Genomic DNA, 57,671 nt, shown 5'->3' with positions numbered 1-57,671 from the left:
GGCGGAGGAGCTGCGCGGGCCCCGGGCCGAGCTGTCGAGCCTCATGGGCAAAGCGCTGGAGCACATCGGGGCGCAGCCGACCGTGTCCGCCGATGCGGTCGCCACCATCGCGATGGCGCTCTTCCAGGGGCTGCTGCGCCAGCGCCGGATCGACCCGGCCAGCGTGCCGGACGAGCTGCTGGGCCAGGCGATGCGGTGGCTGTTCGCCGGCATCGCGGCCAACGGCACCGCGGCCGGTACCCCGCTACCGGGGGCTGCCGCTGCCGATGCCCGGATTGCCGCGGCCACCGCGCCCGGAACCCAGGCCCCGGAGGCCACCGCACCCGCAATCCCGGCTCAACCCCCCGAGCCGACACCCCCCAACTCGCCCGAGCACGACGAGGAGATCCGATGACCCACGTCGACGCCACGGCCGCACTGCCGTCGCTGCAGGACCTGCTCGACCCGCGCCATCAGGCCGACCCCTACCCGCTCTACTCCCGCTGGCGCACGCAGGCGCCGCTCGCGCGCCTCGACGAGCAGCTCTTGGTGCTCACCCGGTACGAGGACTGTGCCGCGGTCCTGCGCGACGGACGGTTCGGGCACGCCGACACCGACGACCCCCGCTTCACCGGCCGGGCCCGCCCGGCGCTCGAAGTGCTGGTCGATGAGGACGGCCGCCCCGTGCGCGGCTTCCTGGGCCTCAATCCGCCCAGTCACACCCGGCTGCGCTCCCTGGTCTCCCAGGCGTTCACCCGGCGCCGCGTGGAGCTGCTGGCACCGCGGATCGAGGAGCTCACCACCGAGCTGTTCACCGCCATGGAGCGCGCGCCCGGACCGGTCGACCTCATCGAGGGCCTGGCCACGCCCCTGCCCGTAGCGGTGATCAGCGAACTGCTCGGCGTGCCCGACGCCGACCGCCACCGGATGCTGATGTGGTCGCACGCGGTGGCGCGTGCTCTCGTCCCCGACTTCCTCCTCCCGCCCGGCGCCGCCGAACAAGAGGCGCAGGCCCGCCGGGAGTTCACCGACTACCTGCGCGAACTCGTCGTCGAGCGGCGTCGTGCACCGGGTGACGACCTGCTCTCGGCGCTGGTCGGCGTGCACGACGGCGGCGACACCCTCACCGAGAACGAACTGCTGGCCACCTGCACGCTGTTGCTGATCGCCGGTCACGAAACCACCGTCAACCTGATCGGCAACGGCACCCTCGCCCTGCTGCGCCACCCCGACCAACTGGAGCGGCTGCGCAGCGACCCGGACCTGACCGACAACGCGGTCGAGGAGCTGCTGCGCTACGACTCGCCGGTCCAGCTGACCGTCCGCTTCGCCCTGCAGGACGCCGAGGTCGCCGGGGTCCCGGTGCCGGCGGGAAGCACGCTGTTGCTGCTGGTCGGCGCGGCCAACCGCGACCCCGCGGCGTACGAGCACCCCGAGCGGCTGGACATCGGACGCACGCCCGTACGGCACCTCGCGTTCGGCCAGGGCATCCACTTCTGCCTCGGTGCTCCGCTCGCCCGCCTCGAAACGCGGATCGCCCTGCGGATGCTGCTTCAGCGCGCCCCACAGGTCCGTCTGGCCGGCGAGCCCGAATGGAAGGACCACATCACCCTCCGCGGCCTGCGCCGTCTCCCGCTCTCACTCGGCTGACGACCCCTCCCGGCGGCTGAGCAGGCGACCCGGCACCGTCCACGTCACCTGCACCCCCTGGGCCCCCACGCCACCCCACCCACCGCTCGCTCCGCCGCCGCATCAGCCCCGGAGGCAGCCATGCCCACTCCGACGCGCCACCCTCCGCCCGGCCCCCTCAGCAGCACTCCGGCACCCCGGCCCCCAGTCCCGGGCCCCGGGAGAAGGCACCTGGTCAAGCCCTACCTCGCCTACCTCGCCGCCGGGCTCGTCCTGGGCGTCACCTGGGCCCTGAACGAGGGCACGCCGCCGTGGGAGCACGCGGCGAAGCTGCTGGTCCTCCTGTTCGTCGCCGCCCCGCTGTTGCACCTGGCCCGCCGACGCCGTGCGGCCCGACGCGCGGATCACCGGGCCCTGCACCGCCAGGCGCCGCCCCACCAGCCCCACCTGTCCTTCGTCCGGCTGGCCGTCGCCAAAATCTCCTTGCTCGCCCTCGCGCTCGGCGCCGCCTGGTTGCTGGACGGCCGGTTCGACCACCCCGACCTCGCCGTCGCAGTCGGCCTGACCGCCGTCGTCAGCATCCTCGGTCCGCTCCTCCACCGCTTCCTGCTGGTACGCGCTCCGGACGCGAGCCCGGACGCCCGCCCATAGGGCAGGCCGTAGCCCAAGGCCCCGACGCACCCATGCCTGGCCGGCCGTCGCAGACCGTCTTCGGCCCGGCTCCCTCGCTGCTCAATCTGGCCCGCTCGCTGCTCGATGCGGCGCTGTCGCGCGGCGACGGCGCCTGGCTCGACGTCAGCGGAACGGCTGGGCACCGGCGTCACCTCCATCGGCTGCCCCGGGCCACGACCTACTCCTTGCCGCTTCCGTGTGCGGACCGGTCGGGTCGGATCGACCGGTAGCCGGGGTGTACTCCCGGGCTGAGCCCGTGCTGCTCGGCCATGCGCCGGAGCAGTGCGCTCAGCTGCCGGTGCTCCTCAGGGGAGAGCGCCTCGCGGACGTGCCGCTCGTGAGCCGCGCCCGCCTTGCCGAGCTCGGCCGGCAACCGTTCGCCCTGTTCGGTCAGGGGCAGTGCGTGCAAGCGCCGGTCGCTGGGGTTCTTGCGGCGTTCGATCAATCCGCGCTCCTCCAGTTCGTCGCCGGCGGCCGCATCACCCGGTAGCCGCGAGGCTGGACCGCGCCGTGGCCAGGTCGTTCCGGGAGACCCGGCAGCCCATTAGGATGCCCGCGAATATCCATAAATGGCTCTATATCTGACGCCATCGGTCCGTGAGTGGCGGTGTTCGGCAGCGCTTCCATGGCCAGGCGCAGGCGAACAGGGCACCCGGAGGGAAAGGACGCTGGGTGAGCGTGCAACGGGTGGGCGTCGTCGTCCACGGGGGGCGTCCCGGCGCCGTGGCGGCCGCCGATGTGGTGCGACGGTGGTGTGAACGTCACGAGGTCGGCTGCGTCGCCATCGACGTGTGGGGCGAGGGCGAACAGCGGCGGGACGCGAGGGAGGAGGTCGACGCCGCCGGCAGCCCCGATCTGATCGTCACGCTCGGCGGAGACGGTACCTTCCTGCGCGGAGCCCGCCTGGCCGCACAGAACGACGCGCTCGTCCTCGGCGTCGACCTGGGCACCCTCGGCTTTCTGACCGAGGTCCCGGCCGACGACGTCGAGTGCGCGCTGGACACCATCCACCGCGGCCACGTGGACGTCGAGACCCGCCTGATGCTGACCATGCGGGCGTCCTGTCCGCTGGAGCTCCCCGAGGGAATGGAGACGCTCCTGCGTTACGGGCGGGGCCCCGCGTTGCCGCCTCCGCCGGTCCGCCCCGAGTGTGCCGTCGCCCGGGACTGGGGGGTGGCCCTGAACGTGACGGCCCTCAACGACATCGTCCTGGAGAAACTGGCACGCGACCGGCAGGTCGCCCTCGGCGTGTACCTCGCGGGCCGACTGCTCGCCTCCTACTCCGCCGACGCCGTCCTGGTCGCCACACCCACCGGCTCCACCGCCTACAGCTTCGCCGCCGGCGGCCCCGTCATCTCTCCGCGGGCCGAGGCGATCATCTTCACTCCCGTCGCTCCGCACATGACCTTCAACCGCTCGGTGGTGGCCGCCCCCGACGAGGCCGTCGCCCTCCGTGTCCTGCGACATTCCGGCCGCGCGGCGGTGAGCGTCGACGGCCAATTGCGCGGCGTGCTGGGACCGGGGGACTGGATCGGTGTCTACGCGGCTCCCCAGCGCCTGCGCGTCGTGCGGCTGGGACCCACCGACTTCTACGGCAGGCTGCGCGAGCGGATGCGCCTGACCGATGCCCCCGCGGCCGTCGACACCGACGTCACCCCCATGTGGCCGCACACCACCCCGGCCCCCGACGACCTCGCCCACCTGCGGCTTCCGCCACTGCCCGCGGACGTCGACTGATCTGTCCCACCCCGGCCCCGACGGCTCCGTGAATCCAGCCCGTCTGCCGCCGTCCGCCGCCGTCCGCCGCCGCCTGGCGTCAGCCGATGGCGCCTGGCGGCTCGGGCACGGTCAGGCCCGCGAGGAACCAGGCCTCGATGGTCTTGTTGACGGTCACCAGCGCCCGCCCGTCGGGGGTGAACGACACGATCTGGCGGTTGGGGTCCGCCCAGAGCGTCCGGGCGGTCGCGTCGAAGAGCACCGAGCCGTTGCCCGTCGGGACGAAGGCGTACGGGCCGCGTTCGGTCCACACGGCGCGGGTGCCGAAACCGGCGAGGACCGAGTGCGTGCTGATCTTGACCGGGAACTCCGTCGGCCGGATCAGCTCACCGACCGTGGGCGAGGGACCGAGACTCACCACCTGGGCGGCGGGTGCGGCGTCGTCGGCCGCAACACCCACCGCGAACACGGCGGTCCCGTCCGGGGACAGGGCGAGGGCGTGCACATGGCTGAGCCGGGTCGGAGCGGTGGCCAGCACGGTGCCGCCGTCGACCTCGCGGACCACCACGCGGCCCTTCGGCGACGTGTGCGCCAGCTGCCGGCCGCTGGTGTCCAGCGCGACGGGACCGAACGCCTCCTCCTCGGCCGGAACGGTGAGCACGCTGCAGCCGGTCTCCGCCTTCAGGACGGCGACCCGGCCCGACTCGCAGGTGCCGGCGGCCACTCGGCAGCCGTCGCCGCTGAAGCCGATCCGGACGGGGTCGTCCATGCCGAGGCTCACCTCGTCCTCGTCATCGTCCTCGAAGTCGTCTTCGAAGTCGTCCTCGTCCTCGAAGTCGTCCTCCTCCCCGTCCTCCTCATCGTCGTCCCGGTCGGCGGACCCGGAGGACATCGGAAGGGTCCACAACTTCTCCCCGGCCTCGGCGGACCAGGCGTACAGGCGGCCTTCGACAGACGTCACCACGATCCGACCGTCCGGGCCGACCTGCATGTCATGGGGCTCGTCGTGATAGTGGGCTCCGTTGAGGAACCAGGTCAGCCGGTCCTTCTCCACGGTGTCCCAGCGGACGATGTCGCCGCCGCTGTGGTGCCACTCGGCCGCCGCGCCCAACGCCACCCAGGACAGGCCGGAGGGCACCGCCACCGCGGTCGCTCCGTAAGGGAAGGACGCCTCGTCGAGCCCCGTCTCCTCTTCCGCTTCCTCTTCCTCCTCCTCGCCCCTCTCGTATTCACGCTCGGAGGCATCAAGGTGTCCGAGGTGGCGCACCCCGGCGAGGGAGTGGTACGGACGTACGTCGCCCGCCCTCCACTGGGCCCACCAGTCGTCCGGCATCGGGCGCTGCTGCGCGGGCCAGGCCAGCACCCGCGGCGCGACCGCAGCCAGTCCTTCCTCGTCCAACTCCGCGAGGAGCAGGCAGACTTCACGCCAGACCTGCTTGGTCGGGCGCGCCTTCAGCAGTTCGTCAAGGGAGCTCATCGCAACGGCGTCCTACGTGGTGCGGCGGTCAGGGGAGGGGGTGGGCGTGCACACCGTCGTCGGGTGACGCGATCACCAGGGTGCGGCCGTCGGGTGTGAGCGTGGCGGCGGTCCGCGGACCGGGGACGCCCACGGAGCGCACGGCGGAGCCGCCGGCGAGGTTCCAGACGGTGACGCGGGTCCGGTCCACGATCGGCACGCGCGGTTCGGCGCCGCACCATACGGGCCGCAGGTTGATCCGGTCGACGCGTTGATCGGTCGGCAGAACCACCGGTTCCGGGACGTCGGCCGGGTGGTTCAGGTCGACGACCGTGGCCACCGTTTGCTCCGGGCGGACGCCCACCACCGCGAGCGCGGCACCGTCCGGACCGAATGCCAGGCCGTTCGCCCAGCGGATGCCGGTACGGTGCTCGGCGTGCGCGCCGCTGCCGATGTCCTGCACGACGACGGCCTCGTCCTCCCTCAAGAGCGAGCGGCGAGGACGGCAGAAGGCCAGGCGCGAGCCATCCGCGCTCAGGGCGACGGTTCCTTCGCCCACCACCCGGTCGTCATAGGCGAGGTCCTTGAAGGCCTCGTGGATGTCGTGGCGGACACACCGGGTCTGTGCGTCCCAGACGACGACGTTCTGGGTGAACGCGTTGGCGGTGGCGAACGACCCTCCACCGACCGCGACTTGGGCGAGAGGCAGGTCGAGCGATCCACCGCTGCCGAGCATGCCCAGCGGCCATCGCTCGCCGCGCCCGTCGAGCGCCCAGCGGTGGATGGAGTTGCCGCTGACCATGGCGGTCAGCGCCGACCCGTCGGGATCGAAGAGGAGATCGAGGACGTGTCGACGATCGGGGACGGCCAGGCGGGTCACGGCCCCCTCCGCCAGCACCAGCACCTCGGTGAGCTCGGGGAACCACGGCGCGGCCGTCGCGATCGCCGTCCGGCTCAGATCCGCGGTGACCGCGACCGCGGTGATCCGCTGGGGGACGGGCGAACGCGCGGGGAGAGGACGCGGCGTCTCCAGATCTTCGGGCGCAAGAAGCCGTCGGACCGACATGGCAACTCCGATCGGCCGTGTTGATCAACAAGTCGCCGAAATTATAAGGACCGTGACTGACAATCGCCGGCCGTCCCGGAATCCCACCGCGCGACGGACCGGCCCCCAACCCATGGGCGAAGAGGTGGGCGTCTTCTGGTCGTTGAGGGCTTCGAGTCTGTGATGTTGCTGCAGCTGCCGCGTTGCACCGATGTAAGCGCCCGCAGTTCTCCTCACGTTCCGAGGGCGTCCGTGCCCGCACCCGGCCGTCGCACCATGGAGACGTCGATCGGGTCCTGAGCCGCGACGGTGCATCCGTGACGCTCGTACAGCTGCCGGGCGGCGCTGCCCTGCAGGACGTTCAGGCGGACGGGCACGCCGTCGGCATCGATCCGGGCAAAGAGAAGGAATCCCGCAGCCGCTGCCGGACCCGATGTACGTCGAACCGTCCCAACCGCTCCAGGTCCGGGCGCATCACCGTTGCCCGCAGCTCCGCGATCGGCTCGACGTCCGCCGGCCGGGCGGAACGCAGTGCCCACTCCACCGGACGGCCCGACTCGTTCCCCGGCCCCAGCCGCCCCGTCTGGCGCGGCCGTATCGCGTCCGCCCTCGCACCCGTATCCATGGCCGGAGTATGCCCATGGCGCCCGCTGCCGCAGTCCGGGAGGGGGCGCCGTCCGGCGCGCGATATCGCCGGCGAGGCACTTCCTAATCATGCTAGGTTTCTTCCTAGGGCTCCTAGGAAGAGCTCGCCCGGAGCCCGGCGGCGGAAACCGACCGGGGTTCAAGTCCTGGGCCCGGAACAAAAATGTGGAGGCTGCATGGTGCGCGCGGGGCTCAATGCCGACAGGCTGACGCGGGCGGCCGCGGAGATGGCCGACGAGGTCGGGATGGACAAGGTCACGGTGTCCGCGCTCGCGCGGCACTTCGGTGTCAAGGACGCCAGCCTGTACTCGCACCTCAAGAACCGCCGTGACCTGTGTGTCCGGGTGGCCCTGCTGGCGTCCGAGGAGATGATGGACCGGATCGCCGCGGCGGTGGCGGGCCGCTCCGGCAAGGCCGCGCTCGTCGCCTTCGCCAACGCCTACCGGAACTACGCGCTGGAACACCCCGGCCGTTACGCGGCGACCCAGATTCAGCTCGATCCCGACGAGGTCGGTGACTCCACCGGACCGCGCCGCAGCGTCGAGCTCACCTACGGCATGCTGCGCGCCTACGACCTCACCGAGCCGGACCTGACCGACGCCGGCCGTCTGCTGCGCAGCACCTTCCACGGCTACATCCACCTGGAGTTGAGCGGGGGCTTCGGCCACCCGCGCGCCGTCCAGGAGTCCTGGTCCCGTTCCCTCGACGCACTGCACGTGCTCCTGGAGAACTGGCCGACCCGATCTGAGGGGGAAGAAGAATGAACGAGCCCACCACCGGCACCCTCGACGTGCCCGGTGCCACCCTCCATTACGAACTGCGCGGCCGCGGCCCGGTACTGCTGCTGATACCCGGCGGCGCCGCGGACGCCGGACTGTACACGGCCATGACCGACGATCTGGCCGCCCGCTACACCGTGGTGTCCTACGACCCGCGCGGTCTGTCCCGCAGCCGCCTCGACGGTCCGGTCACCGACCAGCGGGTCGAGGTGTGGAGCGACGACGCCCACCGGCTGCTGGAACTGCTCTCGCCGCACGAGGCGGCGTCCGTCCTCGGCAGCAGTTCAGGCGCGATCGTCGCCCTCGACCTGCTCGCCCGGCACCCCGAGCGGCTCCACCGGGTCGTCGCCCACGAACCGCCGCTGCTGGAGCTCCTCTTGGACCCCGCCCCGCACCGGGCGCTGTTCGCCGACGTACGCGAGACGTTCCGTACGCAGGGCGTCGGCGCGGCGATGGCGCGCTTCAGCGAGGGGCTGGGAGGCCGGCCGGACGACGGCGGGGCGGTGACCGAACTGCCCCCGGAGATCCAGGAGATGGCTCCGCGGATGCACGCCAACCTGCCGGTCTTCCTGGAGCACGTCCTGTGTCCGTTCTCGGGCTCCGCACCCGACGTCGCCGCACTGCGGCGGGCCGCGGACCGCCTGGTGCTGGCGGTCGGCCGGGACTCGCGTCCGCAGGAGGCGCTGTACGGGCCGGCCACCCGGCTCGCCGAAATGATCGGCGGAAATGTCGTGGAATTCCCCGGTGGGCACGTCGGCTGCACCGAGTACCCGAAGGAGTTCGCCCGGCAACTGCTGGACGTGCTCTGAGAGAACACCCGGAGGTGCTCCGGAAAAGCACCGGGCCGCACCATGCTCTGCATGGTGCGGCCACGGAACGCCGCCCGAAAGCGGGCCGATCCCGCCGGGAACAGTGGAAGGGCTGTCGGAGGAAATTCGGCCCGGGTCCGGTCGAGGCGGTGCCGGCTACTTGCTGTGGCTGTGGTGCTTGGAGCCGCTCTTGCCGTGGTGGCCCTTCTTGTGCTTCCCCTTGAAGTCGTGGTGGTGGTAGTGCTTGACGACGCGGTGGATGATCACACGCCGCTCCAGGCCGTTGATGCAGTTGTTGCCGAAGGCCGGGTTCAACAGGCCCACGATGTCGACGGTGTTGCCACAGACATTGATCGGAATGTGGATCGGGACCTGAATGAGATTGCCCGACACCACCCCCGGTGAACCAACAGCGCCGCCGGCTGCGTTGCTGTCGGCGAATGCAGCCGATGTACCGCCCACAGCGGTGCCTGCCGCGAGAGCAGCCAGAGCGGTCATCCGCGTGATCCGTGACATACCGAACCTTCCGATTAATGCAAGCGACCCTTTGCCGCTTCCTGTCCTCCCCTTCGGCATACACGTGCTCAAAGTGAGGCCGGTGGAGCACTTTTCACTCATCCGAGTGGGAATGCGCACGGGGCGGTGAGGGCGATACCGATGTGTCCAGGGGACGTTCACTCGGACGTGCCGAGGTGAAGACTGGCCACGACGGGCTGACGGCGGGCCGAGCAGAGCCGGAAGGTGGGACGTGTAGTGGGGCACATCGCACGGGAGGAATGGGATGCGCACTACGGCGACGGGAAGTCCTTCCGTCCGCTCGGCGACACGGAACGGGCGCTGCTGCATGCCCTCGTGCCGGCACCGGACGGTGGCGGCCGGGCACTGGACGTGGGGTGCGGGCAGGGTGAGCTGGCCCGCCACCTGGCGGCCGACGGGTATGAGGTGGACGCGGTCGACCACGCCCCGGCCGCCCTCCGGTTCGCCGCGGCAGCCCAGCCACCCGCACCGGACAGGACTCCGGCTTCGGCCGGCGTGCGCTTCGTCCGGTGCGACATCGAAAACGACGCGCTGGACGATCTTCGTGCCGCGTACGACCTGATCACCCTGCGCCTGTCCCTCGCGTTCCTCCGGGACCGCACCCGCGTCCTGAACCGGCTGCGCGAACGCCTGCGTCCCGGTGGCGCCCTTGCCGTCATCACTCCCCTCGCCGATTCCGTGCCCGACGACAGGCGCGAGATCGCCCTCGACGAGGCGGAGATCGCGCTGCTGACCGCCGGCTGGCGCAGCGTCGAACGCCGGGACGCCGAAGGGCTCGTCGTCCTCGTGCTGCGCACTCCGGTCTGCGAGCCGGTGGCGTACGGCAACAAGGGGCGCCCTTCCCCGCATGCGCTGACGGGCGCCGGCGTGGTGGTCACGGACGCGGCCGGCCGGGTGCTCCTGGGGCACTCCGTCCGAGGGCGCTGGGAACTTCCGGGTGGGAAGAACGACGCGGACGAGTCGTTCACCGAGGCCGCCGTCCGGGAGCTGGCGGAGGAGACCGGGCTCCGGGCCGAGCCCGGCGACGCACGGCTGCTGGCGATCCTGATGGACTCCACCCACGGCATCCCGCGCCTGACCGCCGCCGTGCGGGTCACCGCCTTCACCGGCGAGCCGGTCGTACGGGAGCCCCAGCTGATCCGCCGCTGGGAGTGGCACGAGGTCCACGACCTACCGGCGCTGGCCTCCGGGCTGTTCACGCCGAGTGCGCACGTGTTGGACACGGTCTGGCCCGGTCTCCTGCCCGACCTGCCGCCCGTTCACCGCCACCCGGTGGTTTGACCCTCGCTTGCGGGCCTACGACAGAATCGCCGCATGATGGATCGACACCTCACCCATGCCGGCGAACCGCTGGCCGAACTCGCCCTTCGTCTCCGCGCGGCGGAGACCGGAGGCTGGACCGAGGACGGCGCCCGCGCCCTCGTCGAAAGCCTGGGACGGCGGTGGGACGAGGTCAGGGACCAGGCGTCCACGAGCGGTGACGGGACCCGCGATGCGGAAGCGGGTGATCTGCGGCTGCGTCCCGTCGGTCCGGCCGAGGAGCGGTATGTCGAGAAGGAGGCCTATCTCGAACTCGTGGCGAGCCTGACGACGACCACACCCCATGCCGGACCCGCGCCCGCGCCCGACCCTGTGCGGCAGGCGGAGATATTCCGTGCCGCGAAGGACGAACTCTTCGACGAGCTCGGCGAGCCGTCGGCCATCGGCTCGTACGGTTCCATGGGCCCGTACTTCGCCCCCACTCCGGCCTGGGGCGCGCCGTTCCTGCGCTGGCGGGGGAAGCGGGACACCCTCGAACTGCGGGCGGGCAGCCGCGGGCCGGAACTCGTCCTCGCGCCCACCGCACCGGGCGAGAACTGGCTGTGGAGCCTCGGCCACGGCGAAGAGCACGCGATCAGCGGCTACTTCGGCAGCCGGCCGGGCCCCGCCAACGCCGGTCTGAGCCTTCCCGGCCGCTGGTCGGCACGGAGTTGGGAGACGCTGACCGACGCGCTGGCGGCCTTCTTCACCACCCTGCCCGCCGAGTTCGCCGCGCTCGGCATCGCCCGGGTCATCCCGGTCTACGGCAGGGTCGGCGGCTCCGCACCGATCCTGTTCGACATCGACGCCGATGACCGCCTGATGCTGGCCTCCTACGCGGAACGCGATATCGACCCGGCATCGTTCGGCTGGGGCACCGTGGCCGAGCACCCCAAGAGCCGGGACACCTGGCAGAACGAGTACGACCCGGAGTGGCGCTTCGACGCGGGCGGCCCCGGGGAGCCGCGCGGCCGCGCACTGGCGGAGATGGTCGTGGCGACGGCCCGTGCGGAAGGGGTGGCGTCCCCGGACGACCTGCTGATCGGCGGCGAGGGCGAGGACATCCGTCCGTACGCGGTGCGGTACTACGGTCTGGGGCTGGCCACCGTCTGATCCCCATCGCCCCCGTGCACCGCCTCAGCCGGGGGAACCGTCGGTCTGGCTGAAGATCTGCAGGCGGTGGCGGGGCTGGGGGACGGGCGTGCGCTGGATGGCGATGAGCGCCGCGTCGTCACCGAGGTGCCCGCTGCAGTGGGCGAGGAGATCGCGGCGGATGTGGTGCAGGAGTGCCTCGGGGTCGCACCTGGGCCAGCGGGCGACGCGCTGGGCGAGGGGGTAGAAGGTGCCGTTGCGGTCGCGGGCCTCGGTGACGCCGTCGGTGTACAGCAGCAGCGTGTCACCGAACTCGAAGGTGATCTCGTCGACGGGGTGGCTGCCCGTCCCCATTCCGCCCATGCCCAGCGGGGGAGCCGGGTGGGGGCTCGGGACGGGGGCGACATGTCCCTGGCTCAGGAGCAGGGGCGGAGGGTGCCCGCAGTCGGTCATCCGGGTCGCCGGGCCCTCGTCGGGGATCTCCAGCAGCAGCGCGGTGATGAAGTGCTCGGGGATGTCGCGGTCCGACTCGATGAAGTCGGTCAGATAGCGGCAGACACTGCGGTCCAGTGCGGCGGCGAGGACGGGCAGCGTCAGGTTCTGGTGGGCCGTCTCGCGGAAGGCGCCGAGCAGCAGGGCGGACTCGCCGATGGCGGCCAGGCCCTTTCCCCGCACGTCACCGATGATCAGCCGGGTGCCGGTGGCGGTACGGGTCGCGGTGTACAGATCACCGCCGATCTCGGCCTCCTCCTCGGCGGCCAGGTAGAACGAGGCGATGTGCAGCGGGCCGATGCGGTGGGGGAGCGGACGGAGCAGCGCCTTCTGGGCGGCCTCGGCCACCGACCGTACCTTCGCGAGCTCCTGCCGGCGTCGTTCGCGCACCACGCAGAAGAACACGATCATGGCCGAGAGCGCGGCCAGGGCGAGCACCTGCACCATCACATTGCGTTCAGTGAAGAGCACGCCGAAGTGCAGCCCGATGTACGCCTGGGCCAGCACGGCCAGGAATCCGACGAGCCCGGTGAGCCAGGGGCCGGCGAACGAGGCGGTCAGCGCGGGCGCGACGACGAGCAGCGGCCCCAGATGGACATCGGCGGGGACCATGATGTCGACCAGCGTGATCACCGCGATGAGGACAAGCGGAATCAGGACCAGCGCATGGCTGGCTTGCCACGGCTGCCACAGACCGCCAAAGCGCCGCCGGAGGCCCACGCCTTCCACTCTGCACCCAGAGCGCCCGACTCTGCACCCAGAGCGCCCGACGGACGACTGCGGCCGGAGCCGCCCTTCCCGGGGACCAGGTGCGAGAACCTCAGGAGCGGCGGTTGTGGGTGCCCGGCGTGTATCCGAAGGAGCGGCGGAAGACGTCGATGAAGGCGCTGGTGGAGGACCAGCCGCAGCGGTGGGCGACGGTGGTGACCGGGGTGTCGTCGGCCAGCATCCGCAGCGCGTGGTAGAGGCGTGACTGGGTGCGCCACTGCGGAAAGGTCATCCCCAGTTCCGAGCGGAAGAGGCGGCTGAGGGTGCGCTCGCCGGCGCCCGTCGCGGTGGCGAGGGCGGCCAGGGTGCGCGGCTCCGCCGGATCCTCGTGGAGGAGCGCGCAGACGGCCGCCAGCCGCGGGTCGGTGGGGGAGGGCAGATGAACGGGCTGCTGCGGAGAGGCCCGCAACTGGTCGCGCAGGACGGCGCGCAGGCGGCGGCGTTCGGGGCCGGTGTCGTCGGGGGCGGTGGTGTAGGCGCGGATCAGTTCGCGGAGCAGTGGGCTGACGGCCAATACGGTCGGGGTGTCCAGGCCGAGCGGGTTGTCGGTGGCGGGCAGGCCGACCAGGTGGAGGTCGAGGTGGCCGTGCGCGCGGTGGGCGTGCACGGTTCCCGCCGGGACCCAGATGGCGCGGGTCCCGGGCGCGAACCAGGTGCCGGCGTCGGTGGTGACGGCCACGACACCCGAGCCCGCGTAGACGATCTGGTGGTCGTCGTGGCGGTGCGCGTCGATGCTCTCTCCGGCGGCCAGCGACTGGACACGGGTACAGGCTTCCGGCAGATGGCGGATGTTCGACATGGATTGGCAATTTATCGGAAGCGCGACATGCGGGGGTGCCGCGACGATCGAGGCGTGACCACGACCCACCACCACACCACTGCCCCGCGCACCAGCCCCCTCACGCTCCTGTCCCTCGGGCACGCCTGCGTGGACGTCTACCAGGGAGCGGTCGCCGCACTGGTGCCGTTCTTCGTCTCCGAACGCGCCTACACCTACGCGGCGGCCTCCGGCATCGTGCTGGCCGCCTCGCTGCTGTCCTCGGTGATACAGCCGCTGTTCGGCGCGCTCACCGACCGGTGGGCCCTGCCGTGGCTGCTGCCGGTGAGCACCCTGCTGGGCGGCGTCGGCGTCGCCCTGAGCGGCATCGTCGGCTCCTACGCCCTCACCCTGGCCGTGGTCGCCGTCTCCGGCATCGGCGTGGCCGCCTACCACCCCGAGGCGGCGCGCGTCGCACGCCACGCCAGCCGCGGCAGTCACACCGGGATGGGCTGGTTCTCCCTCGGCGGCAACCTCGGCTTCGCGGCCGCCCCGCTGCTGGTCTCGGCCGTCATCACCACGGGCGGCCTGCACGCCTCCCCGCTCCTGGTCGTCCCCGCCGTCGCCGGCGCCGCACTGTGCACGGCCGCCCTCCGCGCGACGCGGGCCCGGGATGCGGCGGCAACTTGCCTGTCCCCGACCGGAGTTGTCGCCCAATCCGCCACCGCCGGCAGTCCGGACGACGTGGCCGGCAGCCGTGACGACTGGGCGTCCTTCGTCAAACTGTCCGGGGCCATCGTCTGCCGCTCGATCGTCTTCGTCGGCCTGAGCGCCTTCATCTCGCTCTACGTGCGCCAGCGCACCGGCGGAGGCGACGTCTCCGGCACCGCCGCCCTGTTCGTGCTCTACCTCGGTGGTGCGGTCGGCACGGTGGCCGGCGGCAAACTCGCCGGACGCTACGGCCGCATCCGGGTCGTCCAGTGCTCCTACGCGCTGACCGTCCTCGCCGTGGCCGGTGTCGTCCTGGTCCCCGGCCCGCTGCTCTACGTACTGGTCGCCCTCACCTCGGCCGGCCTGTACGTGCCCTTCTCCCTGCACGTCACCCTCGGCCAGGACTACCTGCCCCGGCGCGTGGGCACGGCCAGCGGCGTCACCCTGGGCCTGACCGTCAGCATCGGCGGCATCGCCAGCCCCCTCCTCGGTGCCGTCGCCGACGCCACCTCCCTCCGGACCGCCCTCACCCCCCTCATCGCCCTGCCCGCCCTCGGCTGGCTCCTCCTCCGCACCTTGCACGAGCCCGCGATGCCCGAGGCGATCGCGAGTGGGTCGCCCTCCGGGGCGGTGTCCCCAACAGCGTCCGGGGAAGGCCGACTTCAGCCGTAGGACGTAGGAGGGGGGTCCCGGTCGGCGGCATGATGGGCGGATGACCGCCGTTTCGCGTGCCCGATCGTTCGACAATGCCGCTGCCCACTACGCGGCGAGCCGCCCCTCGTACCCGCCGGCCCTCCTCGACGTCATCGAGGAGCTGATGGGAAGCCCCCTCGCAGGGAGCCGAGTTGCCGATGTCGGGGCGGGGACCGGCATCGCCACGGCGCTGTTGTACGAGCGCGGAGCCGAGGTGATCGGCGTGGAGCCCGGTGAGGGGATGGCGGCTCAGTTCCGCAGTGCCCTTCCCGGGGTGCCGATTGTCCGTGGCGACGGCAATGCGCTCCCGCTGGCCGACGGCTCCCGCGATCTGATCACGTACGCACAAGCCTGGCAGTGGACCGATACCGACCGCTCCGTACCGGAGGCACTGCGCGTGCTGTCCCCGGGTGGCGCGCTCGCGGTGTGGTGGAACACCCACGCCCTCGACGTGCCGTGGATCGCGGCGCAGCACGAGCGGATCGCGCGCCATTGCGGAGTGCGGCCCCCGGCCGGAACGCGTCTGCGTGACGGCGAGGCCACCCGGCTCGCGGGACTCGCGGGGCTGCGCGTCGCGCGCCACCAACTGCGCTGGAGCCGTACCGTCCCCCTCGACACCCATCTCGCCAACATCAGCAGCCGTTCCGCATTCCTCGTCCTCGACGAAACCCGCAACCGGGCCTTTCTCACGGACGAACGCGGTCGGCTGCGCGGCATTTTCCCCGATGAGGTGGTGACGGAGACATACGTGGTCGACCTCCTGCTGGCCCGACGCCCCTGAAACGGACTTCCGGGACGCTCCGCATTCGACCGGTCACGCAGGTGCCGCCGAGGGCCTTGATTATGGGGGAGGGAAAGACAGCGAGAGCGAATGGGGAAATCCGTCGCCTGACCAACCTGCGCACCGCCGCCTTAGAGTGGAAAGAGGGCGCTTTCAACGGAGGTGCGTTCGATGTCGACTGGGACCCTTCTCGCGATCATTATCCCCGTCCTGGTGGTCATTGCTCTCGTCGCAGTGGCGGCCTCGCTTTTCGTCAGGCGGCGTCGGCTCCGCGAGCGTTTCGGGCCCGAATACGAGCGGACCGTCGAGGGCGCCGACGGTCGGATGGCCGGCGAGCGTGAGCTCAGGGCCCGGGAGCGGCGGCATGACTCACTGGAGATCAAGCCCCTGCAGAGCAGCATCCGCGAGCGCTACAGCCGGCAATGGACCGGCGTTCAGCAAGAATTCGTCGATCGTCCCGAGGACGCCGTACACGACGCAGATCGCCTCGTGACCTCGTTGATGCACGAACGGGGCTATCCGACGGAGAATTTCGAGCAGCGCCTCAAGGACCTCTCGGTCGCACACGGGCGCACATTGGAGCACTACCGGGCTGCTCATGAAGTCGAAACGCTCAGCACCCAGCACCGGGCGACCACTGAGCAACTACGAGGAGCGATGGTGCATTACCGCGCCCTCTTCGAGGATTTGCTGTCCGACGGTGGCCAAGCGCGCCACGCCAAAGCCTGAGGCCTGAGGGAGGAGAAAATGGAACGCGATCAGGACACGGGGACCAGGGGCCTGTCCACCGAAGACCTTGCTGCCCCGCCCCCTTCGTCCACGCCCGCACCGGCGTCCATGCCCCCGCCGATGCCCGACGAAGCGACGGCACCGGCAGGCGACGTCCCCACCGCTCCTGGCGAGAGCGTCCCCATTCCAGGGGAGACCGCGGAAACGGAGGGGACCGGGCGGGGCACGCCGGCCACGGGCGCGCCCCCGGTCGAGGAAGCCGCTCCGCAGCTTCTCACCGCAGACGACGCGGAAAGTTTCCGCGATCGCTGGCAGGGGATTCAGGCGACGTTCGTGGACGACCCGCGCGAGGCCGTACACGCCGCCGACGCGCTGGTTGCGGAGGTCATGCAGACGCTGGCCACGACGTTCGCCGAACACAAGCAGTCTCTGGAAGAGCAGTGGAAGCAGGGCGAGAAGGTCGACACCGAAGGTCTGCGGGTGGCCCTGCGCCAGTACCGCTCGTTCTTCCACCGCCTGCTCGCTGAATGAGCTTGCTCTTCCGGCCGCTTCAGGTGACGGCGCCGCCGACGAGTTGGGCGATCAGCCCCCTGACCTGTTCGCGGGGGTCCGGTGCGCCGGCCCAGCCGGTCATCAGGAGGTGGTGAACGGACCCGACGAGGGCGAGCGCGATCGCGTGGCCGTCGGTGCCGTCCGCGAGCCGCCCGAGCTGCCGCTCGGCATCCAGGTACTCCGCGATCGAATCCTGGATCGCCGTAAAGCCCGGAGCGCCCGCTTCCAATGCCTGGCGGATCGTCAGTGAGGCGGCGGGGCGGGTCAGGGCGAGGCCGGCGACCGTCGGGTTCACGGACGTCAGCAGCGCGAGAGCGACCTTCCGGAGGTTCTCGGCCACGGTGCCGGCGCCCGCCTGGGCGGGGAGTCGTCCGGCCTGCCGGGCGATGCGTGCGAAGCGGTCCAGGACCAGCGCGCCGATGAACTCGTCCAGTCCCGAGAAGTGCGCGTGCAGCAACCCCTTGGCGCAGCCCGCCTCAGTGGTGATCGCCCTGCTGGTCAGGGCGGACGGGCCGGCGCCGGCCAGGACCCGTTCCGCGGCGTCGAACAGCCGGTCGCGCACGTCGGGGATCGCTACTCCACGCGGTGACATGAGCCTCTCCTGATGGCGACGGGAACTCCGGACTTCCCGAAGCGGAGTGTCGGGAAGCGGGGTTCCTGGGAGCGGATTACCGGAACGGGATTGCCGGTATGGGCGTGCGCCCATACTGTTTGGGCGTACGCCCATTCTAGTCCGAGGGCAGGTCCGCGCCCAGCACGCGGTCCGCCCGGCAGCAGGAGGCTCGCATGTCACGCATCGTCAACGCCGCACAGGCGGCGGCCTGGAACGGTTACGAGGGCACCTACTGGGCTGCGCACCAAGAGCGTTGGGACGCGGTGAACGAGGGCTTCAACGAGCCGCTGCTGACCGCCGCCGCGATCGGTGGGGGCGAGCGTGTCCTGGACGTCGGCTGCGGAACCGGGCAGGCGACGAGACTTGCCGCGCACCGGTCCCGTAGTGGCCGGGTCCTCGGCCTCGACCTGTCGGAGCCCATGCTGGCGCGCGCCCGTGACACCGCCGAACGCGTGGGAGTCGGCAACGTCGGCTTCGAAGAGGGCGACGCCCAGGTCCACGCCTTCACGCCGGAGACGTTCGACGTCGTCATCAGCCGCTTCGGGGTGATGTTCTTCGCCGACCCCGTGGCCGCCTTCACCAACCTGCGGCGGGCCGTGCGGTCCGGCGGCCGGATGGCCTTCATCTGCAGTGCCGACCCGGGAGACAACGAGTGGCTCCAGGCGGTCGCCGCACTGAGCGACCTCCTCCCCGTCGGGGACTTCGGCGCGCCGGGAGCACCGGGCATGTTCTCCCTGGCGGACCCGGACCGCATCCAGGAGGTACTGTCCGCCGCCGGGTGGCAGCACCTCACCACGGAGCGCGTGCAGGCGCAGGGAGCGTGGGGCCGCGACGCGGACGAGGCGGCCGCCTTTCTGCTGGACTCCGGTCCGGGGCGTCACTTGACCGGCCAGGTCTCCCCGGAGGTCCGGGACCGCGCGCGGCAGAGGCTGACGGACGTGCTGCGCGCCCACGAGGAGAACGGCGCGGTACGGCTCCGCAGCGGGGCCTGGCTGGTCACCGCCGGGCGGCCGTGATCCCCGCGATCCCCGTGACCTAACCCCAGACGGCCTGGGCCAGTGCCGCGCCGGCGAAGGCGGCGCCGAGGCCCGCCACCACGCTCGCCACGACGTTGGCCAGGGCGAAGAACCGGGCGCCGTCCTCCGCCAGCCGCAGGGTCTCGTACGAGAACGTGGAGTACGTCGTCAGGGCGCCGCAGAAGCCGGTGCCGATCAGCAACTGCATCCGGGAGGAGGCCGCCCCGGCGGCGATCGCCCCCGTGAGCAGGCCGAGGATCAGCGAACCGATCACGTTGATGGTGAACGTGCCCCAGGGGAACAGGGTGTCGTGCCGGGCCTGCACGGCACGGTCGGTGAGGTAGCGGAGCGGGGCCCCGACCACCGCCCCGGCTATCACGAGCAGCCAGTTCACCGCTTTCGTCCCTCCTCGCCGCGGCCCGTGTAGCGGATGACCTCGCACTCGTCGAGGATGACCAGCCCCTCGCTGACGAGCTCGTCCAGTTGCGGGAGGAAGGCGCGGATCCGGTCCTCGGTGTCGACGATCACGACGGCCACCGGGAGGTCCTCGCTCAGCGACAGCAGACGGGTGGTGTGGATCAGGGACGAGGCGCCGAAGCCTTCGATGCCGCGGAAGACGGACGCGCCGGCCAGGCCGGCCCGGTGGGCGCGGTGGACGATCTCGGTGAAGAGCGGCTTGTGGTGCCAGGTGTCGTTCTCCCCGATGAAGACGGTGACGCGCAGGGCGGGGCCGGTGAGTCTCACTGCTGCCTCCACTCGACGACGCGGCGGGTCAAGGTGGCCGTGATCCAGACGGCGGTGAGCGCGGCGGCCAGGGTGAGCGCCAGGTACGCGAGCCCGGCGCCGGTCCTGCCCTGGGCCAGCAGGCGCTGGATGTCCACGGCGTACGTGGAGAACGTCGTGAAGCCGCCGAGGACACCGGTGCCGAAGAACGGGCGGACGAGCCGGTGGGCTGCCCACACATCGGTGATCACGACCATGAAGATACCGATGATCGCGCAGCCGACGACGTTGACGACCAGCGTCGTCCAGGGGAAACCGCCGGGTTCGGTGGGCCACAGGAGAGCGGCCCCGTAGCGCGCGGCCGCGCCCACACCCCCGCCGAGCGCCACGGCCGCCACGACCGGGCCCTGCCGCGGGGGGAGGCCCTTGCGGCGGACGGGGGCGCGGAGGTCGACGTCAGGATCGACGGGTTCGTTCAGCATCGGGGGTCGGGGCTTCGGCACGGATGTCTCCTACTCGCCAGGCATGGGTGGGAAATGCCCACATGCGGGTCGCAAGTAGGGACCGTTGGCGGCTTCGTCGCCGCGGTTGGGGACGGCGGGCCCCACCGCCGTGACGGTGAGTACGAGGTCACCGTCGCAGGTCAGCATACCTGCTGACCTTTGCGGGGGCGCGGGCAACCGGGCGCCCCCGCGCATCGGCGGCTGAGGTCCGCCTTCTCGCCGGCGGATCCCCGCTACGGTTTGATCAGCTGGTAGGAGAGCGTGTAGTACGCGTCGTCCTCGGTGAACTTCATTTCCCCGAAGTCGTGGATCGGGACCTGCTCGCCGAGGAGGTCGTCGTCATCCGCATCGTCGCTCTCGTACATGCGGACCTCGGCGACGTCGCCCTCGTAGTGGAAGGTCTTGTTGATGGTGATCTTGTCGTCCTCGCCGATTCGAGCCGAGTAGACCTTCTTCCCGTTGATCGTGAGGTAGATGTCGTCCTTACCATTCCAGTCCTCCTGCTTGACGCATTCGAGCTGGCCGAACTTCACGACACCCATGGGTTTTCCCCTCGCGGTCGGTGGTGTGACCTTGCGTGGAGGATTCTTCCGGGGGCGGATCAACGGTCGCTGAACGGGGGCGTTCGGGGCGGGCTCGGGCACCGTCAGGCGATGGCGCTCATGCGGGCGAAGACGACGACGTTGCCGAGGTATTCGTGGCGGGCCCGGTCGTAACCGCCGCCGCAGGTGAGGACGCGGAGTTCGGGCCGTGCGGAGGCGCCGTAGACCTTTTCGTCCGGGAAGTCGGTGCCGCTGAAGACCTCCACGGCGTACACCGTGAAGACCGCGGTGCGACCGTCCTTGCGGACCACGCGGATGGTGTCGCCCTGCTTCAACGCACCGAGCGAGTAGAAGACCGCGGGCCCGGTCTTGGTGTCCACGTGACCGGTGATCAAGGCGGTTCCCGTGTCACCGGGCGTCACGCCGTCCTTGTACCAGCCGGCCAGGTTGCGGTCGGTGGGAGGCGGGACGTCGAGGCGCCGGTCGCGGTCCAGTCCGAGCCTCATCAACGGTGCGTCCACGCCGGTGCGCGGGATCCGCACGCGCAACGGCTCCGACTCCGGAAGCGGCGAGGGCCCTGGGCGGCTCCCGGCTTCGGCGTCCGGTCGCCGGGGCAGCGATTCGGCGCGCGGGGGCTGGGGTGGTGGGGCGGAGCGATGGCTGTGCCATCCCCACACCAGGCAGGCGATGCCGGCGACGGCCAGGAAGAGGGACACGACGCGGGCGGTGCGCGGGGGGAGGGACGCAGGCGAGAGGCGTATCACGAGATGTCTTTCCAGAGATGTCTTTCCAGAGACGTGCGGGAGATGACTGGCGCGGTGGGGTGGGACGGGCGGAGCCCTGCCCCCCCCGCTGCCGGTAGCGGGTGCCACGGACAGGCGGTGGGGGCAGAGCTCCTGTGACCCGAGAATCGGGGTCAGCCGAGCTCCTCATCGTCACGGCGGCGCAGCAGCCACACCCCGGCCGCACCCGAGATCAGTGCCGCGGACGACGTGAGGGCCAGGTCCGACGGACCCGACGGGGCACTCATGGCCCCGGCGCCGGCCTTCACCTTGCCGTGCGGCATGGCCTTCGGCATGGACTTCGGCATGGCCTTGGGGCGGGGCTTGGCGGGCTTGGACTTCCCGCAGGTCCGGTCCGCCATGGAGGACGCGTCGTTCCACTTCATCTTGAGCCTGCCCAGGTGGTCGCGCTGCGACCGGTCCGGGTGTCCGCCCTGGTTGGTGAGGTCCCTGAGCTCCCTGTCGTAGGAGTCGTACGAGGACTTGGCCTTCTTGGCCGCGGACATCGCGCCGGAGCACGAGCCCTTGGCCGTCTCGGCATGTACGGCCGGGCTGCTCAGGGCCAGCGCACCGCCGACGACCACGACACCGCAGAAAGCGGATATGGAACGCATGAGTTCCTCCAAGAGGGATGAGACTGCGGGAGGGCGTTCTCCCACCTTCAGGACATGCGTTCTCCCTTCCGCCCGCCAGTTGGCCGAAGTGTGAACCGGGCCCGTGCGGAAGGCCGCGCCGAGGAGCCTGCGCGGCGGTGCCTGCGGTGACCGGGACACGGGGTGAGCAGGGGATATCCCGTGACTGAGGGGAGCGGGGAGACCCCGGGCGGGATCGTGCGTACTGGCGGGTTGCCGCCCGTCCACGTGTCACCCGCATGGCCCTGCGAGGCCCGGGGGCGGACCGGTCAGATCGCCATCGCCTCCTGGATCCAGCGGTTCACCCGGTACGGCAGCCACCACAGGAACGGCCCGGTGCGGCTGACCAGTCGTTCGGCCAGGAAGTCGGCGGCGATGGCTTCCGGGACCGCGGACGACGGCGCGCCGTAGGACAGCCGGGCGATCGCCTCGCGGTAGGCGGGCTCGTCGGCGGTGAAACGGCGCAGGTCGCCCCACCGGCGGTCGCGGATCTGCACGAAACCGGGGCCCTGCCGCCACAGGCACTTGCAGAGGTAGTGCTCGTTGCGCCATTGCGTCAGCGCGGCGTCGGCATCGGCCGGCCCGGTCAGGGCCGTGGGCGGTTGGAGATGACTGAGGTCACGCCAGGCGTCGTCGCCGGGGCCGGCGGGCAGCCGCAGGCGCCACTGGACGAGTACGGCATGCGCCGTGAGGTCGCGGATCAGGCACAGCCGGCGGACGGCGTGCGCCGCGGCGTCGGGGGAATCCACCGTCGTCAGGTCGATCTCGTCGGGGAACTGCACGCGGCGGGCGCCGAGTTCCCACAACTGGGCGGCCTGTTCGTCGGCCGGGCCGGTCAGGTCGAGCCGGCCCAGGCTCATGCCGGGCAGGGTGCACGCCTGTGCGTCGTAGTCGCGCCAGACGTGCAGCGTCAGCGGTCGGGGTGCGGAGTGGGTGGCGGGGGTGAGGACGGGGGGCATGCGGTCTCCTGGGAAGTGCGAAGTGCTCGTCGGGGAGCGGAGGGTGGCGGCTCAGGCTCGGACACCGGATCAGGCCCGGGCTTCGGGCTCGGACACCGGATCAGGCCCGGGCTTCGGGCTCAGGCCCGGGCGATGGCGGGAGCCGCCGCGCCGGACGGCGGCCGCTCGGTGGCTTCCCCCTGGCTGTGCCGCATGAAGTCAAGACGCAGCAGGTCCTCGTTGACCGCGGCCGGTGCGAGGTGGACGTACTGGCCGCCGTCGGTGAAGACCAGTCCGAGCGTCACCCAGTGCTGGAGGAGGGCGTGCACCGTGGCGGCGTCGATGGTGTGCTCGGGCAGGCGCGCGGCGAGCTTGCGGGCCAGCGCGGCGGGCGCGTGCGGCTGGTCGAGGAGCCGGAACGCCTCGGTCTCGACCGGGTGGGTGAGTTCCCGCGTGCCCCAGTCGAAGGCGTGCCGGCGGCTGACGAGCACGATCCGGTCGCCGAGGTCGGCATGGGTGAGTCTGCTGTCCGTGTGGCGCTTCTTCCAGGCGCCCAGCGCCTCGTTGAGGGCGGTGACGGTGGGCTCGCCGATGCCGCGTTCCGGGGCCTCGAAGACGTAGGCGAGATCGAGCAGTTCGCTCTCGGGCAGGTCGTAGGTGAAGCGGTAGTGCTCCTCGGGGCGCAGCCCGGTGAAGCCGAGTTCGGGCCGGTTGAAGTACGGGCTGAAGCGCTCGATGGCGATCCGCGCGGACAGGTCCACCGGCGGGTTGAGGTGTTCCAGGGCCGGTATCTGGGCGATGACCGGCTCGTAGTCGGCGGCGGTCTCGCCGGGGAAGCCGTGCAGGTAGTTCCAGGAGACGGAGAGCCCGGTCTCGGCCCCGTCGCGGAGCATGCGGACGTTCTGGCAGCCGCTGACGCCCTTGTCCATCAGGTCGAGCACCCGGCTGTTCAGGCTCTCGATGCCCGGCTGCACGTAGATCATGCCCGCGTCGGCGAGGGTGCGCAGCTGCGGGCGGCGCATATTGGCCTTGATCTCGATGTGCATCCGCAGGTCGTAGCCGCTGTCGATGATGCGGGGCAGGACGGTGCCGAGGTAGCCCATGTCGAGGATGTTGTCGACGACGTACATGTCGAGCACGCGGTGCCGGCGCGCCAGGTCCATGATCTCGGTGTAGAAGGTGTCCGGACTCTTGCTGCGGAACTGCATGAACGAGCCGTTCAGGCCGCAGAAGGTGCAGTGGTGCTTCTCGCCCCACCAGCAGCCGCGCGCCCCTTCGACCACGAGCTTGGGCTCCACCCAGTTGCGGGCGACGGAGGAGGCCAGGCGCTCGAAGTAGCCGCTGTAGTCGGGCGGCAGGATGGCCGCGGGCGGCAACGGGCTGGTGCTCATCGGATTGGCGGTGCTCGTGCCGTCGGCGCCGCGGTGGCACAGCCCCGGCACGGCCGCCAGGTCCGTGCCCTCGTCGAGCGCGGTCAGCAGCTGGGGGAAGGCGGCCTCGCCCTCACCGCGGACCACGAAGTCCAGGAAGGGGAAGTTGCGGTGCGCGGCGGCGCCCTGCTCGGCGTCGCAGTTGGCGCCGCCCATGACGGTCCGGATGTGCGGGGCGAGCCGTTTGACGTACTTGGCGGCGGCGAGCGCGGCGGTGTTCTGCTGGAACGTGGAGGTGAAGCCGACGACATCGGGCCCGGCGGCCACGATCCGCTCGGCGATCTCCTGCACGAACTCCGGTACCACACGGTGCAGTTGGTGCGACATGCGCAACCGTTCGGCCTTCAGCTTGCCGCGCATCGCGGCGCTGAACTCCGCCGTGCGCCACTCGGGATCGTCGTAGAGCGCGGACGAGAACACCCAGTCGCCGCACCCCATGAAGTACGAGGAGAGCGCGTAGAACTGGTAGTCGTCGCCGGTGAAGTCGGTGCGCCGGGTGATCCAGTCGGTGAACTCCAGGTTGGCGTGCAGGACGTCGGCGTGCCCCGTGGTGCGTTCGTCGACGCTGCGCCGGAGGATGCCGAGCGCCAGGGACGGCAGATCGATCGGGGACCAGGGCATGTTGACCAGCAGGACGCGCATGTCGGCTCCTCGTGGGTGGTGACGGGGACGTGAGGTGGCCGGCGGACGCGAGCGGGCCGGCGGGGTGAGGTGGGCCGGCCGGCCCGGTGGTGTACCGGGCCGGCCGGTGAGGTCACTCCTCCTCGGTGTCTTCCGCGGTGCGGAACGGGACGGTCACCGTGATGCCGATGCCGGGCTTGCGGTTCTCCTCGTCGCCCGCGAGCGGGTCGTTGTGGATGATGTCCTTCTGCATGACTGCATCTCCTTGTCAGTGAACGGAGTTCGGATCGTGCGATCCGGGGGCACCGGATGGGCCGGTGCTCCCGGACACCCCGCTCTCGGGGAAGCGGGGAGCTTGGTGGGCCGCCGGGGCCGGGCGCAGGTGCCGGTCGAGGAAGCCCAGGGCGCGTCGCAGGACGGCCATGTGGTCGGCGCCGGTGTATCCGTCGTGTCCGGTCGCCAGCCACATCGACTCGTGTGCCACGCCGGCCGCCCGCAGCGCGGTGAGGTAGCCGCGTACCTGGCCGGGCGGGCACTTGGCGTCGAGGCTCGCGGCGACCACCAGCAGCGGGGCGCGGACGTCGGCGGCGTAGTGGAGCGGCGAACTGCGCCGGTAGCGGTCGGGGACGGTCTCCGGGGTGCCGCCGAACAGCCGCTCGTCCAGGGCGCGCAGCGCGGGCGTGCCGGCACGGTAGGCCGCCGCGCAGTCGGCGACCGGTTTGACGGCGACGCCCGCCTGCCACAGGCCGGGCCGGGTGCCGAGCGCCAGCAGGGTCAGATAGCCGCCCCAGGAGCTGCCCCACAGACCGAGGGCGTCCTCGCGCGCCAGGCCGCGGCGCAGCAGATCGGCACGGACCGCGACCAGGTCGGCGACCTGGGCGAGCCCGACGCCCTCGGCGTACGCGGTGCGCCAGCGCGGCCCGTAGCCGGTGGAGCCGCGGTAGTTGACCCGGGCGACCGCGAACCCGGAGGCGACCAGCGAGTGCACCTGCGGGTCGTAGGCGTCGCGGTCGTGGTCGGCGGGACCGCCGTGCACGAGGAAGACCAGCGGGGGCCGCGGGCCGGGTGCCGGGGCCGGTTGGCTCAGCAGGGTGTGCACCGGTCCGTCCGGGCCGGGCGTCCACAGGTCGCGGTGCCGGCCGGGAACGGGCGCGGGCAGGCCGCCGAGCGCGGGCAGCCGGGTGCCGGCGGTGGAGCGGAGCTGCGGGGGAGTGGTGGTGTCGGTCCAGAGGTAGTGCACGTCGTCGCCCGGGTGCGGGGCGGCGTCCAGCAGTGTGCCGGGTGGCGTGCGGACCGTGGTGAGGGTGCACCGGTCGAGGTCGGCGGTGGCGAGGGTGGAACGGCCGCGTCGGTCCTGCCGGACGAGGACCCGGCGTCCCGCGGGGTACCAGCGCGCCGTGATCTCGGTGTCGAAGCGGCACCAGTCGTGGCTCCGCAGTCCGCCGCCGGGCGTCCAACTGGCCAGCAGATAGCGCTCGTCGGCCTCCTGGACGAGCAGCAGCTCGCCGTCCACCGCCGCCCCCGGGGCGAAGCCGAGCGCCCACAGCCGCCCGCGCCGTCCGGACAGTCGGGCGACCTCCGCGACCTCCCCGTCGGAACAGCCCACGAGGGTGACCGCACGATCGGAACCCGCCGGCCCCGACACCGCCAGCAGCCGGCCCGTCGGCGAGATGCCCGTGAGCAGCGCGGGGCCCTCGACGGTCAGCACCGGACGGCCCCGTCCGCCCGCGGTGCCGAGGTGCACCGTCGTACGGCGGCCGTCCCCCAGGCCGATCGCCGCCGTCCCGGTGTCGCTGACCGCGAGGCCGTGCGGCAGTCCCGGCCGGAGTCCGGCCAGTCCCGGGACGGCCGGACCGCCGTCGAAGTCCTGGAAGTGCCACCGTCCCCGGCCGCTCCGGTCCTCCGCGAACCACCACACCCGGGCGTCCGCGTCGACCGCGCAGTGCAGCGTCCCGTCGCGGCTGTCGGTGACCCGGCGCGTGGTGCCCGTACGGGCGTCCCAGGTGAAGATCTCGCACCGGCCGTCGGCGTCCGCGGCGAGTGCCATCCGCGCCGGGTCGCGCGGGCAGACCTCGGGGAGCGCCGGCCGGTAGACCTGGAAGCCCGTGCCGGGGGCCTGGAGCGGACGGGCGTGTGCCGCGGACGCGTTCATGCCCGCTCCTTCGGGGTGGTGGGGGATTCCTGCGGGCCGGGGCGGGACGCCGCCGCGTCGCGACGGGACGCCGGGGAGCAGGTCGCGTACAGCGCAGGTCCGGCCAGCACCACGGCGCAGCCCAGGCACATCGCGACGGTCCCGGCCTGATCGGTGACCAGCCCGGCGACCGCCGGCGCCACGGCCGCGGCCGCGCCCGACGCGGTGGCCAGCACGGTCCCGGTACGGGCCTGCAGTTCGGGCGGGACGACCTGGAGGACCCGGGCCTGGAGTGCCACGGTGGCGAGCGGGGTCAGCGCGCACAGCAGACCGAAGAGCAGGCCGAACTGCCAGGCGTCGCGGGCCACCGCCAGGGCCGCGGCGGGCGGTACCAGCAGCCAGGACACCGTCCCCAGCACCTGTGTCGCGGAGCGCCGGCCGGCCAGGCGGGGCGCGGCGAGCGAACCGGCCAGACCGGCCGCCCCGGCCAGCGCGAGGACCAGACCCAGCGGAGCCGCGCCCCGGCCGTGGTCCTGCAGGGCGAACACCGCCGTGTAATACACCGCGGCGAGCACGGCGTTGACGACCGCGGTCCATACCAGCGCCAGCCGGAGAAAGGGTTCCCGGCGCACCACGCCGAGCCCCGCCCCGGCCTCGGCGGCCAGCGCCCGCCAGGGCCGGGACGGTCCGCCGGCCGCCGGGCGTCCGGTGTGCCGCGGTGACAGGCCGGCCCGCATGGCCCCGATGCAGGCCGCGGCGACGACGTACGACACCGCGTCCGCGAGGAACGGCAGCCAGCGCCCGGCGTGGAAGAGCAGCCCGCCCAGCGCGGGCCCCAGGACCAGGGCGGCTCGTTCCCCCGCCTGTAATCGGGACAGGACGCGGCGGTGGTCGGCGGGGGCGCAGACCAGGGCGACGGTGCCGAGGGACGCCGTCTCGTAGCAGGCGGTCGCCGACCGTTCGACGAGCACGACGGCGAGGAGCACGGCCAGCGGAGCCGAGCCGGACCATGCCGCGACGGTGACGACGGTCATCGAAGCGGCAGACACCACCGCGGAGCCCACCATGACACGCTTGCGTGCCCCGCGGTCGGCGGGAACGGCGGCGAGTGGGCCGAGCAGCAGGGTCGCTGCCGCGGAGAGCCCCGCGACGGCGCCGACCTCGGCGGGCGAGTGGCCCAGGCTCAGCAGCAACAACGGCAGGACGAGCCCGGACGCCTGGCTGCCCAGTGCGTCGGAGGTGCCGGCCCACCAGAAGAGCCGGATGTCGCGACGGGCGTACGGCGCGCTGCCGGTGAGGGCGCCCGGCCGGGAGTCCCGAGGTAAGTCGTACGGCGCGTCGCCTGCCGAGGGCTCCGCCGGTCTTCGTTCCATGCGAAGCCACCCCACATCTGTGCGCAGATCGTGAAGATCGACACACGTTTAGGTCAACTTGCGAAGGAAATGTGCTCGAAGCGTGCCGGAGCTTAGCCACACCGTGACGCAGGCCACAAGGCCCCGAAGGGGGAGTCTTGGCGGTGCCGAACCGCCGCTTCGCGAGGAAGCCGTCCGTCCGCACCGGACGACAAAAAAGAAGGGCAAAGAGCGCATCCGCTCCTTGCCACTCTCAACGTATAGCGCATGGGGGGCCTTGCGGCAAGGCCCCCGTGATGCCGCAGAATCACCCGGCCGAAGCCAGAACCTGCGGAAACGGGGATTGTTGTGATCGACGTGATCATTGCCGGTGGCGGACCGACCGGCCTGATGCTGGCCGCCGAGTTGCGGTTGCACGGCGTGCACGTGGTCGTGCTGGAGAAGGAGGCGGAGCCGACCAAGGTGGTCCGTGCGCTCGGCCTGCACGCGCGCAGCATCGAGGTGATGGCCCAACGCGGTCTTCTGGAGCGCTTCCTCGAACGGGGGCAGCAGTACCGGGTCGGCGGCTTCTTCGCCGCCATCGACAAGCCGTGGCCCGACGGGCTGGACAGTGCGCACGGCTACGTCCTCGGCATCCCGCAGCCCCTCACCGACCGTCTGCTGACGGAGCGCGCCACCGAACTCGGCGCCGAGATCCAGCGCGGCTGCGAAGTGGTCGGACTCGGCCAGGACGACGACGGCGTGACCGTCGAACTGGCAGACCGCACGCAGCTGCGCTCGCGCTACCTCGTCGCCTGCGACGGCGGCCGCAGCACGGTGCGCAAGCTGCTCGGTGTCGGCTTCCCCGGTGAGCCCAGCACGGTCGAGACGCTGCTCGGGGAGATGGCGGTGGACATGGAGCAGGAGGAGCTCACCGCCGTGATGACCGAAGTCCGCAAGACGCAGAAGCGGTTCGGCTTCATGCCCCTCGGGGACGGGTTCCACCGCGTCGTCGTGCCGGCCGGGGGACTGGCCGAGGACCGCACGACGCCGCCCACCTTCGAGGAGTTCCGGCACCAGCTGCGGGCGACCGCCGGCACCGACTTCGGCGTCCACTCGCCGCGCTGGCTGTCCCGTTTCGGCGACGCCACCCGGCAGGCCGAGCGCTACCGCGTCGACCGGGTGTTCCTGGCGGGCGACGCGGCGCACATCCACCCGCCGACCGGCGGGCAGGGCCTCAACCTCGGTATCCAGGACGCGTTCAACCTCGGCTGGAAGCTGGCCGCCGCGGTGCGCGGCTGGGCACCGGAGGACCTGCTGGACAGCTACCAGACCGAACGGCACGCGGTGGCCGCCGACGTGCTCGACAACACCCGCGCGCAGATGGAGCTGATGTCCACCGAGCCGGGCCCGCAGGCGGTGCGCCGGCTGCTGGCGGAGCTGATGGACTTCGAGGACGTCAACCGGTACCTGATCGAGAAGATCACCGCGCTCGGGGTCCGCTACGACTTCGGTGCGGGCCACGAACTGCTCGGGCGTCGGCTGCGGGACGTGGCGCTGAAGCAGGGGCGCCTCTACGAGCTGATGCACGGCGGCCGCGGGCTGCTGCTCGACCAGACCGGCCGGCTCTCGGTGGCGGGCTGGGCGGATCGGGTCGACCATGTCGTCGACGTCAGCGAGGAACTGGACGTGCCCGCGGTGCTGCTGCGGCCGGACGGTCATGTGGCGTGGGTCGGAGACGATCAGCAGGAGCTGAGCGGCCGACTGCCGAAGTGGTTCGGCGCTGCCGCCGGCTGAGGCGCGGTCGCGGCCCGACAGGGGTGAGCCGTGATCGCCCCTCCCGGCCGACGTCGTCATGCGTCGGCCGGGAGGGGCGCCGGCGGTATGCGCACCGGCAGGTGGCGCTCGGTCGATCAGGTGCGGTGCGCCTTGGCGGCGCAGGCGCCGGAAGCGCAGGCGGTGAGCCAGGCGTCGAAGTCGGCGTCGTAACGGGTGCCGATGGTGTCGTGGTAGACGGCGTAGCCGGCCGCGTAGTCACCGGTGCGGAAGTGGCCCAGCATGGTGGCGACGTCGTCCGGGTGCTTCTCGACCATGTAGCGCGCCGCGAGGTAGCCCCAGGGGTAGGTCCGGGTCACGTCGCTGTTGTCGTAGGTGCTCTCGAACAGCGTGCTCAGCTTGTAGGTGTGCTTCCCGGCCTCGCTGACCGCCTCGTCATCGGTGATCTTGCGGTAGCCGTACGAGACGTACTCGGCGAAGCCCTCGATCCACCAGACGTCCGGCACGGACGTCTGGTGGCCGAAGTCGCCCTTCATGTCGTCACGGGCGTCGATGTAGTGCGTGTACTCGTGGTTGAGGTTCCAGATCCGGGCCGGGAAACCGTTGTCGTCGCTCCTCTGGTACATGATGGACATGGGCTTGTTGTCGGGCTTCGTCGGATCCCCGATCATGGTGATGCCGCCGTTGTTGGTGTCGACGCCGAAGATGGCCCCGGCGTAGGTCTGGTAGTCGCTGCGACTGCCGAACACGACGAGCTGAACGGTCGATTCGTACTGGTTGGGTATCGGCCCGTCGTTCTTCACCAGGTCGTGGACGTACGCGTCCTGGCTCAGGACACTGGCGCAGGTGGCCTCCAGCTCCTCGGCGGTCAGCGCCTGCGTCTTGATGGTGTGCGTGGCATCGCACTCATGGGTGACCGGCAGCGCCGCCTTGGTCAGCTGGTCGGAGAGGTCGCAGACGCCGAGGTAGGAGCAGTTGTCCTTGTCGTAGGCGTCTGCCTGGGACGCGACGGTGACCCACAGGGGCGCCGTCGGGCCGGTGATCTTCGAGGCGTCCAGCAGGCCCTTCATGAGCGGCCGGACCTTGTCCCGGAGGGCCTGGTGCTCGACGTACCGCGCGACGTTCATCCCGGCGTTGGAGTCGAGGTAGGAGTTGGCGGTGCCCAGCAGGTCCAGGTGGCCGAGCGCGAACTTGTCGAGGGTGTCGATGATGCTCGGATCGGCCGTGACCGCTTTGACGTAGTCGGGGTTCCAGTTTCCGCGCCACAGCGGGGTGTAGACGTTGTTGACGGCGGCCAGCATGCTGGGGATGTCGTTGTAGGAGCTGCTGTAGCCGCTGAGCAGCTGCTTGTAGGTGTTCAGGTAGCGGCCTTGCTCGTTGGCGCTGTCGGTGAGGATGACGACCTCACTCAGGACGTCGCCGTTGCCCGAAGTGACGTCCTTGGAATGCGAGTTGGCGAGGAACGCGTCCAGGCTTCCCTCGCTGGCCGTTGCCAGATTCGGGCCGTAGGCGCCGACGTCGTCCGGATGGTTGGACTGCACGTAGTAGCCGGCGCGCAGGAACAGCACGAGCTGCAGCACCTTGGTCGAGTTGTCACCGGGATAGGCCGTCGCCCCGCTCTTGAAGGCGTTGGCGACGGTGACCATCTGCTCCTCGCGGAAGACGTCGTGGGCATCGCTGCCGGTGATGCTGAACAGGGTGTTGACGCACTCCGTCGTCGAGGCCTGGACGAAGGCGACCAGGTCCGAGCCGGTGCGGCTGCCGAAGTCGCCCGGGCTGCAGGAGGCCCGGCCCGGCTTCGGGGCGTGGTGCCGTCCCGTGACGGTCGACGAAACGGCGGGCTTCTGCGCGCTGAGCGGGGGGAGTTGGGGGAAGCGGAGGGGGCTGCGCTGTAACGCGGGCCGGTCGTTCGCGCCGACGGTCGGACCGGTCGGCGGTACGGGGTGGGCGGTGGTGCTCGCGGACACGGCCTGGTCCGGGGCGGCCGGCGGGCGCGGTGCCGCCAGTGCCGGTGCGGTCACGAGGCCGGCGAGGGTGGCGCAGGCGGCCAGGGCACCGGTCACGCATCTGGGCAGGGGGAAGCGGTAGCGCATCCATGCTCCTTCGTGGGGGGTGAGATACGCCTCGGAACGGGGCTGAGGCGTGGCTGGCACCTTCTCAGCGCACACCCGGCCGCGACAATACGGTGTGACATAGCACATGACACACCATCGCCATAACCTTGGACCCACGGACCTCAGGAACCCCAGCGGCTCAACGGGACTTGGGCGGGCCGGCTACGGTCTGGTCGTCACGTTCCAGGTGCGCGAGGCCCAGGAACGGAAGTGCGGTGACTGCGCGATGAGCGCGCGGTACGCCGCGGCGGCGGAGGTGAAGAGGGTGTCCGCGACCTCGTCGGCAGGGCTCCCGCGCCGCCAGGTCAGCACATAACGGCACCACAGAGGCGTGCCGGCCAGCGGTTTGACGAGGACGCCGGGGATCGGCCGGAACGTCGCCTGCACGATGGAGGCTCCCAGCCCCTCGGCGATCATGTTCTGCAACTGCTGCTGGTCGCCGAGGAATTCATGCACCGCCGCCGGGGTGAAGCCGGCCGCGTCGCAGGCCGCGTAGAACACGCCCGGCCAGCCCGCACCGTCGTCCGGGGTGAGGAACCACGGGTCGTCGGCCAGGTCGGCGAGCGCCACCTCCTGGCAGTGCCGCAGCCGGTGCCCGGACGGCAGGGCGACGAAGCTCGGCTCGGTGACGATGCCGCGGTGCGCCACGGCGGCGGAGTGCCGCAGCTCACGTCCGGGGTAGTCGGCGGCGATCGCGGCGTCCACCTCGCCGCGCTCCAGGAGCTCGACGATCTCCGAGGACGGATACACGCTGCTCACCGTCAGCGCGAGATCGGACAGCCGGCCGCGGAGGCGGACCAGCATCCCGGCGAGGACCGGTGAGTTGGTCGCCGCGAGGCGGAGCGGCCGGCCGGCGCGCGGGCCCGCGGCCGGCAGGCGCCCGATCGCGGCCGCGCGGGCCAGGACGTCCCGGGCCTGTGCCAGGACCTGTGTGCCGTACCGCGTCAGCTCGACGCCCGAGGGGTTCCGCTCGAACAGCGGGCGGCCGAAGTACCGCTCGATCCGCTGGAGTTGGGTGCTCATCGCCGGCTGCGAGTACCCCAGTTCCGAGGCCGCCCGGCCCACACTCCCGGCGTCGGCGATCGCGCACAGCACCCTCAGGTGCCGAAGCTCCAACTCCATGCCCGCACTCCTCCCGTCCGCTCCCGTCCGCGTGGAAGCCACCTCATCGCGCCGGAGGCGCCGGCGCCAGTGCCCGGGAACGGAAGTGGCGGCCGTCGGGCGGGCGGAAACGGCCGAGCGCCCCTGCGGGAGGGGCGCTCGGACTCGGTTCCGAGGAGGGACTACTCGCCCACCACGCCCGACTTGGCGATGACGATCTTGGCGCTCGTGGCACCGCTGCTCGAACCCAGGGCCTCGATCTTCTTCACGACGTCCATGCCCTCGACGACCTCGCCGAAGACGACGTGCTTGTTGTCCAGCCAGTCGGTGACGATGGTGGTGATGAAGAACTGCGAACCGTTGGTGTTCGGGCCCGCGTTGGCCATCGACAGCTGGCCGGGCTTGGTGTGCTTGATCTGGAAGTTCTCGTCGGCGAACTTCTCGCCGTAGATGCTCTTGCCGCCGGTGCCGTTGCCGGCCGTGAAGTCACCGCCCTGGAGCATGAAGGCCGGGATGACCCGGTGGAAGCCGGAGCCCTCGTAGCCGAAGCCGTTCTGGCCGGTGGCGAGCTCGCGGAAGTTCCGTGCGGTCTTGGGGACCACGTCGTCGAACAGGGTGAAGACGATCCGGCCGGCCGGCTCGCCGTCGATGGTGATGTCGAAGTACACGTTGTTGTTGCTCATGGTGGCATCTTCACATCCCGCCCCTCCAGGTCGCGCGCGGGGCCCACCCTCCGCGGTGGGTGAGCCCACCGGATGCCCTCCTGCGGCGACCCGCCTCGCCAGGGCATTCCGGCAAATCCGGCCGCGAGACGAGTACTCCGGCGTACGCCCCCTGGCAATGCATGAAATTCGGCCATGAATAGGCCGTCGAAAGTCAGACATCGGATGCGGCCTCTTCCTGGCTGGACGGGCACTGCAGAATCCTCCCCGTGAAGAACTGTGCTCGCGTACACTTCCGGCCCGCCGGGCGAACCCGTTGCGGCCGCCGGCCTGGGACCTTGTTCGAACGGGCGGACGATTCCCTCGTCTCATGTGCAACGGAGGTCTCCGGGGTTGGCGGTCGTTAAAGTAAATGAGGGTAAAAGTTACCCTCGGTTAGTCTCGGTGGGGGTTGCTAGCGCGTCACCGGGGGTGAGACTGTGGCCACGTCGAACTGGCGCAAAAAGCTTCTGCGGGACGGATCGTAGAGAATGCCGAACGGTACTTGTCGGTAATACATACTCTTCTCTCGTTCCTCCTTTCAGGCGTCGCCGGCTCGTATGTAATGGGCTGCGACGTGCCGAGGGGAGCCGCGTCTGCGTCGGTTGTCAGCAGCTCTTATGTGGGGGGTCTGTGATAGCGAGCCGGGCCATGGTGCAGGGGCCGCCGGGCGTCCTCGCGGGGACACGGAGCGGGGAAAGGACCCCGCAGATGTCCGCGTCGCATCGGATGTGTGCATCGAGGCGGAGGGGGTACACGGCGGGGCCCGGAAGGTATCTCGTCGGCTGTCCGTGCCCGGACGCATCTGCGGCCGCCGCGGTCGGCCAAAGGCACCGCCCGGCCCGCACAGCCGCATAAGTCCGTCGGCCACCGGGCCGGCGCGCTGACCGGTGCGTACGCTGCGCCATTCCGCCGGTGACGCCGGTGACATCGTGAATACCGCTACCGCCCTTCCGGCTGCGGTCATTTCGGCATGGGCGGCTTGGGTGGCACGGCGCGAAACGCATGCATAACGACAACTCGGCAGGCAGCAACAGGATCTGGAGTTTGCGGTGACAGTGAGTTCCTCGAGTTCCTCGTGCCGTTCGGAAAGGTGCTTATCCGGCGGCATACCCGGCTGCGGACCGACAGGTGCACCGCCCCCGCGCGGAGAATGCCCCTTTTCCTGCTCCGCCCCCCGTTTCCGTCCGGCCTTCAGGGAGAAGCGGTGACCAGCAAGCAGGTGAGCCAGGCGCCCTTCGCCTTCGACGCGCTCCTCGACCGGTGGAGAACGCGGCGGGAGGCCGGCCCGGTCCGCTACGACGAGGACCAGAAGCTGTGGCAGGTGGCGGATCACCGCGGGGTCACCGCCGTGCTCGCCGACCCCGCGACGTACTCCTCCGACTTCTCGGGCCTGGTCCCCACCCAGGAGGACTTCGAGACCTTCCGCCGGGGCAACTTCGTCGGGATGGACCCGCCGGCGCACCGCACCCTGCGGACCCTGGTCAGCCAGGCGTTCACCCCGCGCGTGGTGGCCGGCCTGGAGCCGAGGATCGAGGCCATCACCGGGGAACTGCTGGACGCCGTCGCGGACCACGACCGGTTCGACCTGGCGGACGCGCTGGCCTACCCGCTGCCGATCATCGTGATCGCCGAGCTGATGGGCGTGCCGGTCAGCGACCGCGGGATGTTCCAGGACTGGGCGACCACCCTCTTCGCCGGGGACGGCATCGGCGAATCGCTGGACATGGCCGATGTGGAGCAGGCGCTGGACTCCATCGCGCCGACCGTCCGCGAGATGAACGGCTACTTCCTGGACCACATCCGGCAGCAGCGGAAGGACCCGGGCGACGGGCTGATGGGCCGGCTGCTGGCGGCCGAGGTGGACGGCACCCGGCTGGATGACCAGGAGATCGTCGGCTTCGTGGCCCTGCTGCTGGTGGCCGGGCACATCACCACGACCGCGCTGCTCGGCAACGGCGTGGTGACCTTCGACCGGTACCCGGAGGCCGCCGCGCTGCTGCGGGCCGAGCCCGGGCGGCTGCCGGACGCCATCGAGGAGGTGCTGCGCTGGCTCCCGCCGTTCCCCGAACTGGGCCGCCGCACCACCCGCGACGTCGAGCTCGCCGGCCGGACCATCCCCGCGAACTCCGTGGTGATGGCGAACCTGGCCACCGCCAACCGCGATGCCGACCGGTTCGCCGACCCCGACGTCTTCGACGTGACCCGCAGCCCCAATCCCCACCTGACGTTCGGGCACGGCATCCACTTCTGTTTCGGTGCCCCCCTGGCCAGGCTGGAGGCCCGGATCGCGCTGCGGCAGCTGATGGATCGTTTCTCCGCTCTGGCGATCCCCTGTCGCGACGAGGTCGAGCTGCAGAATCCGGCCGTCATCGTCAGCGTCCGCCGACTGCCGGTGGAGGTGCGGCGGCGATAGCCCGCCCGGCGGGCCGCGCGACATTCCTCCTTCGTCCCCGATTCCGGGAGTTCCCTTCTCATGCCGTACGCCACGCCTGCTCCGGTCACCACCCGGCAGCCGACGCAGATACGACGCCTCTTACAAGAGCGTCTGGACACCCTCGCCCGCGCCCATCAGGTGCCCGGAGCCCAACTCGCCCTGCATACGGGTGGGGTGACGTACGCGGTGCACACCGGGGTCGCGGACGCCGCCACCGAGGAACCGGTGGGCAGCGGCACCGCGGTGCCGCTGGGGTCCGTCACCAAGGTCTACACCGCCGCCGTGGTGATGCTGCTCGTCGCCGACGGCGATGTGTCGCTGACCGACCCCGTCGGCACGTACGTACCGGAGCTGGCGCGGCTGCCGCGGACGACCGTGCGGCAGCTGCTCAGCCACACCGCCGGTCTCCCGACGGGGCCCGATTCCGACGACGCGGCGGCGCTGACCCCGGCCCGCTACCTCTCCGGCCACGCCACCGCCACCGTGTGCCCGCCCGGCAGCGGCTTCTCCTACTCCAACGCCGGATACGTCGCCGCCGGACGGCTGATCGAAGAGGTGACCGGCATGTCCTGGCAGGAGGCCGTGCGGGCCTTCCTGCTCGAACCCCTGGGCACCGCCCCGGCCTTCCTCACCGACGCCGTACCCGCACGACCGGTGGCGCGCGGACACTCCGCGAACGCCCTGACCGGCCGCGTCCGCCCGGTGCAGCAGACCCTGGCGCCGGTGGAGGCACCGGCCGGCGCGCTGCTGGCCAGCGCGCTCGATCTGGTCGCGCTGGGGCGGGTGTTGACCGGCGAGGGCCCCCGTACGGTGCTGACGGAGGAGGACGCCGCGGAGATGCGCCGCCCCGTCCCCGGCGCCCACCCGGGAGTCCTCGCGGATGCCTGGGGACTGGGCCTGGCGCTCTTCCAGGACGGCGGCCGGCAGTGGTGCGGCCATGACGGCAACGCCCAGGGCACGTCCTGCTTCCTGCGGGCCGAACCGGACGGCGGCGATGTCGTCGCCTTCACCAGCAACGCCAACAGCGGCACCGCCCTGTGGCACGAACTGGCCGACGAGCTCGACCGGATCGCCGGCGTGCGCGTCCCGCCCGCCCCCGGTCCGCGCGACGGCGCCCCCGTCCGCGCACTTCCCCAGTGCGCCGGTACGTACCGCAACGGCACCGTCGACTACCGCGTCACGGCCGACGAACAGGGCTCCCTGGCCCTGTCCGTCAACGGCGACAGCCCCGCCCCGCTGGTCTGTCACCCGGACCTCAGCTGCGACCTGGTGGACCCCGCCACCGGCCGCCGGGTGCCCGGCGGACGCTTCCTCCGCGATCCGGACACCGGCGCCATCGACCGGCTCCAGATCTCCGGCCGGATGGCACGCCGCACCGACATCGGCTGACCGCTCCCAGCCCGGCGGTGCCGCGCGCCTCCCCCATCCTGCGCCGGACCCGCCCGTACAACCCCCCACTCGTCCGGGACCGCTCACCCGGGCCGCTCGGCGCACCGCTGCACCCTTTCCGTCCCCGCCCCGAAGGACTGACCTCCATGACGGACCAGCCCCAGAACTCCGTACCCGCGTCCGGATCAGCGCAGGACCGGACCGTTCCGCAGGTTCCCGGGGCCGACCCGGTCCGTCCGGTGCCACGTTCCCCGCTCGCGGACCTGTTCGCGGCGTGGGTGACCCGCGCCCCCGAGGCGCCCGCCGTGACGGACGGCCGGCGGACCTGGTCCTACCGCGAGGCCGACGCCTGGGCCAACCGCCTCGCGCACGAGCTGATCGCGGACGGGGTGGGGCCGGAGCGCACGGTGGCGCTGGTGCTGCCGCGCTCGGTCGAACTGATCGTGGCGGAACTCGCGGTGGCCAAGGCCGGCGGTGCCTTCCTGCCGGTCGACCCGGCGTACCCGGCCGAACGCCGGGAGCTGCTGCTGTCCGACGCGGCGCCGGCGGTGGTCCTCGACGACCCCGACCGGATCCGCCGCGCGACCGGCCCGGACCGCGCCCCGCAGGACACCGACCGGCTCGCCCCGCTGCGCCCCGGGCACCCGGCCTACGTCATCTACACCTCCGGATCGACCGGCGTGCCCAAGGGCGTGGTGGTGTCCGATACCGGACTGGGCGCCTTCACCGCCGCGGCGCAGGAACGATACGCCGTGGGGCCGGGCGACCGGGTGCTGCAGTTCTCCTCGCCCAGCTTCGACGCGTCCGTCCTGGAGCTGTGCATCTCCCTGCTGTCGGGCGCGACCCTGGTCGTCCCGCCGGACGGACCGTGGCTGGGTGACGAACTCGCCGAGGTGCTGCGGGAGCACCGGATCAGCCATGCGCTGATCCCGCCGGCGGCGCTCGGCACGCTGCCCGGCCCGGCGGACGGCCATCCGCTGCCGGACCTGCGCACCCTGATCGTGGGGGCCGAGGCCTGCCCGGCCGACCTGGCCGACCGCTGGGCGGCGGGTCGCCGGCTGATCAACTCCTACGGCCCCACCGAGGCCACGGTGGTCGCCTCCTGGACCGGACCGCTGGCCGTCGGCGCCGGCACCCCGCCGATCGGCCGGCCGCTGCCCCGCACCCGGGTCCACGTACTCGACGAGGCGATGCGGCCGGTGCCGACGGGAGCCGCCGGCGAGCTGTACATCGGCGGCGAGGGGGTGGCCCGCGGCTACCTCGGCCGCCCGGGCCTGACCGCCGCGCGCTTCGTGGCCGATCCGTACGGGCCGGCCGGCAGCAGGCTCTACCGCACCGGCGACCTGGCACGCCGGAACGCCGACGGCGAGCTGGAGTTCCTCGGGCGGACCGACCACCAGGTCAAGATCCGCGGCTTCCGCGTCGAACTCGGCGAGATCGAGGCGGCGTTGGCGGACCAGGACGGGGTGGGCGAGGCCGTCGTGGTGGTGCGCGAGGACGAGCCCGGACGCCGGCGGCTGGTCGGCTACGTCACGGCCGCCGACCCGGACCGGGCCCCGCAGCCCGGGACGCTGCGGACGGCGGTGGCCCGCACCCTGCCGGCCCACATGGTCCCGGCCGCCGTCGTCGTCCTGGACGCCCTCCCGCTCACCGCCCACCACAAGGTCGACCGGCGCGCCCTGCCCGCACCCGGCCCGCTCCACGGCACCGGCCACACCCCGCCCCGGACGCCCGCCGAGCGGACCGTCGCCGGCATCTGGTCCGACGTCCTGGACGTCCGGCCCGTCGGCGCCGACGACGACTTCTTCGCCCTCGGGGGCGACTCCGTCGTGGCCGTCCGCGTGCTCTCCCGCATCCGGGACGAACGGGCCGTCCGGCTGACCGTGCGGGACCTGTTCACCGCCCGGACGGTGGCCGGGCTGGCCGCCCTCCTCGACGCGGCGGACACCCACGACCCGTCGGGGCCGGTCACCCCGGCCCCGCGCACCGGCCCGCTGCCGCTCTCCCGCGCCCAGCAGCGCCTGTGGTTCCTCGACGACCTCACCCCCGGCGGCACCGAGTACCACACCGGCGTGGGATTACGGCTGCGCGGCCCGCTGGACACCGGTGCGCTCGGCCGCGCCCTGGACCGGCTCGCCGCCCGCCACGACGCGCTGCGCACCACCTTCACGACGGTCGACGGGCGCGTGGTGCAGCGGGTCGACGGCCCCGCCGCCCTGCCGCTGCGCACCGCCGACCTGCGCACCCTGCCGGCCGCCCGGCGCCCCGAAGAGGCCGAGCGCCTGCTCACCGAGGAACTCCGGCGCGCCTACGACCTGGACCGGGGACCGCTGACCCGGGCCCTGCTCGTCCGGCTCGACGAGGACGAGCACCTGCTGCTCCTGGCCCAGCACCACATCGTCACCGACGGCTGGTCGGTCGGCCTCCTCGTCCGCGAACTGGCCGCCCTCTACGCCGCGGAGGCCGCGGGAACCCCCGATGGTCTCCCCGAACTCACCCTGCAGTACCCGGACTTCGCGCTCTGGGAGCACGGTCGGCCGGCCCCGGAGCGGCAGGCCGACGACCTCGCGTACTGGAAGCGGCAGCTGGCCGGCCTGCCGCTGCTGGACCTGCCGGCCGACCGGCCCCGGCCGCCGGTGCGCACCACGGCGGGCGCCGCCCACCGGCACGAACTGCCCGCCGACCTCACCGACCGCCTGTCCCGGCTCGCGCGGGCCAAGGGCACCACCCTGTTCACCCTGTTCTCCGGCGCGGCCGCGGTGCTGTTCTCCCGCTACACCGGCCAGCGGGACATCGCCTTCGGCACCGTCACCAACGGGCGCGACCGGCGGGAACTGGAGGAGGTGGCCGGCTTCTTCGTCAACACCGTCGTGCTGCGCACCGACGTGGACGGCACCGCCACCGTCGACCGCTTCCTGGACGGCATGCGGGCGACGCTGCTGGACGCCTTCGCCCATGACGGGGTGCCCTTCGACCGGGTCGTCGAGGAGCTCGCGCCGCCCCGCGACCCCAGCCGCACGCCGCTGGTGCAGGTCCTCGTCGTCCAGCAGACCGCCATGGTGCCGCCCGGGCCGGCCGGCGGCGTCCGGATCGACGAGCACCCGCTGCCGCGCCCGGCCGCCCGCTTCGACCTGGTGCTGGAGTTCCTGCCGCGCGGCGACGGCTCGTTCGGGCTGACCGTCGAGTACAACACCGACCTGTTCGACGCCGCGACCGCGGCCCGGCTGGCCCGTCATCTGCACCTGCTGCTGGCGGGCATGGCCGACGGCCCGCACCGGACCGTCGCCGAACTCCCGCTGCTCACCGACGACGAGCGGCGCACCATGCTCGATGCCTGGAACACCCCGCAGGCGCCCGGCCGCGAGACGACGCTGCCGGCGCTCTTCGAGGAGCAGACCGCCCTTACCCCCGACCGCACCGCCGTGGTCTGCGGGGAGACCCGGCTCAGCTACGACGAGGTGAACCGGCGCGCCAACCGGCTGGCCAGGATGCTGGCCGCCCGCGGCGCCGGCCCCGAGTCCCTGGTGGCGCTGGCCCTGCCGCGCTCCGCCGACCTGGTCACCGTCCTGTGGGCGGTGCTCAAGGCGGGCGCCGGCTACCTGCCGGTGGACCCCGGCTACCCGGCCGACCGCATCCGCTTCATGCTCGCCGACGCCCGCCCGGCCGTGGTCCTCACCACCCGCGAGACGGCCGGCTGCCTGCCCGAGGGCACCGAGGCACTCGTCCTGGACGAGCCCGGCACCGCCGACGCGCTCGCCGCCGGCCCCGCGCACGACCTGACCGACGCCGAGCGGGTCCGGCCGCTGGACCCCGGCCACCCCGCCTACGTCATCTACACCTCCGGCTCGACCGGCCGGCCCAAGGGCGTGCTGGTCACCCACCGCAGCGTGGCGGACCTGGCGGCCTGGGCGGGGGAGTGGTTCGGCCCGCAGCGGCTGGCGCACGTGGTGGCCTCCACCTCGCTCAACTTCGACGTGTCGGTCTTCGAACTGCTCTGCCCGCTGCTCTCCGGCGGCAGCATCGACGTGGTGCCCGACCTGCCGGCCCTCGCCGACGGGCCGACGGACGGCGGCCCGCGGCAGGCCGGGCTGATCAGCGGCGTGCCGTCGGTGCTGTCCCGGATGCTCACCCGGGACGCCGCCGTGCAGGCCGGCACCGTGGTCCTGGCCGGCGAGGCGCTGCCCGCGCGGACCGTACGGGAGATCCGCCGGACCATGCCGGCCTGCGAGATCGCCAACATCTACGGTCCGACAGAGGCCACCGTGTACGCCACGGCGTGGTTCGCCGGCGACGGCACCCCCGAGCAGGCCCCGCCGATCGGCCGACCGGTCGCCCGGACCCGCGCCTACGTCCTCGACAGCCGGCTGCGGCCCCAACCCCCGGGCGTGACGGGGGAGTTGTACCTCGGAGGCGGCGGGCTGGCCCGGGGCTACCTCCGACGGCCCGGGCTCACCGCCGCCCGGTTCGTCGCCGACCCGTTCGCCGGGCCGGGCAGCCGGATGTACCGCACCGGCGACCTGGCGCGGTGGACCGCCGACGGCGAGCTGGAGTACCTGGGCCGGGCCGACCACCAGGTCAAGGTGCGGGGCTTCCGGATCGAACTCGGCGAGGTCGAGGAGGCCCTGCTGGCCTGCGACAACGTCACCCAGGCCGCCGCCACCACCCGGGAGGACGACGGCCACAAGCGGCTGATCGGCTATGTCGTCCCGGCGCCCGGAACGGAGGCCGACCCGGACGCGATCCGCCGCGCGCTCGGCCGCCGGCTGCCCGACTACATGGTGCCCGCCGCGGTCGTCGTCCTGCCGGCGATGCCGCTCAACCCCAACGGCAAGCTGGACCGCGACCGGCTGCCCGCCCCCGACCGGTCCGTCGGGACCACGACCGACTACGTGGCACCGCGCACCGCCACCGAACGGGCGCTGGCCGCGGTCTGGGCCGACGTGCTGCGGGTGGAACGGGTCGGCGTCGACGACAACTTCTTCACGCTGGGCGGCGACTCGATCCTCAGCATCCAGGTGGTCGCCCAGGCCCGGCAGGCCGGCCTGGCCGTGACCTCGCGCGACGTCTACCGGCACCAGACGGTCGGCGCACTCGCCCAGTGCCTGGACGCCGCCGATCGTCCCGCCGGGCCCGCGCGCGCCGAGGAGGCCGCCACCGGCGACGCACCGCTCACCCCGATCCAGCACTGGCTCTTCGAGAGCGACGCCGAGCGGGCCGGCCACTTCGGGCAGACGCTCTCCGTCGAACTCCCGGACGACCTCGACCCGTTGGCGCTGGAGCAGGCGCTGCGCGACCTGGTCGCCCACCACGACGCGCTCCGCTCGCGCTTCGACCGCGACGACGACGGCCGCCGGCGGCAGCACATCGACGCCGCGCCGCCCCACCTCGTCCTGCACCGGCACACCGGACCCGACGACGACGCACCCCACCTGGGCCCGTTCGACCTCGCCCGGGGGCCGCTGCTGCGCGCCGTCCTGCACGACCGCGCGGACGGACGGCCCGCCGTCCTCCACCTGACCGTCCACCACCTGGTCGTCGACGGCGTCTCCTGGCTGCTGCTGCTGGCGGACCTGGACCGCGCCTACCGGGCCCGCCGCGAGGGTGAACCCGCCGCCCTGCCGCCGAAGTCCACCCCGCTGCGCCACTGGGCGCGCCGGCTGACCGACCACGCCGACGCCGGCGGCTTCGACGACGAGGCCGGCTACTGGACGGACCTGGCCGCCGGCTGCGACCCCGCGCTGCCGACCGATCTCGACGGTCCCAACACCTACGCCTCGGCCCGCTCGGTGACCGTCCGCCTCACCCCGAAGACCACCGCCGTCCTGCTGCACACCCTCCCCGCCGCCTACCGCACCCAGGTCAACGACGTGCTGCTCAGCGCGCTGGGCCGGACGCTGCGCGACTGGACCGGCCGCGACCGGACCCCGGTCGACCTGGAGGGCCACGGCCGCGAGGAACTCTTCGAGGACGTCGACCTGAGCCGTACGGTCGGCTGGTTCACCACCCGCTACCCGGTCGCCCTCACCGTGGCACCGGACGCGGACTGGGGCACCGTGCTCAAGTCCGTCAAGGAACAGCTGCGCGCGGTGCCCCGCCGCGGCCTCGGCCACGGCGTCCACCGCCATCTGCGCGGCACGGCCGGCCTGCCGGGGGCGCCGACCGCCGGCCTCAGCTTCAACTACCTGGGCCAGTTCGGTCTGCCCGACGGCGACGGCGGCCTCTACCGCGGCCTGCACCGCGGGCTGTCACTGGACGCCGACCCCGCCGCGGCACGGCCGCACGCACTGGAGGTCGTCGGCCAACTCGACGGCGACGCGCTGGAGTTCACCTGGTTCTACTCGGCGAACCTGCACCACGAGGGGACCGTCGCCCACCTCGCCGGGCAGTTCGCCGGGGCGCTGGAGGAGATCGCCCGGCACGGTGCCCGGCCCGGTGCGGGCGGGCGCACCCCGTCCGACTTCCCGCTGGCCGACCTCGACCAGCCCACCGTGGACCGGCTGGTGGGGCACGGCGGGACCGTCGAGGACATCCACCCGCTCACCCCCACCCAGGCCGGCATGCTCTTCCACCGGCTGTCCCAGGACGACCAGAGCGTCTACCACCAGCAGCTCACCTTCGTGCTGGACGGCGTGCCCGACCCGCGGACGCTGGCCGCGGCCTGGCAGCGGATGACCGACCGGACCGAGGTGCTGCGCGGCCGCGTCGTCTGGCACGACGTGCCCGAGCCGCTGTTCGTCGTCGAACGCCGCGCCGAGGTGCCGGTCACCCACCTGGACTGGCGCGGCCTCACGGACGACGAACGGCAGCAGCGGCTGCGGGACCTGCAGGACCGGGACCGGCGGCGCGGCATCGACCTGGACACCGCCCCGCTCCAGCGCCTGACCCTGGCCCGGCTGTCCGCCACCGAAGTGCAGGTCGTGTGGTCCTTCCACCACCTGGTACTCGACGGCTGGAGCCTGTTCCAGGTGCTGTCCGACGTGTTCCGCGGCCACGCGCTGCTGCGGGGCCCGGACGGCGGTGACGACGGCACCCCGACCGACACCGGTCTGCCGGTCCGCCGGCCGTTCCGCGACTACGTCGCCTGGCTGCGCGACCGCGACCGGACCGAGGCCGAACGGCACTGGCGGGACCGCCTCGCCGGGCTCGGCGAACCCACCGCGCTGCCCTACGACCGCGAACCCACCGAGACCCATCGCGCGGAGTCCTCCGCGGTGGTGCGGGTCACCCTGCCCGCCGCCACCTCCCGCCGCCTGGACGACCTGGCCCGCGGCGCCGGCCTGACCGTCAACACCCTCGTCCAGGGCGCCTGGGCGCTGCTGCTGGCCCGCCAGACCGGCCGGCCGGACGTCGTCTTCGGCACCACCGTCTCCGGCCGGCCGCCCGAGCTGCCCGGCGTCGAGGCGATGAACGGCCTGTTCATCGCGACCGTCCCGACCCGGCTGACCGTCCCCGCCGACGGCACCGTGCGGGACTGGCTGCGCCGGGTGCAGGAGATCCAGAGCGACGACCGGCGCTTCGACCACGTACCGCTCGCCCGGCTCAAGGGCCTCACCGAACTCCCCGAACGGGCCCGGCTCTTCGACAGCATCGTGGTGTTCGAGAACTATCCGGTCGGCGACGATCTCGCCGCCGCGCACGGCCTGCGGCTGACCGGACTCGACGGCATCGAGACCACCAACTATCCGCTCAGCCTCGTCGCCTACCCCGGGCCCGAACTGGCCCTGCGGCTCGGCTACGACCCGGAGCTGTTCGACGCCGCCACCGTCGAGCGGATGGCCGAGTACCTCACGGTCCTGCTGGCGGAGATGGCCGACGACGCCGGGCGCCCGCCGGCCCGGCTGCCGGTCCTCGGCGCCGCCCGCCGCCGGCAGGTGCTGGAGGAGTGGAACGACACCGCCACCGCACTGCCCGAGGACACCGTCGCCGGGCTGTTCGCCGCCCAGGTCCGGCGCACCCCCGACGCCCCCGCCCTGGACACCGGCGACGGCACCCTGAGCTACCGCCAACTCGACGCCCGCGCCGAGGCGTTGGCCCAGCGGCTGACCGCCCTCGGTGTCCGCCCCGAACACCCGGTCGCCGTCCTCATGGATCGCTCGGCCGCCCTGGTCGTCGCCCAGCTGGCGCTCGCCAGGACCGGTGGCGTGTACGTTCCGCTGGACGGCCGCGCGCCCGAGCAGCGGCTGCGGCAGGTGCTGGCGGAGAGCACCGCGGACCTCGTCCTCACCGACGCCGCCTGGCAGGACACCGCCGCCGCGGTGGCACCCGGCGGGCGCACCCTGCTGGTGACCGACGAAGCGGGCGAGCCCGCCCCGGCCGACCTGCCCGCACCCGCGGTCCACCCGGACCACGTGCTCCAGCTGATGTTCACCTCCGGCTCCACCGGGCGGCCCAAGGGCGTCGCGGTGCGCCACCGGGACGTCGTGGCGCTCGCCTCGGACCGCGCCTTCGCCGGACACGACCGGGTCCTGCTGCACTCCCCGCAGGCCTTCGACGCCGCCACCTACGAGCTGTGGGTGCCGCTGCTGCGCGGCGGCCGGGTCGTCCTGGCCCCGCCCGCGGACGTGGACGCCGCCACGGTCCGCCGCGCTATCGCCGAACAGGGCGTGACCTGCCTCTGGCTGACCGCCGGACTGTTCCGGCTGCTGGCCCAGGAGGACCCCGGCTGCCTGCGCGGCGCCCGGGAGGTGTGGACCGGGGGAGAAGCCGTACCGGGCGGGGCCGTGCGCCGCGTCCTGGAGGCCTGCCCCGGCCTCACCGTGGTCGACGGCTACGGACCCACCGAGACGACGACCTTCGCCACCCGGCGGGTCTTCCGGGCCGGCGACCCGCTGCCCGCCACCCTCCCCATCGGACGCCCGCTGGACAACACCCGGGTCTACGTCCTCGACGGCACCCTGCAGCCCCAGCCGCCGGGCATCCCCGGTGAGCTGTACCTCGCCGGGGCCGGGCTCGCCCGCGGCTACCACGGCCGGCCCGGCGCCACCGCGGAGCGCTACCTCGCCGACCCCTTCGGCCCGCCCGGCAGCCGGATGTACCGCACCGGCGACCTCGTGCGCTGGAGCCCGGACGGCGAACTGCACTTCGTGGGACGGGCCGACGACCAGATCAAGATCCGCGGCTTCCGCGTGGAACCGGCCGAGATCGCCGACCGGCTCACCCGCCACGACGCCGTCGCCGAGGCGCTGGTGGCCGTCCCCGCGGACGGCGGCCGCAAGCGCCTGGTCGCCTACCTCGTGCCCGCCGCGGGCGCGAGCCTGCCGCCGGTGGACGAGCTGCGCGCGGCGCTCGCCGCCGAACTGCCCGACTACATGATCCCGGCCGCGTTCGTCACCCTGGACGCACTGCCGCTCACCGCCAACGGCAAGGTCGACCACCGCCGGCTGCCGACCCCCGACTGGTCCGCGGCCGGTGCCGGGGAGCATGTGGCGCCGCGCACCGAGACCGAGCGGATCCTCGCCGGGATCTGGTGCACCCTGCTGGGCGTGGCACGGGTCGGTGTCGAGGACAACTTCTTCACGCTGGGCGGCGATTCGATCCTCAGTATCCAGGTCGTCTCGCGCGCCCGGAAGGCGGGCCTGACCCTCACGCCCCGGGACGTGTTCCGGCACCCGACCGTCGCGGCCCTGGCGGCCGCCACCGGTTCCACCGCGCCCGTCACCGGCACCGACCCGGTCGACGGGGACGTCGACCTCACCCCCATCCAGCACTGGTTCCTCGACGCCGACCCGCAGCGCCCCGGGTACTTCAACCAGTCCGTCGTCATCGAACTGGCCGAGGACCCCGACCCGGAGGCGCTGGAGACGGCGCTGAACGCGCTGTGGCGTCACCACGACGCGCTGCGGGCCCGCTTCGACCGGCGCCCGGACGGCACCTGGCACCAGCACTGCCCCGGCCCGGACGCGACGGACCCGCAGCTGCTGCGGATCCACCACCTGGCCGGCCGCACCGTCGAGGAGCGCACCGCCGAGGCCGACGCGGCCATGGCCGAGGCCCACGGCGGCTTCCGGCTCGCGGACGGCCCGCTGCTCGCCGCCCGGCTCTTCACGGGGAGACAACTCCCGGCATCCAAGCTCTTTCTGACGGTGCATCATCTGGTCGTCGACGGCGTCTCCTGGCGGGTCCTGCTGGAGGACCTGGAGACCGCCTACCGCCAGGCACGCACCGCCGAACCGGTCCGGCTGCCCGCCCGTACCACCTCCGTCCAGGAGTGGGCCCGGCGGCTGCGGGCCCACACGGAAGCCGGCGGATTCACCGGCGAGAGGGCCCACTGGGAGACGGTGGCCGAGCACTGCGCGGCCCCGCTGCCGGTCGACGCCGACGGCGGCAACACCGTCGCCGACCTGCGCTCGGTCACCGTCCGCCTGGACCCGCGGGACACCGCCGACCTGCTGCACAAGGTGCCCGGCGTCTACCGCACCCGGATCAACGACGTCCTGCTCACCGCGCTCGGCCGGGTACTGGCCGACTGGACCGGCCGCCGCACCGTCGCCGTCGGCCTGGAGGGCCACGGCCGCGAGGACCACCTCTTCGACGGCGTCGACCTGTCCCGTACGGTCGGCTGGTTCACCAGCCTGTTCCCGGTCGCCCTCGACGTGCCGGCCGGCGGCTGGGCCGATGCCCTCAAGTCGGTCAAGGAGCAGCTGCGCGCCGTACCCGGCCGGGGCCTCGGCCACGGAGCGCTGCGCCATCTCGCGCCCACCGCCGGGATCGCCGACGCAGCCCTCCCTCCGATCAGCTTCAACTACCTGGGCCGCTTCGACTGGACCGCCGACGGCGGCGGCCTGATCCGCGCGGTACGCGGTGGACTCGGCGGCGCCGCCGCACCCGAGTCCGTACGGCCGCACCTGCTCGACGTCGTGGGCCGGGTCGAGGGCGGCAGCCTGGAACTCACCTGGCACTACAGCCGCGGCGTGCACCGCGAGGAGACGGTCACCGCCCTGGCCGAGGGCATGCGCACCGCCCTGACGGAGCTCGTCGCGCACTGCGCCGCCCCGGACGCCGGCGGCCGCACCCCCTCCGACTTCCCGCTGGCCCGCCTCGACCAGACGGCCGTGGACCGGATCGTGGCCGACGGCCGCACCGTGGAGGACGTCTACCCGCTGACCCCGATGCAGGCCGGCATGCTCTTCCACGGCCTGATGGACCCGTCCTCCGACGCCTACTTCAACCAGGTCCAGCTGCTGCTGACCGGTGTCACCGACCCGGCGGCGCTGGCCACTGCCTGGCAGCAGACCGCCGACGCCAACCCCATGCTCCGCACGCGACTGGTGTGGCAGGAGACCCCCGAGCCACTCCAGATCGTCCAGACCCGGGCCACCGTCCCCGTCACCCACCACGACTGGACCGGCCGAAGCGCCGAGCGCGGCGAGGAGGCGCTGGCCGCCCTGCTCGCCGAGGACCGGGCGGCCGGCCTCGACCTCACCACCGCGCCCCTGATGCGGCTGACCCTGATCAGGCTCGCCGCCGACCAGGTGCGCCTCGTGTGGACCTTCCACCACATCCTGCTCGACGGCTGGAGCGCGGCCCAGGTCGTCGACGAGGTCTTCGAGCGGTACGCCGCGCTCACCGCCGGCCGCCGCCCCGAGGTCCCCTCGCGGGCGCCGTTCGCCGGCTATCTGCGCTGGCTGGCGGAGCAGGACGACACCCACGCCGAGCAGTACTGGCGCCGCACCCTGGCCGGCTTCACCGCGCCCACCGAACTGCCCCGCGACCGCACGCCGTTGGAGGCCCACCGCAGCGCGTCCTCGGACACCGTGCACCTCACGCTGGACGCGGCCGACTCCGCACGGCTGCGGGAGACCGCGCAGCGGGCCGGCCTCACCATGAACACCGTGCTCCAGGGCGCCTGGGGGCTGCTGCTCGGCCGCTACGGCAACACCGACGACGTGGTCTTCGGCAGCACCGTCTCCGGCCGGCCCGCCGACCTGCCCGGCGTGGAATCCATGGTCGGCGTGTTCATCAACACCCTGCCGACCCGGGTGCGGATCGACGCCGACCGCCCGCTGCTGGACTGGCTGCGCGAGGTGCAGAGCGCCCAGTCGGAGTCCCGCCGGCACGACTTCGTCTCCCTCGCCCAACTGCAGAACTGGAGCGAACTCCCCGGCGGCGTCGGCCTGTTCGACAGCATCGTGGTCTTCGAGAACTACCCGTTCGACCGCGATGCCCTCGCCCGGCACGGCCTGCGCGTGGCCCAGCAGCGCGAACTGGAGCCGACCAGCTACCCGCTCAGTGTGGTCGTCGCCCCCGGCGAGCGCCTCACCATCGCCCTGGACTACGACCCGGCCGCCTTCGACGCCGCCACCATCGAGCGGCTCGGCGGCTGCCTGCGCGTGCTGCTCACCGAAATGGCCGCCGACCCGGAGCGCCGGCTCGCGGACCTGCCGCTGCTGACCGCGGAGGAGAGCGCCCGCCTCCTCGACCGGTCCGGCGCACCGGCCGCCGCGACGCCGGACCGCGTACTGCCGGAGGTCTTCGAGGAACAGGCGGCCCGCACCCCCGACGCCGAGGCCGTGGTGGCCGGGACCGAAAGCCTCACCTACCGGGAACTCAACGCCCGCGCCAACCGGCTGGCCCGGCTGCTGATCGCCTCGGGCGCCGGCCCGGAACGGTTCGTCGCCCTCGCGCTGCCGCGCACCGCCGACCTGCCGGTGGCCCTGCTGGCCGTCCTCAAGAGCGGCGCCGGCTACCTGCCGGTCGACCCGGCGTACCCGGCCGAGCGGATCTCCTTCCTCTTCGACGACGTCCGGCCGGACATCCTCCTGACCACCTCCGACCTCGCCGCCCGCCTGCCCGACGGGCCCACCGTCCGGCTCGCGCTGGACGACCCGGCGCTCGCCGGACGCCTCGCGGAGCAGTCCGCCGCCGACCCCGCCGACGCCGAGCGGGCCGGCGCCCTGCTGCCCGCCCACCCCGCCTACGTCATCCACACCTCGGGCTCCACCGGCCGCCCCAAGGGCGTGGTCGTCACCCACGGCTCGGTGGTGGCCCTGGCCGACTGGGCGGCCACCGCGTTCGGCAGCCGGGGCCTGGCCCACGTCGTCGCCTCGACCTCGCTCAACTTCGACGTCTCGGTCTTCGAGCTGCTCTGCCCGCTGCTCTGCGGCGGCCGCATCGACCTCGTCGCGGACCTGCTGGCGCTGGCCGAACGCACCGAACCCTGGACCGCGAGCCTGCTCAGCGCCGTCCCCTCCGCCCTCGGCCGGCTGCTCGCCGAGGACACCGTGCACGTCACCGCGGACACCGTGGTCCTCGCCGGCGAGGGGCTCGCCGCCCGCACCGTCCGCGACGTCCGCGCCGCCGTCCCCGGCTGCACGGTCGCCAACATCTACGGCCCCACCGAGGCCACCGTCTACGCCACCGCCTGGACCTGCGACCCCGCCGACCCGGACCGCACCCCGCCCATCGGCAGCCCCGTCGGCGGCGCCCGCGCCTACGTCCTCGACGCCCGGCTCCGGCCGGTACCGGCCGGCGTACCCGGCGAGCTCTACCTCGCCGGCACCGGCGTGGCCCGCGGCTACTTCGCCCGGCCCGGCCTCACCGCCCGCCGGTTCCTCCCGGACCCGTACGGCCCCGCGGGCGCACGGATGTACCGCACCGGCGACCTCGTACGCCGGGACGCCGACGGCCAGTTGGTGTACCTCGGACGGACCGACGACCAGGTCAAGGTGCGCGGCTTCCGGATCGAACTCGGCGAGGTCGAGGCCGCGCTGACCCGCCACCCCGACGTGGCCGAGGCCGCCGCGCGGGTCGTCGAGACCGACGGCCACAAGCGCCTGATCGGCTACGCCGTCGGCCGGGGCGCGACCCGCCCCGACCCCGCCGAGGTACGCGCCTTCCTCGCCGCGCGCCTGCCCGACCACCTGGTCCCCGCGGTCGTCGTCCCCCTGGACCGGCTCCCGCTGGGCACCACCGGCAAGCTCGACCGGCGCGCCCTGCCCGCCCCCGACTGGACCGCCCCCACCGGCGGCCAGGTGGCCCCGCGCACCGACACCGAACGGACGCTGGCCGCCATCTGGGCCCAGGTGCTGGGCGTGGAGGCGGTCGGCGTGGAGGACAACTACTTCACCCTCGGCGGCGATTCGATCCTCAGCATCCAGATCGTCTCCGCGGCCCGCCGCGCCGGCCTCGACCTGGCACCCCGGCACCTGTTCGTCCACCAGACCGTCGCCGAACTGGCCGCCGCCGTCGGGCAGTTGCCGGCCGCGGCGGTCCCCGCCGACCAGGGCCCGGTGGTGGGGGAGGTGCCGCTCACCCCCGTCCAGCACTGGCTGTTCGAGACCCTGCCCGGCACCGCGGCGCACTTCACCCAGTCGCTCTCCTACGAACTCACCGCCGACACCGACGAGGACGCGCTGCGCACCGCGCTGGCCGCGGTGCTGGAACACCACGACGTGCTGCGCTCCCGGTACGCACCGGCCGCCGACGGCCGCTGGCGGCAGCACACCGCGGCCCCCGGCGCGGCCCCCGACCTGGAGGTCCGCGACCTGCCCGGCCGGGACCCGAAGGACCGGGCCACGGCGCTGCGCGCCCTGTCCGATGAGCTCTGCGCGGGCTTCGACCTGGCCCACGGGCCGCTGCTGAAGACCGTGCTGTGCCGCCCGGCCGACGACGAGGAGGCCCGCCCGGTGCTGCTGCTGGCCGCCCACCACCTGGTCGTGGACGCGGTGTCCTGGCGCATCCTGCTGGAGGACCTCGACACCGCCTACCGCGCGGTGCGCGCCGGGGGCCGGGCCGGGCTCGGGCCCCGGACGACCTCCTTCCGGGACTGGGCGCAGCGGCTCCGGGACCACACCGCGGCCGGCGGCTTCGACGACGAACTCCCGTACTGGACCCGGGCGCACGCGCCCGCCGCCCTGCCCACCGACCGCACCGGCCGCAACACCGCCGCCTCCGAGGACACCGTGACCGTCCGGCTGGAGGCCGAGGAGACCCGCCGGCTGCTCCAGGACGTGCCCGACGCCTACCGGACCCGGATCAACGACGTCCTGCTGTGCGCCCTGGGCCGCGTACTGGCCCGCTGGACCGGGCACGACCGGGTACTGGTCGGGCTGGAGGGCCACGGCCGCGAGGAGATCTTCGACGACGTCGACCTGTCCCGCACGGTCGGCTGGTTCACCACCATGTTCCCGGTCGCGCTGGACGTCCCCCCGGGCGCCGGCCTCGCCACGGTCCTGAAGTCGGTGAAGGAGGGCCTGCGCGCGCTGCCCCGGCAAGGCCTCGGCCACGGCGCCCTGCGCCACCTGCGCGGCCCCGCCGCACCGGGCCTCCCGGACGCCCCGCAGATCGGCTTCAACTACCTCGGCCAGCAGGACTGGCACGCCTTTGCCGGGGACGGCCTGCTGCACGCACCGTACGGCCCGCTGGAGGGCGGCATGGACCCGGCGGCCGAACGGCCGCAGCTGATCGACGTGGTCGGCCGGGTGACGGACAAGCGGCTGGAGTTCAGCTGGTCGTACTCGACCGAGCGGCACCTGCCCTCCACCGTGACCCGGCTGGCCGAGGAGATGGCCGCCGAACTGCGGGAGATCGTCCGGCACTGCGCCGAACCGGGTGCCGGCGGCCGCACGCCCTCCGACTTCCCGCTGGCCCGCCTCGACCAGGACACCGTCGACCGGCTGGTCGGCACCGGCCGGGACGTCACCGACCTCTATCCGCTGACTCCCACCCAGACCGGCATGGTCTTCCACGGCCTCGACGCCCCCGAGGAGGGCCTCTACGTCGAACAGGCCACCTTCGTCGTGGACGGGGTGCGCGACCCGCGGGTGCTGGCCGCCGCCTGGCAGCACGTCGTCGACCGCACCCCCGTGCTGCGCACCGCGGTGCTGCTGCACGAGGCGCCCGCCCCGCTGCAGGCCGTGCACCGATCTGTCACCCTGCCGGTGACCGAGCTGGACTGGAGCGACCTGCCGCCGGTCGAGCGGGCGGCCGCGCTGGAACGGCTGCTCGCCGAGGACCGGGCCCGCGGCATGGCCCTGGACCGGGCCCCGCTGCTGCGGCTCACCCTCATCCGGCTCGCCCCGTCCGAGGTCCGGGTCGTGTGGATCTTCCACCACGTCCTGCTGGACGGCTGGAGCGTCTTCCAGGTGCTCGCGGACGTCTTCGCCTGCCACGCCGCCCTCACCGTCGGCACCGAGCCCCGGCTGCCGGACCGCAGACCGTTCGCGGACCACGTCGCCTGGCTCGCCGCCCAGGACCCGGCCTCGGCCGAGGCGCACTGGCGCCGGGCGCTGGCCGGGCTCACCGCCCCCACCCCGCTGCCCTACGACCGGCGCCCGGCCCCCGGCGCCGCCACCCGCTCCGGCACCTGGCTGTCGCTCCACCTCGACGAGGAACGCACCGCCGCGCTCCAGGACTTCGCCCGGCGCCACCACCTCACCCTCAACACCGTCGTCCAGGGTGCCTGGGGCCTGCTGCTGTCCCGCTGGAGCGGCGAGCGGGACGTCTGCTTCGGCTCGACGGTCTCCGGCCGGCCCGCCGACCTGCCCGGCGCCGAGGCCATCCCGGGCCTGTTCATCACCACCCTGCCGGTACGCGTCGACGTCACCGGCGACACGCCCCCGGCCGAGTGGCTGCGCGGCGTCCAGACCGCGCAGGCCGACGCCCGCGGATGCGACCACGTCGCGCTGTCGGACCTGCACGACTGGAGCGAACTGCCCGCCGGCACCCCGCTGTTCGACAGCCTGGTGGTCTTCGAGAACTACCCGATCACCACCACGGCCGCCACCGCGCACGGCCTCCGGGTACGCGATCTGCACGCGCTGGAGGCCACCAACTACCCGCTGACCGTGGTGGTGTCGCCCGGCTCCCGGCTGACCGTCGAACTCGGCTACGACCCGCGGTACTTCGCGGAGTCCACCGCCGGGTCCCTGGCCGGACAGCTCGTGCACACCCTCGGCGCGCTCGCGGAGCCCGGTGCGGCGACCTCCCTGGACCGCATCGACGTGCTGCCGCCGGAGGAGCGCGCCCGGCTGACCGATCGGTCCGCCCGGCCGGACGGCGACGCCGTGCCGCCCGCGACCCTGGCCGCGCTCATCGAGGCGACGGTCGACCGCTCACCCACCGCGCCCGCGCTGGAGGATCCCGAACTGCGGCTCAACTACGCCGAGTTGGAGGACCGTGCCAACCGCCTCGCGCACCGGCTGATCGCCCGCGGAACCGGCCCCGGCGATCTCGTCGCCCTGGTGCTGCCCCGGTCGGCCGACATGATCGTCGCCCAGCTGGCCACCGCCAAGGCGGGCGCCGCCTACCTGCCCGTCGACCCCGGCTACCCGGACGAGCGGATCGCCCTGATGCTGCGCGACGCGGCCCCCGCCGTCACCCTGCGGGCCGCGGACGTCCGGGACCTCCTGGCGGCCGGCCCGGACGGCACCCCGTCCCACCGCCCCACCGACCGCGACCGGACCCGCCCGCTCGACCTCGACGACCCGGCCTACGTCATCTACACCTCCGGATCCACCGGCACCCCCAAGGGCGTCGTCGTCACCCACCGCGGACTGGCCGGCTTCGCCGCCGCCGAGGCCGACCACTACCAGGTCCGGCCCGGGGACCGCGTGCTGGCCTTCGCCACGCCCAGCTTCGACGCGTCCGTACTGGAGCTCTGCATGGCCCTGCCGGCCGGCGCCTGCCTGGTGGTCCCGCCGCCCGGCCCGCTGCTCGGCGCGCAACTCGCGGACGTGCTGCGAACCGCCCGCATCACCCACACCCTGCTGCCACCCGCCGCGCTCGCCACCGTCCCGCCGGACACCCCCGGCACCCTGCCGGACCTGCGCACCCTCATCGTCGGCGCGGACACCTGCGGCGCCGAACTGGCCGGCCGCTGGGCCCCGCACCACCGGATGGTCAACTCCTACGGCCCCACCGAGACCACCGTCGTCGCCACCTGGTCCGATCCGCTGCCGGCCGACGGCGGTACGCCCCCGATCGGCCGCCCGCTGCCCGCCACCGGCGTCTACGTCCTCGACGCCCGGCTCCGCCCGGTCGCCGACGGCGTCCCCGGCGAACTGTGGATCAGCGGCCCCTCCCTGGCCCGCGGCTACCTGGGCCGCCCCGGCCTGACCGCCGCCCGCTTCCTCGCCGACCCCTACGGCCCGCCGGGCACCCGCATGTACCGCACCGGCGACCTGGTGCGGCGCGACGCCCACGGCGACCTCCACCACCTCGGCCGCACCGACCACCAGATCAAGCTGCGAGGCCACCGCATCGAGGCGGGCGAGGTCGAGGCCGCGCTCGCCCGCCACCCGGCCGTCCGCGACGCCGTGGTGACCGTACGGGAGGACGAGCCCGGACGGCCGCGGCTGGTGGCCCATCTGCTGGCCGCACCCGGGGCCGACACCCCGATCGGGCCGGAACTACGGGCCTTCGCCGCCCGTACGCTGCCCGCCCACATGGTCCCCGCCGCCTTCGCCGTCCTGGAGCGCTTCCCGCTCACCGAGAACGGCAAGACCGACCGCGCCGCCCTGCCCGCGCCGGAACCGGAACCCGAAGGGCCCGCCGGGCACACCGCCCCGCGCACCCCCACCGAGGAAGTCCTCGCGGACCTCTGGTCCCAGGTCCTGGAGACGGCCGTGGGCGTCGAGGACGACTTCTTCGCCCTCGGCGGCGACTCGCTGCGCAGCCTGCACATCGCCGCCCGCGCCAACGAGACCTTCGGCGTGGCCCTGACCCCCCGGGACGTTCTGGCCTCCCGCACCGTCGCCGCCCTCGCGGAGCTGGTGGAGGAGCACGTCCTGCGCGAACTCGAAGACGCCGCACGCGGCGACCACGACCCCGACGAACGGTGAGGACCGACGACATGACGTCTTCGAAGGAAGGCCGCGCCGCGGCCCTGCCGCAGGACCTCCAGGAAGCCCTGCGCCGTCGCCTCGCCGGAAAGGCCGGCGGCCCGGCAGCAGGCGCCCGGCCGGGCATCCCCCGCGCCGACCGGTCCCGGCCGCTGCCGCTGTCCTTCGCCCAGCAGCGGCTGTGGTTCCTCGACCAGCTGCGGCCCGGCGACGCCCGCTACAACAGCGCGGTCGCGCTGCGGCTCACCGGCGACCTGGACCGCACCGCGCTGTCCCGGGCGCTGGACGCCGTGGTCGAGCGCCACGAGGCACTGCGCACCACGTTCGACGACCACGACGGCCGGCCCGTGCAGACCGTGCAGCCGCCCGCCCCGGTGCCCCTGCCGCTCCGGGACCTCGCGGGGGAGCCGGAGCGCGCGTGCGAGGAGAGCCCGGAGGCGGCGCTCGACGCGCTGCTGCTCGCCGAGTACTCCCGCCCGTTCGACCTGCGCACCGGGCCACTCCTGCGCGCCCTGCTGATCCGCACCGCGCCCGACCAGCACGTCCTGCTGCTCACCGCGCACCACATCGTCACCGACGGCTGGTCGATGGGCGTGCTGCTGGACGAACTCCGCACCCTGCACGACGCCTTCGCCGCGGGGGAGACGCCCGCCCTGGCGCCGGTGGCCACGCAGTACCCCGACTTCGCCGGGTGGCAGCGCGACCGGCTGTCCGGCGCCCTCCTCCAGGAGCAGCTGTCCTACTGGACCAAGCAACTGGACGGCGCGGTACCGCTGGAGCTGCCGCTCGACCGTCCCCGCGACGGGGCGGAACCGGCCGGCGGCGCGGTGCACACCTTCCACGTCCCGCCACCGACCACGGCCCGCCTGCGGCAGGTGGCGGCCGACCAGCACACCACCCTCTTCGCCGCGCTGATCGCCGGCTGCCAGGCCCTGTTCGCCCGCTGGTCCGGGCAGGACGACATCACCCTC

38 protein-coding genes and 1 pseudogene (2 of these 39 cut by a window edge) are annotated in these 57,671 nt (G+C 72.9%); 18 read left to right on the top strand and 21 right to left on the bottom strand.

Going from position 1 to position 57,671, the window contains the following annotated elements; genetic code table 11:
* The 3 genes from V2J85_RS07900 to V2J85_RS07890 all read left to right on the top strand — a co-directional run.
* Positions 1–394: the 3' portion of a TetR/AcrR family transcriptional regulator gene (locus V2J85_RS07900; protein ID WP_261957598.1), read on the top strand. The gene continues 407 nt to the left of window position 1, outside the view; 394 of the gene's 801 nt are visible here — the last part of the coding sequence; its start codon lies beyond the left edge, outside the window; its stop codon occupies positions 392–394.
* Positions 391–1,629, top strand: coding sequence for a cytochrome P450 (locus V2J85_RS07895; RefSeq protein ID WP_330821042.1), 1,239 nt, complete (start codon positions 391–393; stop codon positions 1,627–1,629). The genes V2J85_RS07900 and V2J85_RS07895 overlap by 4 nt, the downstream gene beginning before the upstream one ends.
* A gap of 120 nt (positions 1,630–1,749) precedes the next feature.
* Positions 1,750–2,259 (top strand): hypothetical protein, encoded by a 510-nt coding sequence (locus tag V2J85_RS07890; RefSeq protein ID WP_261957600.1) that lies wholly within the window; start codon positions 1,750–1,752, stop codon positions 2,257–2,259.
* Between the two features lie 199 nt (positions 2,260–2,458).
* On the opposite strand, the gene V2J85_RS07885 is transcribed toward V2J85_RS07890, so the two are convergent.
* Positions 2,459–2,725, bottom strand: coding sequence for a MarR family winged helix-turn-helix transcriptional regulator (locus tag V2J85_RS07885; protein WP_261957601.1), 267 nt, complete (start codon positions 2,723–2,725; stop codon positions 2,459–2,461).
* Positions 2,726–2,952: 227 nt separating this feature from the next.
* Between V2J85_RS07885 and V2J85_RS07880 the strand changes: the two genes are divergently transcribed.
* Positions 2,953–4,017, top strand: coding sequence for an NAD(+)/NADH kinase (locus V2J85_RS07880; protein ID WP_261957602.1), 1,065 nt, complete (start codon positions 2,953–2,955; stop codon positions 4,015–4,017).
* A 79-nt stretch (positions 4,018–4,096) separates the two neighbouring features.
* Here V2J85_RS07880 and V2J85_RS07875 read toward each other — a convergent pair whose 3' ends face one another.
* The 3 genes and pseudogenes from V2J85_RS07875 to V2J85_RS07865 form a co-directional block, all read right to left on the bottom strand.
* Positions 4,097–5,473, bottom strand: coding sequence for a WD40 repeat domain-containing protein (locus V2J85_RS07875; protein ID WP_330821041.1), 1,377 nt, complete (start codon positions 5,471–5,473; stop codon positions 4,097–4,099).
* A gap of 28 nt (positions 5,474–5,501) precedes the next feature.
* Positions 5,502–6,518 carry a WD40 repeat domain-containing protein gene (locus V2J85_RS07870; protein WP_261957604.1) on the bottom strand — a complete coding sequence of 339 codons (1,017 nt, stop codon included), beginning with the start codon at positions 6,516–6,518 and terminating at the stop codon, positions 5,502–5,504.
* Between the two features lie 212 nt (positions 6,519–6,730).
* A pseudogene (locus V2J85_RS07865) lies at positions 6,731–7,029 on the bottom strand (hypothetical protein).
* 289 nt (positions 7,030–7,318) lie between these two features.
* Here V2J85_RS07865 and V2J85_RS07860 point away from each other — a divergent pair.
* Both V2J85_RS07860 and V2J85_RS07855 read left to right on the top strand, forming a co-directional pair.
* Positions 7,319–7,906, top strand: coding sequence for a TetR/AcrR family transcriptional regulator (locus V2J85_RS07860; protein WP_261957605.1), 588 nt, complete (start codon positions 7,319–7,321; stop codon positions 7,904–7,906).
* Entirely contained in the window at positions 7,903–8,730 is an 828-nt protein-coding gene (locus V2J85_RS07855) for an alpha/beta fold hydrolase (protein ID WP_330821040.1), read from the top strand. The genes V2J85_RS07860 and V2J85_RS07855 overlap by 4 nt, the downstream gene beginning before the upstream one ends.
* 156 nt (positions 8,731–8,886) lie before the next feature.
* Here the strand turns inward: V2J85_RS07855 and V2J85_RS07850 are convergent, their stop codons facing one another.
* Positions 8,887–9,228 carry a chaplin gene (locus V2J85_RS07850; RefSeq protein ID WP_419836753.1) on the bottom strand — a complete coding sequence of 114 codons (342 nt, stop codon included), beginning with the start codon at positions 9,226–9,228 and terminating at the stop codon, positions 8,887–8,889.
* A 255-nt stretch (positions 9,229–9,483) separates the two neighbouring features.
* On the opposite strand from V2J85_RS07850, the gene V2J85_RS07845 reads away from it, so the two are divergent.
* Together V2J85_RS07845 and V2J85_RS07840 are read left to right on the top strand one after the other, a co-directional pair.
* The gene (locus V2J85_RS07845; RefSeq protein ID WP_330821038.1) at positions 9,484–10,548 is read left to right on the top strand and encodes a bifunctional class I SAM-dependent methyltransferase/NUDIX hydrolase; all 1,065 of its coding nucleotides are present in this window, start codon (positions 9,484–9,486) and stop codon (positions 10,546–10,548) included.
* 33 nt (positions 10,549–10,581) lie between these two features.
* On the top strand, positions 10,582–11,679 hold the full coding sequence (locus tag V2J85_RS07840) for a hypothetical protein (protein WP_330821037.1): 1,098 nt from the start codon (positions 10,582–10,584) through the stop codon (positions 11,677–11,679).
* Between the two features lie 24 nt (positions 11,680–11,703).
* Here the strand turns inward: V2J85_RS07840 and V2J85_RS07835 are convergent, their stop codons facing one another.
* Positions 11,704–12,870 carry a PP2C family protein-serine/threonine phosphatase gene (locus V2J85_RS07835; RefSeq protein WP_261957608.1) on the bottom strand — a complete coding sequence of 389 codons (1,167 nt, stop codon included), beginning with the start codon at positions 12,868–12,870 and terminating at the stop codon, positions 11,704–11,706.
* A 100-nt stretch (positions 12,871–12,970) separates the two neighbouring features.
* Positions 12,971–13,717, bottom strand: a complete 747-nt coding sequence (locus tag V2J85_RS07830; protein WP_330821036.1) for an AraC family transcriptional regulator — start codon at positions 13,715–13,717, stop codon at positions 12,971–12,973.
* A gap of 54 nt (positions 13,718–13,771) precedes the next feature.
* Here V2J85_RS07830 and V2J85_RS07825 point away from each other — a divergent pair, with 54 nt between their 5' ends.
* From V2J85_RS07825 to V2J85_RS07810, 4 genes are all read left to right on the top strand, one after another.
* On the top strand, positions 13,772–15,058 hold the full coding sequence (locus V2J85_RS07825) for an MFS transporter (protein ID WP_330821035.1): 1,287 nt from the start codon (positions 13,772–13,774) through the stop codon (positions 15,056–15,058).
* 40 nt (positions 15,059–15,098) lie between these two features.
* Positions 15,099–15,860 carry a class I SAM-dependent methyltransferase gene (locus V2J85_RS07820; protein ID WP_330821034.1) on the top strand — a complete coding sequence of 254 codons (762 nt, stop codon included), beginning with the start codon at positions 15,099–15,101 and terminating at the stop codon, positions 15,858–15,860.
* 171 nt (positions 15,861–16,031) lie between these two features.
* Positions 16,032–16,589, top strand: coding sequence for a hypothetical protein (locus V2J85_RS07815; RefSeq protein ID WP_330821033.1), 558 nt, complete (start codon positions 16,032–16,034; stop codon positions 16,587–16,589).
* Positions 16,590–16,607: 18 nt separating this feature from the next.
* Positions 16,608–17,120 (top strand): hypothetical protein, encoded by a 513-nt coding sequence (locus V2J85_RS07810; RefSeq protein ID WP_261957613.1) that lies wholly within the window; start codon positions 16,608–16,610, stop codon positions 17,118–17,120.
* A 19-nt stretch (positions 17,121–17,139) separates the two neighbouring features.
* Here V2J85_RS07810 and V2J85_RS07805 read toward each other — a convergent pair whose 3' ends face one another.
* Positions 17,140–17,733, bottom strand: coding sequence for a TetR/AcrR family transcriptional regulator (locus tag V2J85_RS07805; RefSeq protein ID WP_261957614.1), 594 nt, complete (start codon positions 17,731–17,733; stop codon positions 17,140–17,142).
* Positions 17,734–17,927: 194 nt separating this feature from the next.
* On the opposite strand from V2J85_RS07805, the gene V2J85_RS07800 reads away from it, so the two are divergent.
* The gene (locus V2J85_RS07800; RefSeq protein ID WP_330821032.1) at positions 17,928–18,770 is read left to right on the top strand and encodes a class I SAM-dependent methyltransferase; all 843 of its coding nucleotides are present in this window, start codon (positions 17,928–17,930) and stop codon (positions 18,768–18,770) included.
* A gap of 19 nt (positions 18,771–18,789) precedes the next feature.
* Here V2J85_RS07800 and crcB (V2J85_RS07795) read toward each other — a convergent pair whose 3' ends face one another.
* From crcB (V2J85_RS07795) to V2J85_RS07750, 10 genes are all read right to left on the bottom strand, one after another.
* Positions 18,790–19,164 carry a fluoride efflux transporter CrcB gene (gene crcB / locus V2J85_RS07795; protein ID WP_330821031.1) on the bottom strand — a complete coding sequence of 125 codons (375 nt, stop codon included), beginning with the start codon at positions 19,162–19,164 and terminating at the stop codon, positions 18,790–18,792.
* Positions 19,161–19,514 carry a DUF190 domain-containing protein gene (locus V2J85_RS07790; RefSeq protein WP_261957617.1) on the bottom strand — a complete coding sequence of 118 codons (354 nt, stop codon included), beginning with the start codon at positions 19,512–19,514 and terminating at the stop codon, positions 19,161–19,163. Before V2J85_RS07790 ends, crcB (V2J85_RS07795) begins: the two co-directional genes overlap by 4 nt.
* Positions 19,511–19,975, bottom strand: a complete 465-nt coding sequence (gene crcB / locus V2J85_RS07785) for a fluoride efflux transporter CrcB (protein WP_261958393.1) — start codon at positions 19,973–19,975, stop codon at positions 19,511–19,513. Before crcB (V2J85_RS07785) ends, V2J85_RS07790 begins: the two co-directional genes overlap by 4 nt.
* A 254-nt stretch (positions 19,976–20,229) precedes the next feature.
* Positions 20,230–20,538, bottom strand: coding sequence for a hypothetical protein (locus V2J85_RS07780; protein ID WP_261957618.1), 309 nt, complete (start codon positions 20,536–20,538; stop codon positions 20,230–20,232).
* 104 nt (positions 20,539–20,642) lie between these two features.
* A complete protein-coding gene (locus V2J85_RS07775; protein WP_330821030.1) occupies positions 20,643–21,254 on the bottom strand; it encodes a class F sortase in 612 nt (203 codons plus the stop codon).
* 200 nt (positions 21,255–21,454) lie between these two features.
* A complete protein-coding gene (locus V2J85_RS07770) occupies positions 21,455–21,934 on the bottom strand; it encodes a hypothetical protein (RefSeq protein ID WP_261957619.1) in 480 nt (159 codons plus the stop codon).
* A gap of 287 nt (positions 21,935–22,221) precedes the next feature.
* Entirely contained in the window at positions 22,222–22,911 is a 690-nt protein-coding gene (locus tag V2J85_RS07765) for a DUF5825 family protein (RefSeq protein WP_261957620.1), read from the bottom strand.
* Between the two features lie 119 nt (positions 22,912–23,030).
* Positions 23,031–24,962 (bottom strand): RiPP maturation radical SAM C-methyltransferase, encoded by a 1,932-nt coding sequence (locus V2J85_RS07760; protein ID WP_261957621.1) that lies wholly within the window; start codon positions 24,960–24,962, stop codon positions 23,031–23,033.
* A 247-nt stretch (positions 24,963–25,209) separates the two neighbouring features.
* Positions 25,210–27,093: a S9 family peptidase gene (locus tag V2J85_RS07755; protein ID WP_330821029.1), complete on the bottom strand. Its 1,884-nt coding sequence runs from the start codon at positions 27,091–27,093 to the stop codon at positions 25,210–25,212.
* The gene (locus V2J85_RS07750; RefSeq protein ID WP_330821028.1) at positions 27,090–28,445 is read right to left on the bottom strand and encodes an MFS transporter; all 1,356 of its coding nucleotides are present in this window, start codon (positions 28,443–28,445) and stop codon (positions 27,090–27,092) included. Before V2J85_RS07750 ends, V2J85_RS07755 begins: the two co-directional genes overlap by 4 nt.
* Positions 28,446–28,772: 327 nt before the next feature.
* Here V2J85_RS07750 and rox point away from each other — a divergent pair, with 327 nt between their 5' ends.
* The gene (gene rox, locus V2J85_RS07745) at positions 28,773–30,200 is read left to right on the top strand and encodes a rifampin monooxygenase (RefSeq protein ID WP_330821027.1); all 1,428 of its coding nucleotides are present in this window, start codon (positions 28,773–28,775) and stop codon (positions 30,198–30,200) included.
* A 116-nt stretch (positions 30,201–30,316) separates the two neighbouring features.
* Here the strand turns inward: rox and V2J85_RS07740 are convergent, their stop codons facing one another.
* The 3 genes from V2J85_RS07740 to V2J85_RS07730 form a co-directional block, all read right to left on the bottom strand.
* Positions 30,317–32,272 carry a collagenase gene (locus V2J85_RS07740; protein ID WP_330821025.1) on the bottom strand — a complete coding sequence of 652 codons (1,956 nt, stop codon included), beginning with the start codon at positions 32,270–32,272 and terminating at the stop codon, positions 30,317–30,319.
* Between the two features lie 183 nt (positions 32,273–32,455).
* Positions 32,456–33,415: a LysR family transcriptional regulator gene (locus V2J85_RS07735; RefSeq protein ID WP_261957626.1), complete on the bottom strand. Its 960-nt coding sequence runs from the start codon at positions 33,413–33,415 to the stop codon at positions 32,456–32,458.
* Between the two features lie 161 nt (positions 33,416–33,576).
* Entirely contained in the window at positions 33,577–34,077 is a 501-nt protein-coding gene (locus tag V2J85_RS07730) for a peptidylprolyl isomerase (protein ID WP_261957627.1), read from the bottom strand.
* A 1,225-nt stretch (positions 34,078–35,302) separates the two neighbouring features.
* Here V2J85_RS07730 and V2J85_RS07725 point away from each other — a divergent pair.
* The 4 genes from V2J85_RS07725 to V2J85_RS07710 form a co-directional block, all read left to right on the top strand.
* Positions 35,303–36,511 (top strand): cytochrome P450, encoded by a 1,209-nt coding sequence (locus V2J85_RS07725; RefSeq protein ID WP_330821024.1) that lies wholly within the window; start codon positions 35,303–35,305, stop codon positions 36,509–36,511.
* 60 nt (positions 36,512–36,571) lie between these two features.
* On the top strand, positions 36,572–37,921 hold the full coding sequence (locus V2J85_RS07720; protein WP_330821023.1) for a serine hydrolase domain-containing protein: 1,350 nt from the start codon (positions 36,572–36,574) through the stop codon (positions 37,919–37,921).
* A 146-nt stretch (positions 37,922–38,067) separates the two neighbouring features.
* Positions 38,068–56,700: a non-ribosomal peptide synthetase gene (locus V2J85_RS07715; protein WP_330821022.1), complete on the top strand. Its 18,633-nt coding sequence runs from the start codon at positions 38,068–38,070 to the stop codon at positions 56,698–56,700.
* Between the two features lie 11 nt (positions 56,701–56,711).
* On the top strand, positions 56,712–57,671 hold the 5' end (the start) of the coding sequence (locus tag V2J85_RS07710; RefSeq protein ID WP_330821021.1) for a non-ribosomal peptide synthase/polyketide synthase. Its footprint extends 19,119 nt past the window's final position; 960 of the gene's 20,079 nt are visible here — the first part of the coding sequence; it begins with the start codon at positions 56,712–56,714; its stop codon lies beyond the right edge, outside the window.

Source organism: Streptomyces bugieae (assembly GCF_036352915.1).
Taxonomy (GTDB): Bacteria; Actinomycetota; Actinomycetes; order Streptomycetales; family Streptomycetaceae; genus Streptomyces; species Streptomyces endophytica.
The sequence above is the reverse complement of the archived record's forward strand: the minus strand, read 5'-3'. Positions and strand labels throughout refer to the sequence as shown.

Bases quoted from the DNA above. Each gene is read 5' to 3' on its own strand.
- V2J85_RS07735 (WP_261957626.1), bottom strand. From the start codon at position 33,415: ATGGAGTTGGAGCTTCGGCACCTGAGGGTGCTGTGCGCGATCGCCGAC.
- V2J85_RS07805 (WP_261957614.1), bottom strand. From the start codon at position 17,733: ATGTCACCGCGTGGAGTAGCGATCCCCGACGTGCGCGACCGGCTGTTC.
- V2J85_RS07815 (WP_330821033.1), top strand. From the start codon at position 16,032: ATGTCGACTGGGACCCTTCTCGCGATCATTATCCCCGTCCTGGTGGTC.
- V2J85_RS07820 (WP_330821034.1), top strand. From the start codon at position 15,099: ATGACCGCCGTTTCGCGTGCCCGATCGTTCGACAATGCCGCTGCCCAC.
- V2J85_RS07895 (WP_330821042.1), top strand. From the start codon at position 391: ATGACCCACGTCGACGCCACGGCCGCACTGCCGTCGCTGCAGGACCTG.
- V2J85_RS07765 (WP_261957620.1), bottom strand. From the start codon at position 22,911: ATGCCCCCCGTCCTCACCCCCGCCACCCACTCCGCACCCCGACCGCTG.
- V2J85_RS07760 (WP_261957621.1), bottom strand. From the start codon at position 24,962: ATGCGCGTCCTGCTGGTCAACATGCCCTGGTCCCCGATCGATCTGCCG.
- V2J85_RS07855 (WP_330821040.1), top strand. From the start codon at position 7,903: ATGAACGAGCCCACCACCGGCACCCTCGACGTGCCCGGTGCCACCCTC.
- V2J85_RS07875 (WP_330821041.1), bottom strand. From the start codon at position 5,473: ATGAGCTCCCTTGACGAACTGCTGAAGGCGCGCCCGACCAAGCAGGTC.
- crcB (WP_261958393.1), bottom strand. From the start codon at position 19,975: ATGCTGAACGAACCCGTCGATCCTGACGTCGACCTCCGCGCCCCCGTC.
- V2J85_RS07850 (WP_419836753.1), bottom strand. From the start codon at position 9,228: ATGACCGCTCTGGCTGCTCTCGCGGCAGGCACCGCTGTGGGCGGTACA.
- V2J85_RS07730 (WP_261957627.1), bottom strand. From the start codon at position 34,077: ATGAGCAACAACAACGTGTACTTCGACATCACCATCGACGGCGAGCCG.
- V2J85_RS07860 (WP_261957605.1), top strand. From the start codon at position 7,319: ATGGTGCGCGCGGGGCTCAATGCCGACAGGCTGACGCGGGCGGCCGCG.
- V2J85_RS07780 (WP_261957618.1), bottom strand. From the start codon at position 20,538: ATGGGTGTCGTGAAGTTCGGCCAGCTCGAATGCGTCAAGCAGGAGGAC.
- V2J85_RS07770 (WP_261957619.1), bottom strand. From the start codon at position 21,934: ATGCGTTCCATATCCGCTTTCTGCGGTGTCGTGGTCGTCGGCGGTGCG.
- V2J85_RS07870 (WP_261957604.1), bottom strand. From the start codon at position 6,518: ATGTCGGTCCGACGGCTTCTTGCGCCCGAAGATCTGGAGACGCCGCGT.
- V2J85_RS07810 (WP_261957613.1), top strand. From the start codon at position 16,608: ATGGAACGCGATCAGGACACGGGGACCAGGGGCCTGTCCACCGAAGAC.
- V2J85_RS07840 (WP_330821037.1), top strand. From the start codon at position 10,582: ATGATGGATCGACACCTCACCCATGCCGGCGAACCGCTGGCCGAACTC.
- V2J85_RS07830 (WP_330821036.1), bottom strand. From the start codon at position 13,717: ATGTCGAACATCCGCCATCTGCCGGAAGCCTGTACCCGTGTCCAGTCG.
- V2J85_RS07890 (WP_261957600.1), top strand. From the start codon at position 1,750: ATGCCCACTCCGACGCGCCACCCTCCGCCCGGCCCCCTCAGCAGCACT.
- V2J85_RS07800 (WP_330821032.1), top strand. From the start codon at position 17,928: ATGTCACGCATCGTCAACGCCGCACAGGCGGCGGCCTGGAACGGTTAC.
- V2J85_RS07740 (WP_330821025.1), bottom strand. From the start codon at position 32,272: ATGCGCTACCGCTTCCCCCTGCCCAGATGCGTGACCGGTGCCCTGGCC.
- V2J85_RS07755 (WP_330821029.1), bottom strand. From the start codon at position 27,093: ATGAACGCGTCCGCGGCACACGCCCGTCCGCTCCAGGCCCCCGGCACG.
- V2J85_RS07720 (WP_330821023.1), top strand. From the start codon at position 36,572: ATGCCGTACGCCACGCCTGCTCCGGTCACCACCCGGCAGCCGACGCAG.
- V2J85_RS07750 (WP_330821028.1), bottom strand. From the start codon at position 28,445: ATGGAACGAAGACCGGCGGAGCCCTCGGCAGGCGACGCGCCGTACGAC.
- V2J85_RS07715 (WP_330821022.1), top strand. From the start codon at position 38,068: ATGACGGACCAGCCCCAGAACTCCGTACCCGCGTCCGGATCAGCGCAG.